This window comes from Achromobacter sp. GW823-FHT04E03 (genome assembly GCF_058796095.1).
Map to the genome: position 1 here is coordinate 786,523 of NZ_JBXAIJ010000001.1, position 55,581 is coordinate 842,103.

The 55,581-nt window shown below is 66.7% G+C and carries 53 protein-coding genes (2 of these 53 cut by a window edge); 27 read left to right on the forward strand and 26 right to left on the reverse strand.

What is annotated here, in order from left to right; genetic code table 11:
• Both AC1RHV_RS03610 and AC1RHV_RS03615 read right to left on the reverse strand, forming a co-directional pair.
• Positions 1 to 149 carry the beginning of a ferredoxin reductase family protein gene (locus tag AC1RHV_RS03610; RefSeq protein ID WP_175160516.1) on the reverse strand. The gene continues 1,162 nt to the left of window position 1, outside the view, so only the first 149 of its 1,311 coding nucleotides appear in the window; its start codon is at positions 147 to 149; its stop codon lies beyond the left edge, outside the window.
• Between the two features lie 189 nt (positions 150 to 338).
• Positions 339 to 1,565 carry an EAL domain-containing response regulator gene (locus tag AC1RHV_RS03615; RefSeq protein ID WP_125472102.1) on the reverse strand — a complete coding sequence of 409 codons (1,227 nt, stop codon included), beginning with the start codon at positions 1,563 to 1,565 and terminating at the stop codon, positions 339 to 341.
• 241 nt (positions 1,566 to 1,806) lie between these two features.
• Here AC1RHV_RS03615 and AC1RHV_RS03620 point away from each other — a divergent pair, with 241 nt between their 5' ends.
• On the forward strand, positions 1,807 to 2,940 hold the full coding sequence (locus tag AC1RHV_RS03620; protein WP_492299736.1) for a 3-deoxy-7-phosphoheptulonate synthase: 1,134 nt from the start codon (positions 1,807 to 1,809) through the stop codon (positions 2,938 to 2,940).
• A gap of 36 nt (positions 2,941 to 2,976) precedes the next feature.
• On the opposite strand, the gene AC1RHV_RS03625 is transcribed toward AC1RHV_RS03620, so the two are convergent.
• A complete protein-coding gene (locus tag AC1RHV_RS03625; RefSeq protein ID WP_054454846.1) occupies positions 2,977 to 4,209 on the reverse strand; it encodes an NAD(P)/FAD-dependent oxidoreductase in 1,233 nt (410 codons plus the stop codon).
• Between the two features lie 108 nt (positions 4,210 to 4,317).
• Here AC1RHV_RS03625 and AC1RHV_RS03630 point away from each other — a divergent pair, with 108 nt between their 5' ends.
• From AC1RHV_RS03630 to AC1RHV_RS03655, 6 genes are all read left to right on the forward strand, one after another.
• Positions 4,318 to 4,917: a GNAT family N-acetyltransferase gene (locus tag AC1RHV_RS03630; RefSeq protein ID WP_492299738.1), complete on the forward strand. Its 600-nt coding sequence runs from the start codon at positions 4,318 to 4,320 to the stop codon at positions 4,915 to 4,917.
• Between the two features lie 69 nt (positions 4,918 to 4,986).
• Positions 4,987 to 5,457 carry a hypothetical protein gene (locus tag AC1RHV_RS03635; protein ID WP_054454221.1) on the forward strand — a complete coding sequence of 157 codons (471 nt, stop codon included), beginning with the start codon at positions 4,987 to 4,989 and terminating at the stop codon, positions 5,455 to 5,457.
• Positions 5,458 to 5,777: 320 nt separating this feature from the next.
• Positions 5,778 to 6,497, forward strand: a complete 720-nt coding sequence (locus AC1RHV_RS03640; protein ID WP_054454219.1) for a response regulator transcription factor — start codon at positions 5,778 to 5,780, stop codon at positions 6,495 to 6,497.
• A 9-nt stretch (positions 6,498 to 6,506) separates the two neighbouring features.
• A complete protein-coding gene (locus AC1RHV_RS03645; protein WP_310532616.1) occupies positions 6,507 to 7,379 on the forward strand; it encodes an HpcH/HpaI aldolase/citrate lyase family protein in 873 nt (290 codons plus the stop codon).
• A gap of 91 nt (positions 7,380 to 7,470) precedes the next feature.
• On the forward strand, positions 7,471 to 8,466 hold the full coding sequence (locus AC1RHV_RS03650) for a serine hydrolase (protein WP_082400980.1): 996 nt from the start codon (positions 7,471 to 7,473) through the stop codon (positions 8,464 to 8,466).
• Between the two features lie 162 nt (positions 8,467 to 8,628).
• Entirely contained in the window at positions 8,629 to 10,260 is a 1,632-nt protein-coding gene (locus AC1RHV_RS03655) for an ATP-binding cassette domain-containing protein (RefSeq protein WP_306651337.1), read from the forward strand.
• A 31-nt stretch (positions 10,261 to 10,291) separates the two neighbouring features.
• On the opposite strand, the gene AC1RHV_RS03660 is transcribed toward AC1RHV_RS03655, so the two are convergent.
• Positions 10,292 to 11,884 carry a sulfatase family protein gene (locus tag AC1RHV_RS03660; RefSeq protein ID WP_192491897.1) on the reverse strand — a complete coding sequence of 531 codons (1,593 nt, stop codon included), beginning with the start codon at positions 11,882 to 11,884 and terminating at the stop codon, positions 10,292 to 10,294.
• Entirely contained in the window at positions 11,881 to 12,843 is a 963-nt protein-coding gene (locus AC1RHV_RS03665; protein ID WP_192354334.1) for a Bug family tripartite tricarboxylate transporter substrate binding protein, read from the reverse strand. Before AC1RHV_RS03665 ends, AC1RHV_RS03660 begins: the two co-directional genes overlap by 4 nt.
• A 143-nt stretch (positions 12,844 to 12,986) precedes the next feature.
• On the opposite strand from AC1RHV_RS03665, the gene AC1RHV_RS03670 reads away from it, so the two are divergent.
• Complete coding sequence (locus tag AC1RHV_RS03670; RefSeq protein ID WP_192354335.1) at positions 12,987 to 13,937, forward strand: LysR substrate-binding domain-containing protein; 951 nt, start codon at positions 12,987 to 12,989, stop codon at positions 13,935 to 13,937.
• Here the strand turns inward: AC1RHV_RS03670 and AC1RHV_RS03675 are convergent.
• The gene (locus AC1RHV_RS03675) at positions 13,910 to 14,761 is read right to left on the reverse strand and encodes an IclR family transcriptional regulator (protein WP_492299743.1); all 852 of its coding nucleotides are present in this window, start codon (positions 14,759 to 14,761) and stop codon (positions 13,910 to 13,912) included. The two genes, AC1RHV_RS03670 and AC1RHV_RS03675, sit on opposite strands and share 28 nt — an antisense overlap.
• A 112-nt stretch (positions 14,762 to 14,873) precedes the next feature.
• On the opposite strand from AC1RHV_RS03675, the gene AC1RHV_RS03680 reads away from it, so the two are divergent.
• The 4 genes from AC1RHV_RS03680 (at position 14,874) to AC1RHV_RS03695 (ending at position 20,876) form a co-directional block, all read left to right on the forward strand.
• Positions 14,874 to 17,228, forward strand: a complete 2,355-nt coding sequence (locus tag AC1RHV_RS03680) for a cytochrome P450/oxidoreductase (RefSeq protein WP_492299745.1) — start codon at positions 14,874 to 14,876, stop codon at positions 17,226 to 17,228.
• Positions 17,229 to 17,461: 233 nt separating this feature from the next.
• The gene (gene asd, locus AC1RHV_RS03685; protein WP_054454205.1) at positions 17,462 to 18,325 is read left to right on the forward strand and encodes an archaetidylserine decarboxylase; all 864 of its coding nucleotides are present in this window, start codon (positions 17,462 to 17,464) and stop codon (positions 18,323 to 18,325) included.
• A 103-nt stretch (positions 18,326 to 18,428) separates the two neighbouring features.
• The gene (locus AC1RHV_RS03690; protein ID WP_492299748.1) at positions 18,429 to 19,655 is read left to right on the forward strand and encodes an alpha-hydroxy acid oxidase; all 1,227 of its coding nucleotides are present in this window, start codon (positions 18,429 to 18,431) and stop codon (positions 19,653 to 19,655) included.
• 60 nt (positions 19,656 to 19,715) lie between these two features.
• A complete protein-coding gene (locus AC1RHV_RS03695; RefSeq protein WP_119451561.1) occupies positions 19,716 to 20,876 on the forward strand; it encodes a metallophosphoesterase in 1,161 nt (386 codons plus the stop codon).
• Between the two features lie 10 nt (positions 20,877 to 20,886).
• Here the strand turns inward: AC1RHV_RS03695 and AC1RHV_RS03700 are convergent, their stop codons facing one another.
• Positions 20,887 to 21,342, reverse strand: coding sequence for an Lrp/AsnC family transcriptional regulator (locus AC1RHV_RS03700; RefSeq protein WP_054454198.1), 456 nt, complete (start codon positions 21,340 to 21,342; stop codon positions 20,887 to 20,889).
• 91 nt (positions 21,343 to 21,433) lie between these two features.
• On the opposite strand from AC1RHV_RS03700, the gene AC1RHV_RS03705 reads away from it, so the two are divergent.
• On the forward strand, positions 21,434 to 22,630 hold the full coding sequence (locus tag AC1RHV_RS03705) for an MFS transporter (protein ID WP_175180992.1): 1,197 nt from the start codon (positions 21,434 to 21,436) through the stop codon (positions 22,628 to 22,630).
• A gap of 29 nt (positions 22,631 to 22,659) precedes the next feature.
• Here the strand turns inward: AC1RHV_RS03705 and AC1RHV_RS03710 are convergent, their stop codons facing one another.
• Both AC1RHV_RS03710 and AC1RHV_RS03715 read right to left on the reverse strand, forming a co-directional pair.
• Complete coding sequence (locus AC1RHV_RS03710; protein WP_492299750.1) at positions 22,660 to 24,063, reverse strand: sensor domain-containing diguanylate cyclase; 1,404 nt, start codon at positions 24,061 to 24,063, stop codon at positions 22,660 to 22,662.
• Positions 24,064 to 24,210: 147 nt separating this feature from the next.
• Positions 24,211 to 25,032, reverse strand: a complete 822-nt coding sequence (locus AC1RHV_RS03715) for a MetQ/NlpA family ABC transporter substrate-binding protein (RefSeq protein ID WP_119451563.1) — start codon at positions 25,030 to 25,032, stop codon at positions 24,211 to 24,213.
• Positions 25,033 to 25,191: 159 nt separating this feature from the next.
• Here AC1RHV_RS03715 and rocD point away from each other — a divergent pair, with 159 nt between their 5' ends.
• Both rocD and rocF read left to right on the forward strand, forming a co-directional pair.
• Positions 25,192 to 26,427, forward strand: a complete 1,236-nt coding sequence (rocD, locus tag AC1RHV_RS03720) for an ornithine--oxo-acid transaminase (protein ID WP_119451564.1) — start codon at positions 25,192 to 25,194, stop codon at positions 26,425 to 26,427.
• Complete coding sequence (gene rocF, locus AC1RHV_RS03725) at positions 26,427 to 27,389, forward strand: arginase (RefSeq protein ID WP_054454192.1); 963 nt, start codon at positions 26,427 to 26,429, stop codon at positions 27,387 to 27,389. The genes rocD and rocF overlap by 1 nt, the downstream gene beginning before the upstream one ends.
• Positions 27,390 to 27,405: 16 nt before the next feature.
• Here rocF and AC1RHV_RS03730 read toward each other — a convergent pair whose 3' ends face one another.
• The gene (locus tag AC1RHV_RS03730) at positions 27,406 to 28,146 is read right to left on the reverse strand and encodes an IclR family transcriptional regulator (protein ID WP_054454190.1); all 741 of its coding nucleotides are present in this window, start codon (positions 28,144 to 28,146) and stop codon (positions 27,406 to 27,408) included.
• 231 nt (positions 28,147 to 28,377) lie between these two features.
• Between AC1RHV_RS03730 and AC1RHV_RS03735 the strand changes: the two genes are divergently transcribed.
• Together AC1RHV_RS03735 and AC1RHV_RS03740 are read left to right on the forward strand one after the other, a co-directional pair.
• Positions 28,378 to 29,586 (forward strand): ABC transporter substrate-binding protein, encoded by a 1,209-nt coding sequence (locus AC1RHV_RS03735; RefSeq protein WP_175160468.1) that lies wholly within the window; start codon positions 28,378 to 28,380, stop codon positions 29,584 to 29,586.
• A 61-nt stretch (positions 29,587 to 29,647) separates the two neighbouring features.
• Positions 29,648 to 30,706 carry an alcohol dehydrogenase gene (locus AC1RHV_RS03740; protein ID WP_054454185.1) on the forward strand — a complete coding sequence of 353 codons (1,059 nt, stop codon included), beginning with the start codon at positions 29,648 to 29,650 and terminating at the stop codon, positions 30,704 to 30,706.
• A 1-nt stretch (position 30,707) separates the two neighbouring features.
• Here the strand turns inward: AC1RHV_RS03740 and AC1RHV_RS03745 are convergent, their stop codons facing one another.
• Positions 30,708 to 31,223: an RES family NAD+ phosphorylase gene (locus AC1RHV_RS03745; RefSeq protein ID WP_054454184.1), complete on the reverse strand. Its 516-nt coding sequence runs from the start codon at positions 31,221 to 31,223 to the stop codon at positions 30,708 to 30,710.
• On the reverse strand, positions 31,220 to 31,687 hold the full coding sequence (gene parS / locus AC1RHV_RS03750; protein WP_054454182.1) for a type II RES/Xre toxin-antitoxin system antitoxin: 468 nt from the start codon (positions 31,685 to 31,687) through the stop codon (positions 31,220 to 31,222). Before parS ends, AC1RHV_RS03745 begins: the two co-directional genes overlap by 4 nt.
• Before the next feature lie 194 nt (positions 31,688 to 31,881).
• Here parS and AC1RHV_RS03755 point away from each other — a divergent pair, with 194 nt between their 5' ends.
• Together AC1RHV_RS03755 and AC1RHV_RS03760 are read left to right on the forward strand one after the other, a co-directional pair.
• Positions 31,882 to 32,259: a DUF423 domain-containing protein gene (locus tag AC1RHV_RS03755; protein WP_054454180.1), complete on the forward strand. Its 378-nt coding sequence runs from the start codon at positions 31,882 to 31,884 to the stop codon at positions 32,257 to 32,259.
• A gap of 58 nt (positions 32,260 to 32,317) precedes the next feature.
• Positions 32,318 to 33,232 (forward strand): DMT family transporter, encoded by a 915-nt coding sequence (locus AC1RHV_RS03760; protein WP_119451566.1) that lies wholly within the window; start codon positions 32,318 to 32,320, stop codon positions 33,230 to 33,232.
• Between the two features lie 7 nt (positions 33,233 to 33,239).
• On the opposite strand, the gene AC1RHV_RS03765 is transcribed toward AC1RHV_RS03760, so the two are convergent.
• Both AC1RHV_RS03765 and AC1RHV_RS03770 read right to left on the reverse strand, forming a co-directional pair.
• A complete protein-coding gene (locus AC1RHV_RS03765; protein ID WP_054454840.1) occupies positions 33,240 to 33,878 on the reverse strand; it encodes a glutathione S-transferase family protein in 639 nt (212 codons plus the stop codon).
• A 5-nt stretch (positions 33,879 to 33,883) separates the two neighbouring features.
• Positions 33,884 to 35,038 carry a PQQ-dependent sugar dehydrogenase gene (locus tag AC1RHV_RS03770; protein ID WP_306651358.1) on the reverse strand — a complete coding sequence of 385 codons (1,155 nt, stop codon included), beginning with the start codon at positions 35,036 to 35,038 and terminating at the stop codon, positions 33,884 to 33,886.
• An 80-nt stretch (positions 35,039 to 35,118) separates the two neighbouring features.
• On the opposite strand from AC1RHV_RS03770, the gene AC1RHV_RS03775 reads away from it, so the two are divergent.
• A complete protein-coding gene (locus tag AC1RHV_RS03775) occupies positions 35,119 to 35,730 on the forward strand; it encodes a glutathione S-transferase family protein (protein ID WP_054454174.1) in 612 nt (203 codons plus the stop codon).
• Between the two features lie 35 nt (positions 35,731 to 35,765).
• Here AC1RHV_RS03775 and AC1RHV_RS03780 read toward each other — a convergent pair whose 3' ends face one another.
• Positions 35,766 to 36,731, reverse strand: coding sequence for a LysR family transcriptional regulator (locus AC1RHV_RS03780; protein WP_192327963.1), 966 nt, complete (start codon positions 36,729 to 36,731; stop codon positions 35,766 to 35,768).
• Positions 36,732 to 36,864: 133 nt separating this feature from the next.
• Between AC1RHV_RS03780 and AC1RHV_RS03785 the strand changes: the two genes are divergently transcribed.
• From AC1RHV_RS03785 to cuyB, 3 genes are read left to right on the forward strand one after another with little or no spacing between them, the layout of a single operon-like run.
• Complete coding sequence (locus AC1RHV_RS03785; protein ID WP_054454171.1) at positions 36,865 to 37,842, forward strand: Bug family tripartite tricarboxylate transporter substrate binding protein; 978 nt, start codon at positions 36,865 to 36,867, stop codon at positions 37,840 to 37,842.
• Entirely contained in the window at positions 37,842 to 39,308 is a 1,467-nt protein-coding gene (locus AC1RHV_RS03790; RefSeq protein ID WP_192352165.1) for an N-acyl-D-amino-acid deacylase family protein, read from the forward strand. Before AC1RHV_RS03785 ends, AC1RHV_RS03790 begins: the two co-directional genes overlap by 1 nt.
• A 1-nt stretch (position 39,309) precedes the next feature.
• Positions 39,310 to 40,044: a cysteate racemase gene (gene cuyB, locus AC1RHV_RS03795; protein ID WP_119451571.1), complete on the forward strand. Its 735-nt coding sequence runs from the start codon at positions 39,310 to 39,312 to the stop codon at positions 40,042 to 40,044.
• An 87-nt stretch (positions 40,045 to 40,131) separates the two neighbouring features.
• On the opposite strand, the gene AC1RHV_RS03800 is transcribed toward cuyB, so the two are convergent.
• From AC1RHV_RS03800 to proC, 7 genes are all read right to left on the reverse strand, one after another.
• On the reverse strand, positions 40,132 to 40,833 hold the full coding sequence (locus AC1RHV_RS03800) for an ABC transporter ATP-binding protein (protein WP_054454165.1): 702 nt from the start codon (positions 40,831 to 40,833) through the stop codon (positions 40,132 to 40,134).
• Positions 40,833 to 41,600 (reverse strand): high-affinity branched-chain amino acid ABC transporter ATP-binding protein LivG, encoded by a 768-nt coding sequence (livG, locus tag AC1RHV_RS03805; RefSeq protein ID WP_013393946.1) that lies wholly within the window; start codon positions 41,598 to 41,600, stop codon positions 40,833 to 40,835. The genes AC1RHV_RS03800 and livG overlap by 1 nt, the downstream gene beginning before the upstream one ends.
• Complete coding sequence (locus tag AC1RHV_RS03810) at positions 41,597 to 42,832, reverse strand: high-affinity branched-chain amino acid ABC transporter permease LivM (RefSeq protein ID WP_054454162.1); 1,236 nt, start codon at positions 42,830 to 42,832, stop codon at positions 41,597 to 41,599. Before AC1RHV_RS03810 ends, livG begins: the two co-directional genes overlap by 4 nt.
• Positions 42,832 to 43,758 (reverse strand): high-affinity branched-chain amino acid ABC transporter permease LivH, encoded by a 927-nt coding sequence (gene livH / locus AC1RHV_RS03815; RefSeq protein WP_054454161.1) that lies wholly within the window; start codon positions 43,756 to 43,758, stop codon positions 42,832 to 42,834. The genes AC1RHV_RS03810 and livH overlap by 1 nt, the downstream gene beginning before the upstream one ends.
• 189 nt (positions 43,759 to 43,947) lie before the next feature.
• Positions 43,948 to 45,063, reverse strand: a complete 1,116-nt coding sequence (locus AC1RHV_RS03820) for a high-affinity branched-chain amino acid ABC transporter substrate-binding protein (protein WP_054454159.1) — start codon at positions 45,061 to 45,063, stop codon at positions 43,948 to 43,950.
• Between the two features lie 431 nt (positions 45,064 to 45,494).
• The gene (locus tag AC1RHV_RS03825; RefSeq protein ID WP_370127624.1) at positions 45,495 to 46,064 is read right to left on the reverse strand and encodes a queuosine precursor transporter; all 570 of its coding nucleotides are present in this window, start codon (positions 46,062 to 46,064) and stop codon (positions 45,495 to 45,497) included.
• On the reverse strand, positions 46,061 to 46,894 hold the full coding sequence (proC, locus tag AC1RHV_RS03830) for a pyrroline-5-carboxylate reductase (RefSeq protein ID WP_054454155.1): 834 nt from the start codon (positions 46,892 to 46,894) through the stop codon (positions 46,061 to 46,063). Before proC ends, AC1RHV_RS03825 begins: the two co-directional genes overlap by 4 nt.
• A gap of 193 nt (positions 46,895 to 47,087) precedes the next feature.
• Between proC and ugpB the strand changes: the two genes are divergently transcribed.
• From ugpB to AC1RHV_RS03850, 4 genes are all read left to right on the forward strand, one after another.
• Positions 47,088 to 48,401 (forward strand): sn-glycerol-3-phosphate ABC transporter substrate-binding protein UgpB, encoded by a 1,314-nt coding sequence (ugpB, locus tag AC1RHV_RS03835; protein ID WP_054454152.1) that lies wholly within the window; start codon positions 47,088 to 47,090, stop codon positions 48,399 to 48,401.
• Between the two features lie 198 nt (positions 48,402 to 48,599).
• Positions 48,600 to 49,481: a sn-glycerol-3-phosphate ABC transporter permease UgpA gene (ugpA, locus tag AC1RHV_RS03840; protein WP_054454150.1), complete on the forward strand. Its 882-nt coding sequence runs from the start codon at positions 48,600 to 48,602 to the stop codon at positions 49,479 to 49,481.
• Between the two features lie 21 nt (positions 49,482 to 49,502).
• On the forward strand, positions 49,503 to 50,354 hold the full coding sequence (ugpE, locus tag AC1RHV_RS03845; RefSeq protein WP_013393954.1) for a sn-glycerol-3-phosphate ABC transporter permease UgpE: 852 nt from the start codon (positions 49,503 to 49,505) through the stop codon (positions 50,352 to 50,354).
• A 50-nt stretch (positions 50,355 to 50,404) separates the two neighbouring features.
• Positions 50,405 to 51,493, forward strand: coding sequence for a sn-glycerol-3-phosphate import ATP-binding protein UgpC (locus AC1RHV_RS03850; RefSeq protein ID WP_054454148.1), 1,089 nt, complete (start codon positions 50,405 to 50,407; stop codon positions 51,491 to 51,493).
• 82 nt (positions 51,494 to 51,575) lie between these two features.
• Here the strand turns inward: AC1RHV_RS03850 and AC1RHV_RS03855 are convergent, their stop codons facing one another.
• The 4 genes from AC1RHV_RS03855 to AC1RHV_RS03870 form a co-directional block, all read right to left on the reverse strand.
• A complete protein-coding gene (locus AC1RHV_RS03855; RefSeq protein ID WP_192327972.1) occupies positions 51,576 to 52,463 on the reverse strand; it encodes a MipA/OmpV family protein in 888 nt (295 codons plus the stop codon).
• A 60-nt stretch (positions 52,464 to 52,523) separates the two neighbouring features.
• The gene (locus tag AC1RHV_RS03860; RefSeq protein ID WP_175160462.1) at positions 52,524 to 53,618 is read right to left on the reverse strand and encodes a serine hydrolase domain-containing protein; all 1,095 of its coding nucleotides are present in this window, start codon (positions 53,616 to 53,618) and stop codon (positions 52,524 to 52,526) included.
• A 149-nt stretch (positions 53,619 to 53,767) separates the two neighbouring features.
• On the reverse strand, positions 53,768 to 55,060 hold the full coding sequence (locus tag AC1RHV_RS03865; protein WP_492299758.1) for an ATP-binding protein: 1,293 nt from the start codon (positions 55,058 to 55,060) through the stop codon (positions 53,768 to 53,770).
• Positions 55,053 to 55,581 carry the 3' portion of a response regulator gene (locus AC1RHV_RS03870; protein ID WP_082400978.1) on the reverse strand. It continues 173 nt past the right edge of the window, so the window shows 529 of its 702 coding nt (coding positions 174-702); its start codon lies beyond the right edge, outside the window; its stop codon occupies positions 55,053 to 55,055. The genes AC1RHV_RS03865 and AC1RHV_RS03870 overlap by 8 nt, the downstream gene beginning before the upstream one ends.

Here is a 55,581-nt window from a genome sequence, read left to right on the forward strand (position 1 = left end):
GCCATGACCGCGTAGGCGCCCAGGCCCGTCAGCAGGATGAGCTGATCGCGCGCGGTCCAGACGTTGAGTTCGGCCGGCGGTTGCGCCCAATAGGCGCCGGCCCAGGCCAGCAGGGAAATCAGCAGAACAGCGGCCAGTATGCGTCGCATCGGTTCATCGCTCCATCTTGGGGACCGCGCCACCGTGCGCAGCCCGCATGAAGCCATGGTAAATCCGCCCGTGGGGGCAATTTTCCATGCGCGGGCGCAGTCTTGATCGGGGTCAAGTCCGCCGACAATCGGGAGGGCCCGCAGGAGCCCGGCCTGCGCCAGGATACCCCATTGCGCCGCGCGGATGACTCAATGGCTGCGGCAGAATTCGAAGAAGGCGTCGGGTTCCAGCGGCACGGAAATGCCGTAGCCTTGCGCCACGTCGCAGCCCAGTTCGCGCAGCAGCTCCACGTCGCGCTCGTGCTCCACCCCTTCGGCGACCACGCGCCGGCCCAGCACGCGGCCCATCTCGATGGCGGCGGCGACCACCGCGCGCGACGCGGGCTCGCGATGCATATGGACGATGAAGTCGCGGTCTATCTTCAGTTCGGTGAAGGGCATGGCCGAGAACAGGCGCATGGACGCGATGCCCGCGCCGAAGTCATCCATCGCCAATTCAAAGCCGCGCACGCGCAGCAGGTTCAGCGCCGAAGACAAGGCCAGCCAATCGGTCACCGGCTCGTCCTCGGTCAGCTCGACCTTGATCAGCCGGGCCGGCAGGCCGGCCTGCGCCACGCGCTGCTCCAGCAGGCCCGGCAGGTCGCGCGAACACAATGTGGAGGCCGAGGCGTTGATCGCGATGGGCACGGCGATGTCCTCGGCATGCATGCGCTGCTGCAGCTCCAGCACCGTGTCGGTCACCCGGCAGAACAAGGTCCGGTCCAGTCCCAGCCGATGCGCCGCAGGCACGAAGTCCGCCGCCGGAATCGCGCCCAGTTCGGGGTGGTCCCAGCGCGACAGCGCCTCGGCGGCCAGCACGCGCCCTGTCGACAAGCTCATCTGCGGCTGCAGCACCACGCTCATGCCCTGCCCCGTGATCAGCGCATGGCCCAGCGCCGCCTCGATGACGTCGCGCCGAAGCGAGCGCGGCCGGGGCGAGGCGGCATCGTCCTCATCGATGCTGCGCAGCGCCGTCTTGATGGCCTGCTGCATGGCCGTGCGGGACACCGGCTTGGACAGCGCCTGCGCGGACGGACAGCCGGCCTGCAAGGCCAGCCGCACATGCGACTGCAACAGTTCATCGCTGAGGCTGCTGATCCAGATGATGGGCGGCATGCTCTTGAGCCGCCCGGCGTCCACCAGGCGCCGCAGTTCGTTCGGCAGCCGCGTGCCGTCGCCCTCGCCCGTGACGATATCGCTGATGACCACGTCGTAGAACTGGCGCGCCAGCGCGCTGACCGCTTCTATGCTGCTGCCCAGGCCGGCGACCCGGCGGAAACCCAGCGCCAGCAACACGTTCTGCAGATAGGCGCGTTCAACCGGATGGTCTTCGACGAGAAGTATCCGTCGGGTCCCGCCGGGTTCCGTTTTAGGCATGGTCTACCGTCCTACTCATATAGGGCGGGCCCCCGCAGGCGGCCGCTGGAAAACTGTGTACACCATGCTAAGGCATCTGCGCGCGCCCTGTCGTTATCGCTAACGGGTTAATGCAGCCCCATCGCCGATAGTCGTAGTATTCGCGGCATCAGCCAGACGGAGGCAGCCTTCCGTCGCCCCACGGCGCGGCCGGTGCCATAATAGATGTCTTTCTTTCCGCATCTACGGCACGGAGCTACCCTTGACCCGCATTGACGACCCCCTGCACGACCGCGAGGTCGGCGCGGCCGACTCCACCCAGGACAACACGCGCACCGACGACACCCGCATCAGCGCGGTGCGCCCCTTGATCTCGCCCGCCCTGCTGCAGGATGAACTGCCGGTGTCGGCCGAGATCCAGACGCTGGTCGAGCAAAGCCGCGTCCAGATCGCCGACGTGCTGCACGGCCGCGACGACCGCCTGGTGCTGGTGGTGGGCCCCTGTTCCATCCACGACCATGGCCAGGCCATGGAATACGCGCGCCTGCTGCGCACCGCCGCCGAACAGCACCAGAAAGACTTGCTCATCGTCATGCGCGTGTACTTCGAGAAGCCGCGCACCACCGTGGGCTGGAAGGGCTATATCAACGACCCGCGCCTGGACGGCAGCTTCCGCATCAATGAAGGCCTGCGCCGCGCGCGCGAACTGCTGCTGGACATCAGCGGCCTGGGCCTGCCGATCGCCACCGAATTCCTGGACCTGCTCAGCCCGCAATACATTGCCGACCTGATCGCCTGGGGCGCCATTGGCGCGCGCACCACCGAAAGCCCCAGCCACCGCCAGCTGAGTTCCGGCCTGAGCTGTCCGCTGGGCTTCAAGAACGGCACCGACGGCGGCGTGCAGATCGCCGCCGACGCCATGGTCGCGGCCAGCGCCAAGCACGCTTTCATGGGCATGACCAAGATGGGCATGGCCGCCATCTTCGAGACCCGCGGCAACCAGGACACCCACGTCATCCTGCGCGGCGGCAAGCAAGGCCCGAACTACGACGCGGCCAGCGTCGACGCCTGCTGCGCCGCCCTGCGCGCCGCCGGCCAGCGCGAACAGGTCATGATCGACTGCTCGCACGCCAACTCCAACAAGTCGCATCTGCGCCAGGTCGACGTGGCCAACGATATCGCCGCCCAGATCGCCAAGGGCGACGGCCGCATCACCGGCGTGATGATCGAAAGCCATCTCGAAGAAGGCCGCCAGGACCTGAAGCCCGGCCTGCCGCTGCGCCGCGGCGTGTCCATCACGGACGCCTGCCTGGGCTGGTCGCAGACCGCGCCGGTGCTGGAAACGCTGGCCCTGGCCGTGCGCCAGCGCCGCGAAAAGGCCGCAAAACCGGCCTGAGAACCGCGGCTCTCGGGTCTCTTGCCGCGTACGGCCTCAGCGGCCGACGCGGTAAGGCGCCGGATCCATGTCCGGCGCCTGGCCGGTGATCATGCAGGCCAGCAGCTTGCCCGTCACCGGACCCAGCGTGAAGCCATGATGCGCATGGCCGAACGCCAGCCACAAGCCGGGATGGCGCGGCGCCGGTCCGATGACCGGCCGCATGTCCGGCATGCAAGGCCGGCAACCCATCCACGGTTCGCGCTCCACGGCCTCGCCCAGCGGCAGCAGTTGCCGCGCCAGCGTCCGCGTGCGCTCGATCTGGATCGGTGAAGGCGGCGCATCGCGCGCCGCGAATTCCGCGCCCGTGGTCAGGCGCACGCCCAGGGTCATGGGCGTCACGACGAAACCGCTTTCGATATCTGCCACCGGGTGCGACAAGGTCGCCCCCTCTTCCAACGCGTAATGCTGGTGATAGCCGCGCTTGACCGCCATGGGGATGCGATAGCCCAGCGGGCGCAGGACGTCCGGCGACCACGGGCCCAGCGCCACCACCACGTCGCGGGCCTCGATCGGCCCTTGTTCTCCCTGTACCTGCCACCCCTTGCCTGACGGCTTGAGGCTGCGCGCGTCGCCGCGCGCCAGCACGCCGCCGCGCCGCTCGAACAAGGCCGCGTAGCCGCGCGTCACCGCGCCCGGGTCCGAAACATTGACCGGATCCAGCCAGTGCACCGCGCCGGCCATGCGCGACAGCGAAGGTTCCAGCGCCGCCAGCGCCTTGCGGTCCAGCACGCGGTGGTTCAGCCCGTAAGGCGCGAGCGCTTGGGCCTCGGCCACGGCCCGGGCCAGGCCGGCCTCGCTGCGCATGCCATCGATCCAGCCGCTGCGCCGGAACAGGTGGGAGATGCCGGCCTCGTCCTTGAGCGCGTCATGTTCGGCGACGCAGCGCTCGATCAACGGCAGCATGGCCTCGGCCGCGCGCGCCAGCCGCGACGGCGCCGAATGCCACCAGTAGCGCAGCAGCCATGGCGCGATGCGCGGCAAAAAGCGCGGGTGATAGCTCACGTCAGGCGTGTTGTTCCTGGCATAGCGCCACAGGCTGCGCCAGTCGCGCGGGAAGGCATAGGGAATCACGCTGGCCCGTTCGATCAGGCCCGCGTTGCCATAGCTGGTTTCCTCGCCAGGGCCGCGCCGGTCCAGCAGCACCACTGAACGGCCGCGCGCCGCCAGATGCAGGGCGGTGCTCACCCCGACGATGCCCGCACCCAGGACCAAGGCGTCTGTTTTCATGCGGCGCATTCTGCGCTTGCGTGCGGTGTTCGGCAAGGGCGCGCGCGCGTAGAATCCCCGGCTGCACGCCCTGCCCTCCGCGCCCACGCTCCAATCGAGGAATACGTCATGACCAGCCCCCGCCTGCAACCCGTCACGCTCGCCGGCGAGGTCGTACGCCTGGAACCGCTGACCGCCAGCCATGCCGCGCCGCTTGCGCAGGTGGGCCTGCACCCCGAACTGTGGCGTCTGCAACCCGAGCCCGTGCAGACGCTGGACGATATGCAGCGCTATGTCGACCGTGCGCTGGCTGGCCAACGCGACGGCAACTGCCTGCCATTCGTCATCGTGCGGCAGGACAACGATCAGATCATCGGCGCGACCCGCTACATGGACATCGCGCTGGCGCACAAACGCCTGGAGATCGGCGGCACATGGCTCACGCCAGCAAGCCAGCGTTCCGGCGCCAATACCGAGGCCAAGTTCTTGTTGTTGCAGCACGCCTTTGAAACAATTGGTATCATGCGTGTTGTATTCAAGACTGAACTGAGCAATATGCAATCGCGCCAGGCCATCCTGCGGATCGGCGGCGTGGAGGAAGGCGTGTTCCGCAAGCACCTGATCGCGCAATCGGGGCGCGCGCGCGACATGGTCTACTTCGCGATCCTCGACGAGGACTGGCCGGCCGTCAAAGCGCGCTTGCTGATGCGCATGCGCCGCGCCAGTTAGCGCGCGCCTCCCGCTCATTTCGCAGCTTGTCCGGGCCGCGAGGCCTGCCCCGCACTATTGAAGCCAGTTATGCAACAGACCTACGCCGCGCCCGCGCGCCACACGATATACATCTACACCGAGGAACAGCGCGGCAACCAGCTGGTCGAGTCGCTGGTGCTCGGCATGCTCTCCGACATATCGGGGTCCGACAAACTCGTGGTGGTGCAGGATCCGCACAGCAGCCTGAAGTTCGTCTATCGCATCGATCACGACAGCAGCAATCTGGACGCCGCGGCAATCACCGAACAGGACGCGTCCCTTTTCAATGGCAAGACCTCGGTCCAGATCAACTCGATGACCTATCGCCTCGGCACGGCCGAGAACGCGATGAAATTGCTGCGTGGCAAAAACCAGTGGATACAGGACAAGGGCGCGGTGCTGTCCGTGCTGCTGCAGAACGCCGCTGCCCGCAAGACCCGCTTCGCCCCGCCCCGCATCGAGCGCGACCGCATGCGCAAGGTACCGCCGGGCGTTGCCGTCGAACACCTGCCTACATAAAAAGCACAGTATCCACAGGGCCGGCCTTATCCACAATTTCTGTGGATAAAAAAGCCTCGAACCCACGGCTGATGGCCGTTCGACCGATGCGCAACGGGCTGCTCATTTTTTGACCACTAAAAGAATGGGCGGCGCGCGGCTGCCATCCTTGATTCTTGACGCGGCGCCGCAGGGGCGATGATGATATTCTCCGCAAGCGCGCGATACGAAAAATATCGCGCTCGCGGACTCCCCCTATACAAGAAGACCCACATACAAGGAGCGGATAGCGTGTTTGCATTCGAAGGTCCCTGCGCGCAACCGCTGACGCCGGATTCGCCGTGACCATCATCATCGTCGACGACCACGGAGACTGGCGCGACACCATCGCTGAATACATCGAGGATCTGGGCCTGGGCCGCAGCATCCTCACCGCCGGTTCCCTCGCGGAGCTGGACCAACTGCTGCTCACCGTGACGCCCGGCATCCTGGTGCTGGACGCCATGCTGCCCGACGGCGATGCGCTGACACGCGTCTCGCACCTGCGGACCTCCTTCCCGTCGATGGGCATCATCATGCTCACCGGCCGCCTCTTGAGCGAAGACAAGGTCTCGGGCCTGAGCCTGGGCGCGGACCACTACCTGACCAAGCCCGTCAATCTGGCCGAGCTTGGCGCCACGCTGGTGTCGCTGTCGCGCCGACTGCGGGTGGTGCCGGCGGGCGAAGCCGACGCCGCGGAATCGGATGCCTGGCGTTTCGATCCGTCGCGGCGCATGCTGGTATCGCCCAAGCAGGTCTGCGTGGACATCACCGATACCGAAAGCCGGCTGATCGGCGCGCTGATCCAGGCCGCGCCGCTACCCCTGTCGCGCGCACGCCTGATCGAGGCGCTGGGCGCCAGCGTGGAGGCCTACGACACGCACAGGCTGGACGCCCACATGCACCGCCTGCGCCGCAAGCTGCGCGCGCAGGCCGGCGGCGACATGGGCATACGCACGGTGTACGGCGTGGGCTATGTGTGCACCACGCCTGTGCAGATCGTCGGCAATACCAAGAACTGAAACCGCCTCATGACGCTACCTATCCGCCCTCGCCGTTCCGTACTCTATATGCCTGGCACCAACCCGCGCGCACTGGACAAGGCGCGCAGCCTGGACGCCGACGTCCTGATCCTCGACCTGGAGGATGCCGTCGCGCCGGACGCCAAGGCACAAGCCCGCGAGCAAGTCGCCGCGGCCTTGCGCGCCGGCGGCTATGGGCGCCGCGAATGCGTGGTACGCATCAATGCGCTGGACACGGCCTGGGGCCTGGACGACGTCAGGGCCATCGCCCAGGCGGGCGCGGACGCCGTGCTGCTGCCCAAGGTGCAGTCCCCCGCCGAGCTCGACGCGCTCGCGCGGGCGCTGGACGCGGCGGGCGCGCCAGCCAGCCTGCCCTTGTGGGCCATGGCCGAAACGCCTTTGGGATTTCTGCGTCTGGACGCCATCGCTTCCGGCCACGCGCGGCTGGCGGCCATCGTCGTGGGCACCTCGGACCTGGTAAAGGATCTGCACGCGCGCCACACGCCGTCACGCGAAGAAACCTTGCTGGCGCGCTCGATGGCGGTGATGGCGGCGCGGGCCCACGGCCTGGCGGCGCTGGACGGCGTGCATCTGGACCTGCACGACGACACGGGCCTGGAGGCCGCCTGCAAACAGGGACGCGACCAGGGCTTCGATGGCAAGACGCTCATCCATCCCAGGCAGATAGCGGCAGCCAACGCCGCCTTCGCGCCCTCGGCGGAAGAACTTGCCGCCGCGCGCAAGCGCCTGGACGCCTGGCGCGCCGCGCAGGCCGCCGGCCTGGGCGTGGCCGTGGTCGACGGCGCGCTGGTGGAAAACCTGCATGCGCGCGAAGCGGAACGCGTGCTGGCGCTGGCCGAGGCCATCGCACAAGCCTGGTGACAACAGCGGCGACAGCAGTAATATCGGCTTTCAAATGCATATTGTCGGTAACGCCGGGCCAGGCGCGTGATCGGCGTATCGGGGAGCGGTCGTGACGTTGATCTTGCGGCAAATGTCGATCTCATTCTGCGTGGCGGCGTTGTGGGCCGCCACGGCGGCGGGCTTGCCGGCGCCGGCGCGGGCCCAGGCCGCCAATTTCCATCCCTGCAATTCCCAGCCTTCCCTGCCGATGTGCCTGCATGGCTATGGCAAGCGCATAGCAGTGCAGCGCTGGGGCGCGCAGCCCGACCCGCTGGACCCGGACGCGGCCGTCAACGCCTCGCTGGTCACGCGCGACCCGGCCAAGGAAATCGGCAAGCTCAAATCCAGCACGATCCTGGTGCAGGACATGGACACCTCCGAAGTCCTGTTCGCGCGCAACGAGGACGCCGTGCGGCCCATCGCCTCCATCACCAAGCTCATGGCGGCGCTGACGCTGGTCAAGGCCGGCCTGCCCATGGACGAACTCATCACCATCGACGCCAGCGACACCCGCTCCACCAGCGAGCTGCCTTCGCGCCTGACCGCCGGCACCAAGCTGAGCCGCGCCGATCTGCTGCGCCTGGCGCTGGTCCCGTCCGAGAACAGCGCCGCGCAGGCCCTGGGCCGCACCTATACCGGCGGCACCGCCGCCTTCGTCGCGGCAATGAACGCCGAAGCCCGCGCGCTGGGCATGACCGACTCCAGCTTCGCCGAACCCAGCGGCCTGTCCAACGAAAACCAGTCTTCGGCCAAGGATCTGGTCAAGTTGCTGCAGGCGATTTCCGCGCAGCCGCTCTTGCGGCAATACACCGGCGAGACCAGCTACCAGGCCGCCGGCCAGACCTTCCGCAACACCAACATCCTGGTGGGCCGCCCGCAATGGGACATCCTCGTGTCCAAGACCGGCACCACCCGCGAAGCCGGCGATTGCCTGGTGATGGCGGTCAAGGTCGGCAAGCGCAACCTGGCCATGGTGCTGCTCAACGCGCAGGGCATCAACGGCTCGCGCTTCGGCGACGCGGTTCGCCTGCGCCGGGTGCTCGACAGCCGGTACGCCTCACGCTGATTGACGGCATCGCGCGCCAAGCCCGGTACAATACCGGCCTTTGACGCGGAACGAACGCCCGTTCCGTCCGCCCGCCGCGCCGCCTGAGCGCCCTACTTCCCCGATTATTTTTCATTGCGCCTGGCCGGCGGGAATCCTGCCGCGTCCCCTGTTGCACCATCCATGATCCGCTTCCAACAAGTTTCACTCATGCGCGGCGTCAAGCCCTTGCTCGACAAGGTCGACCTGCTGCTCAACCCCGGCGACAAGATCGGCCTGATCGGCGCCAACGGCGCCGGCAAGTCCAGCCTGTTCGGTCTCTTGCGCGGCACGCTGCACGCGGACCAGGGCGACCTGGACTATCCGGCCAGCTGGCGCATGGCCTATGTGGCGCAGGAAACGCCCGCGCTCGACCGCCCGGCCATCGAATACGCCATCGACGGCGACGTGACGCTGCGCAAGCTGGAGGCGGAACTGGCGCAGCTGGAAGCCGAACCGGAAAGCACGGAGAACGGCCTGCGCATGGCCGACATCTACGCCGCGCTGGCCGACGCCGACGCGTACACCGTGCATTCGCGCGCCGAACAGCTGCTGACTGGCCTGGGCTTCACGCAGGCGCAGATGCACCTGCCGTTGACGAGCTTTTCCGGCGGCTGGCGCATGCGCCTGAACCTGGCGCAGGCGCTGATGTGCCCGTCCGACCTGCTGCTGCTGGACGAGCCCACCAACCACCTGGATCTGGACGCCATCATCTGGCTGGAAGACTGGCTCAAGCGCTATCCGGGCACGCTCATCGTCATCTCGCATGACCGCGACTTCCTGGACGGCGTGGTCAACGTCATCGTCCATATCGACGAGCGCAAGCTCAAGCGCTATTCGGGCAACTATTCGTCCTTCGAGCGCCAGCGCGCCGCGCAGCTGGAGCTGGCGCAAGGCATGCTGGAAAAGCAGATGCGCCAACGCTCGCACCTGCAATCCTTCATCGACCGCTTCAAGGCCCAGGCCAGCAAGGCGCGCCAGGCGCAGAGCCGTATCAAGGCGCTGGCCCGCATGGAGGAAGTGGCGCCGCTGCGCGCGGCCGCCGAGTTCTCGTTCGAATTCCGCGAGCCCTTGCGCGCGCCCAACCCGCTCCTGACCATGGACGCGGTCAGCGCCGGGTATCGCGTCGCGGACGAGGAAACGGAAATCGAGTCCGACAAGATCATTGTGTCGGGCATCAATTTTTCGCTGCAGGCGGGACAGCGCATCGGCCTGTTGGGCATCAACGGCGCGGGCAAGTCCACCTTCATCAAGACCATCGCGGGCGAACTTGCAACGCTGGCCGGCGAAGCGCAGTTCAACAAGGGGCTGTCCATCGGCTACTTCGCCCAGCACCAGGTGGAGATGCTGCGCCATGACGAATCGCCGCTATGGCACATGACGAAGATCGCGCCGACCGTGCGCGAGCAGGAGCTGCGCAACTTCCTGGGCAGCTTCAACTTCAACGGCAACATGGCCACCAGCTCCATCGCGCCGTTCTCCGGCGGCGAAAAGGCGCGGCTGGCGCTGGCCCTGATCGTGTGGCAGCGTCCCAATCTGCTGCTGCTGGACGAGCCCACCAACCACCTGGACCTGGAAACCCGCGAAGCGCTGACCACCGCGCTGGCGCAGTTCGAAGGCACGCTGATGCTGGTGTCGCACGACCGCCATCTGCTGCGCGCCACCACCGATGAATTCATCATCGTGGCCGACGGCGAAGTCAGCCCGTTTGACGGCGACCTGGACGACTACAAGGACTGGCTCTACAAGACCAAGCTGGCCGCCAAGGCCGCTTGAAGCCGGGCGCGGGCGGCCTGCCCGCGCCACCTCACGCCAGCGCGCTGGGATAGGGGCTGGTGTCGATGTGTTCCAGCATGCCGTAGGCCAGCCGTTCCAGCAGCCGCGCGCGGTCGGCGGCATGCGCGGGGTCTTCCCACAGGTTGCGCAGCTCGTGCGGGTCCTGATTCAGGTCATAGAGCTCGCCCCAGCGCGCGCCGTCGTAGACCGTGACGCGAAATCCGTCGGCCAGCAGCGTGCGGCAGCGGATGCGGCTGTTGAAGCCCAGTATCACGCGCTGCCCTTCTTCCTCGATCATCAGCGCGTCGCGCACGGCAGCCTCGCTTCCTCCGATGAGGCCTGCCATGTCGCGCCCCTGGATGCCGTTATAGGGCTGCACGCCAGCGCGCGCCAGCACCGTGGGCGCGACGTCGATGGTGCTGAGCAAGGCGTCGCTGGCCGCGCCCGCCGTTCGCGCCGCGGCGGGGTCGCGCCAGATGAACGGCACGCGGGTCAGGCCGCGGTAATGGATGGGCCCCTTCAGCATCAACTGATGGTCGCCCAGGTAATCCCCATGGTCGCTGGTGAAGATCACCACCGTATTGTCGGCCAGCCCCAGCGCGTCGAGTTCGGCCAGCACGCGGCCGATCTGGTTGTCGATGTTGGCGATCGACCCATAGTTCAGCGCCAGCGCTTCGCGCGCCTCGCGCTCGTTGCAGGAAAAGATCGCGGGCGTGTGCTTGACCGCAGTGCCCGCGTCGCGCTGCGCGCGCAGCCAGGCCACGTGCGGCGGCGGCGTACCCTGGCCGTGGAACGACGCGGGCAGCTCCATGTCCTCTGGCTTGTGCAGGTCCCAGAACCGCCCCGGCGGCGTGAAAGGATGGTGCGGATCCGGAAACGAGCATTGCAGGAAGAATGGCTGCCCGGAAGCCGCATAGCCGCGCAGCGCCTCGATGCCGCGGTCGGCGATGTAGGCAGTGGGATAGAGTTCTTCCGGCACGCGCGTGCGCCAGGCCTGGCGGATGCGCGTCAGCTCGTATTCCGGCGCGGGGATGGCATGAGCCGGGCCGATCAGCGCCTCGACCTCGGGATGCTCGCGCCGCAGCCAATGCCGGTAATGGCCGTGCACGTCGTCGCTATGGTCGTCGACCAGGTCTACCTGCTCGAAGCCGTAATACGGATAGCTCAGATCGTGGTCGGGGCGTTCGAGCCACAGCTTGCGCTGCTCCTGGTCGTACCGGCCGGCGTCAGGCTCGACCGCCTCGCGCGGCAATCTGTCTTCGGCGCGCACCGGCCACGATGGAGGTATGTCCGTCATGTTCTGCAGGTGCACCTTGCCGACCAGCGACGTGCCGTAGCCGGCTTCGCGCATGGCCTCGACGAAGGTGCGGCTGCGGAGCGACAGCGCGATGCCGTTGTGGCGCGCGCCATGCGCGGACGGATAGCGGCCGGTCATCAAACTGGCGCGGTTCGGCATGCAGATGGGCGTGGCCACGTGCATGTTGTCGGCGCGCCACCCCGACTCGGCCAGACGGTCCAGGTTGGGCGTGTGGACCACGCGGTTGCCGTAGGACCCCAAATGGTCGGCGCGGTGCTGGTCGGTAATGAACAGCAGGAAGTTGACGGGCTTCGCAGCGGACGTCATTGCTTCGCTCCCGACATCTCCACGGCGGAACGCCAGGCCGGCATGTCGCGCTTGACCATGTCGCCGAAGGCATCGGGCGTCATGTAGATCGGCACCATGCCCAGCGGCTGCAAGGCCTGCGCGAATGCGCTGTCGGTCAGTACCGCCTCCAGGTCCGCGTTCAGTTTCTTCACCACTGCGGGCGGCGTGCCGGCGGGCGCGAACAGGCCGATCCACGACCGCACGGCGACTCCGGCGGCCACGTCCGAGAACAGCGGCACATCGGGCAGCGCTGCATACTTTTCAGTATTGGCCACGCCCAGCACCTTGACCTTGCCGGATGCGAGGAACGGAATGGCCGGCGCGATGCCGCCTATCATCAGCGGCACGTGGCCCGCGACCAGATCGGCCATCGCAGGCGCGGCGCCCTTATATGGCGCGTGCACCACGTCCAGGCCGGCGGCGTGCTTCAACTGCTCCATTGCCAGCTGGTGCACCGTGCCCAGGCCGGGCGAGCCATAGGTGTACTTGCCGGGATTGGCCTTGATCAGTTTGACGGCATCCGCCAGCGTCGACGCTGGAAACTCGGCATTGGCCAGCAGCACCACCACGTTGTCCGCCACCAGGCCGACCGGCGCGAAATCGCGCACCGGGTCGTACGGCAGGCTGGAATACAGCGCGCTGTTGATGCCGTGCGTGTTGGTGGTGCCCATCAGCAGCGTATAGCCGTCGGGCGCGGCGCGCGCCACCATGGACGCGGCGATGTTGCCGCCCGCGCCCGGCTTGTTCTCCACTACCAGCGTGTAGCCGCGCGGCTCCAGGCGCTGCGCCAGTTGGCGCGCCAGCACGTCCACCGCGCCGCCGGGCGAGAACGGCACCACGATCTGCACCGGCCGCGCCGGGTAGGTATCCGCAGCCGCCGCCGCACCCGCAATGCCACAGGCCCAGCTCGCGGCCAGGCCCATCCAGAACTTCTTCATGAATCGTCTCCATCCCGGCGTCCTGCCCGGCCCAGCCTGGGCAACGCCTGTCTTTCGTAGAGCGGCAAGTATGCCTAGCGCCCGGTGTCGGCGTGAAATGAAATAAACTGAACGATTCATAACCATTTGAATATGTATCGCCCATGCCTGACCGCGCCGGCACCCACCTCAAGCGACGTCATGCCGAACTGCTGGTCGCACTGGACGACGAACGTCACCTGGGGCGCGCGGCCGAAGGCCTGCATATGTCCCAGCCCGCCGCCTCCAAGGCGCTGGCGCAGCTGGAGGAACAGGTGGGCTACGCGCTATTCGAGCGCGGGACCCGGGGCACCCTGCCGACAAATGCCGGAATGGTTATGATCCGCCACGCCCGGCACAGCCTGGGCGCAGCCCAGCGCGTGGCGGCCGAATTGCGGGCCGCCGAAGAACGCGGCGCCAGCCTGCTGCGCCTGGGCACCCTGCCCTCGGCCGCGCCCCATCTGGCGCCGCAACTGATCGCCCATCTGCTGGGCCTGGCGCCGCGGCTGGAAGTGAAACTGGTGGAAGGCGCGCTCGGCGAACTCATGGACAAGCTGGCGCGCGACGAGCTGGACATCGTGCTGGGCCGCCTGGGCAGCCGCCTGCTGCCCGCGGACTGCGAGGTGATCCGCCTGCACGAAGAACCTATCCTGGTGGTGGCGCGCCCCGGCCATCCGCTGGCGGCAAGCGAGGCGCTCGCGGCCGCCGAACTGGCGCGCTGGCCCTGGGTGCTGCCGCTGGAAGCCACCATGATGCGCGAGCGTCTGGACGAGGCTTTCGTGCATGCCGGCGCGCACGCACCAGTTTCCAGTATCCAGTCCAATTCGCTGCTGGCCACCCTGGCCCTGCTGGCCCAGGACGATCGCCTGGCTGCCTTGCCCCAGGCGATTGCGCGCTACTGCGAGCGGCAAGGCAGCGTGACCGTACTGCCGCTACGGCTGGACGCCAACTTCGGCGCCATCGGCGCCGTGGTCAACCGCAACACGGCCGGCATGCCCGTGGTGCAGGCGGCGGTTGCGTGGCTGCGCGGCTTGCCGGCAGGCGCGATTCAGACCGCGCCGACCCCAGGCGCCTGATATCCCAGCAGCACGCTGGCGGCTTCGGCCTCGCGCCGTACCGCCTGCGCGATCGGGCCGTCTGCCGAGGCGTCGAATCCGCCCGTCGCGCCCAGCGCAGTCAGCGCGGCGCAGGGGCGGCCGTTGTGGTCCAGGAGCGGCGCCGACACCGCGCTGATGCCCTTTAGATTGGTGTCGCGCACCGTGGCGCAGCCCTCGGCCAGCACCTGGCGGCGCAGGCGGCCGATGGGGTCGGAGGCGTCCAGCAACGCCCGCATGTCGGCGGGCGCACGAGCCAGTTCGGCCTCGGCCAGTGCCCGCACCCGCGCATCGTCCTGCAAGGCCAGGAACACCCGCCCGGTGGCGGACCACAGCATGGACAGCACCGAGCCCATGCGCACGTTGACCGTCACCGGCAGGCCCGGTTCTTCAAAGCGCACGATGGTCGGCCCCTTGTTGCCCATGACCGCGATGAAGCAGGTCACTTCCAGGCCTTCGCGCAGGCGCACCAGGCTGGGCTCGGCCAGGCGGATGGGATCGGCCTGGCGCAGCGCGGCCAGGCCCAGCAGCATCGCTTCCAGTCCCAGGTAGTACTGTTGAGTGGCGGCATCCTGCGCCACCAGGCCCTCTTCCATCAGGCTGACCAGGTAGCGGTGCACTTTGGCGGGGCTTTCGTCCACCTGCGCGGCCAGCAGCGTGAGGCTGGCACGGCCGCCCAGCCGGCCCAACCCCTTCAGCACCGCCATGCCGGTTTCAGCGGCCTGCACGCGCTGGCGCCGTTCGCGCGGCCGGGGCGCGTCGGTAGTCTGGGTGGGGACGGACGAAGGTTCGGGAGTCTGGGTCATGGACGCGGGTTGGGGGCTGCCAGGCGGCTGCGGATGCAGCCCGGAGATTACCCCAATTGAATAATTACGCAATGCGTATATGATTTACGCAATTGTAATCCGGAGCGACGACATGGGCCACCCAACCACCCCTGCAACCCCCGCGCCCGCCAGTACCGGCGGCTGTCCCATCGACCATGCCGCGCTGGCGCGTGCCCAAGGCTGTCCGGTCAGCCCGCGCGCCGCGGAATTCGATCCGTTCGGCGACGGCTACCAACAGGACCCGCCCGAGTACGTGCGCTGGGCGCGCGAACAGGAACCCGTGTTCTACAGCCCCAAGCTGGGCTATTGGGTGGTCACGCGCTACGACGACATCAAGGCCGTGTTCCGCGACAACCACACCTACAGCCCCTCCATCGCGCTGGAAAAGATCACGCCGACCGGCCCCGAGGCCAACGCAGTGCTGGCCAGCTACGGCTACGCGATGAACCGCACCCTGGTCAACGAGGACGAACCGGCCCACATGCCGCGCCGCCGCGTGCTGATGGATCCGTTCACGCCGGACGAACTCAAGCACCACGAACCCATGGTGCGGCGCCTGACGCGCGAGTATGTGGACCGTTTCATCAACGACGGCCGCGCCGACCTGGTCGACCAGATGCTGTGGGAAGTGCCCTTGACCGTCGCCCTGCACTTCCTGGGCGTGCCCGAGGAGGACATGGATCTGCTGCGCCAGTACTCCATCGCCCACACCGTCAATACCTGGGGCCGGCCCAAGCCGGAAGAACAGGTGGCGGTGGCGCATGCGGTAGGTAATTTCTGGCAACTGGCGGGCAAGATTCTGGACAAGATGCGCCAGGATCCCGATGCCCCGGGCTGGATGCAGTACGGCATCCGCAAGCAGAAGGACCATCCCGAGGTCGTCACCGACTCGTACCTGCATTCGATGATGATGGCCGGCATCGTCGCGGCGCATGAGACCACCGCCAACGCCTCGGCCAACGCCATCAAGCTGCTGCTGCAGCATCCTGACGCCTGGCGCGAACTGTGCGAGGACCCCGGCCTGCTGCCCAACGCGGTCGAGGAATGCCTGCGCCACAACGGCTCGGTCGCGGCCTGGCGCCGCCTCGCCACGCGCGACACCGAGATCGCCGGCGTGGCGATTCCCGCGGGCGCCAAGCTGTTGATCGTGTCCTCGTCGGCCAACCACGACGAGCGCCATTTCGCCGACGCCGACTTCTTCGACATCCGCCGCGACAACGCCAGCGACCAGCTGACCTTCGGCTATGGCGCGCACCAGTGCATGGGCAAGAACCTGGCGCGCATGGAGATGCAGATCTTCCTGGAAGAGCTGACCCGCCGCCTGCCGCATATGCGCCTGGCCGAACAGCAGTTCACCTACGTGCCGAACACCTCGTTCCGCGGCCCCGAGCATCTGTGGGTGGAATGGAACCCGGCCGACAACCCCGAGCGCCGCGACGCCGCCCTGCTGGATCAGGTGCAGCCGGTGCGCATCGGCGAGCCCTCGACCCACGCGATCAGCCGCAAGCTGGTGGTGACGCAGGTCACGGCCGCGGCCGACGGCATTGCGCGCATCAGGCTCGAATCGCCTGACGGCAAGCCGCTGCCGCGCTGGACGCCCGGCTCGCACATCGACGTCGAATGCGGCGACACGGGCCTGTCGCGCCAATACTCGCTCTGCGGCGATCCGGCCGCCGCGAATGCATTGGAGATCGCCGTGCTCAAGGAAACGGCAGGCCGCGGCGGTTCCGCCTGGATCCACCAGCACCTGCGCACGGGCAGCATCGTGCGCGCACGCGGCCCGCGCAACCATTTCCGCATGGACGAAAGCGCCAAACGTCTGATCCTCATCGCCGGCGGCATCGGCATCACGCCCATCAGCGCCATGGCGCGCCGCGCGCGCGAGCTGGGCCTGGATTACGAACTGCACTACAGCGGACGCTCGCGCGCCTGCATGGCCATGCTGGACGAACTGCTGCAGCTGCATGGCGCGCGCCTGCATCTGCATATCAGCGAGGAAGGCAGCCGCAACGACTTCGCCGCCCTGCTGTCCCGTCCCGAGGCCGGCGTCCAGATCTACGCCTGCGGCCCCGAGCGCATGCTGGATGCCCTGCAAGCCGCCTGCGCCGCCTGGCCCGAGGACAGCCTGCGCGTGGAGCACTTCCATTCCACGCTCGCCACCCTGGACCCGTCCAAGGAACACGCCTTCGAGGCCGAGCTGAAGGACTCCGGCATCGTCGTGCAAGTGCCTGCCGACCAGACGCTGCTGAGCGCGCTGCGCAGCGCCAACATCGACGTGCAGAGCGATTGCGAGGAAGGTCTCTGCGGCTCCTGCGAGGTGCGCGTGCTGGGCGGCGCGGTCGATCACCGCGACGTGGTGCTGACCCGCGCCGAACGCGAGGCCGGCACCCGCATGATGGCTTGCTGCTCCCGCGCCCAGGGCAAGCGCATCGTGCTGGAGCTGTAGCGGCTGGCGTGCCTGCAATGTCGCGCCCTTGCGCCCGGCGGCGCATGCGCGCATTCATATGCCTGAAGTGCGCCTGAAAGCGGTAGAATTCACCCCTCTGCTCATCACCACATCGTCCCGCTGCAACGCGGGACGACGTTTTTTGACGCGGCCAGTCCCGGGCCTGAAGGCGGGCCCCTTGCGGGCCGGCCCGTGCCGCGGCCGGCCGCGGGGTAATTTCTCAGCGCTCCTAGATGCCGATCAAAGACCAACTATTCCTCGCCAGCCAGTATCTTGCCCCTCACCACCTGGTGTCGCGGCTCTTCGGGTACGCATCCGACTGCCGGGAACCCGCGGTCAAGAACTGGATGATTTCGCGCTTCGTCCGCCGCTATGGCGTGGACATGCGCGAGGCGCTGCAGGAAGACCCGCTGGCCTATGACTGCTTCAACGACTTCTTCACGCGGGCATTGAAAGAAGACGCGCGGCCCCTGGACGACGAGCCGGGCTCGGTGGTGTGTCCGGCCGACGGCGCCATCAGCCAGATGGGCGCTATCGAACATGGCCGCATCTTCCAGGCCAAGGGCCATAGCTACGGCCTGGCCGACCTGCTGGGCGGCGACGCCGAACGCGCGGCCCCGTTCCAGGGCGGCGAATTCGCCACCGTCTATCTGTCGCCCAAGGATTACCACCGCGTGCACATGCCGGTCGCCGGTACCCTGCGCGAAATGATCCACGTACCCGGCCGCCTGTTCTCGGTCAACCCGCTGACCGCCCGCAACGTGCCGCGCCTGTTCGCGCGCAACGAACGCGTGGTCTGCATCTTCGACACCGAGCACGGACCGATGGCCCTGGTGCTGGTGGGCGCCATGATCGTCGCGTCCATCGAGACGGTGTGGGCCGGCCTGGTCACGCCGCACAAGCGCCGCGTGAAAGCCACCCGCTACGACGACGCGGCGCGCGCCCCGATCCACCTGGCCAAGGGCGCGGAAATGGGCCGCTTCAAGCTGGGCTCCACCGCCATCGTGCTGTTCGGTCCCAACCAGATCCGCTGGGCCGACACGCCTGCCGTGCTGGGTCCGGTGCGCATGGGCGAACTGATGGCGCTGCCTGCGTAGTTTTCTCCGCAAATATTCGATTTATTCGAAATTGGATGTCTGGTTTTATTCGCTTTATGCGATGAATCGGCGTTGCTAGATTACGGGCTTTTACCGGCCCGCCATGACATCCCTGCTCTCGTCCTCCGCCAGTCCCCGCGCCGCCTCGGCCGACCGCCCCTTGCCGCGCGCGCTGGCGCGCATGCTGTCGCTGGACGACTTCGAGGCGGCGGCGAAACGCCGCCTGCCGCGGCCGATCTTCGGCTATGTCGCGGGCGCGGCCGAAGACAACCAGTCCCTGCGCGGCAACCGCAACGCCTTTACGCAGTACGCGTTTTCGCCGCGCGTGCTGGTGGACGTGTCGCGCCGCACGCAGCAAACCGAACTCTTCGGCCGCCGCTATGCCTCGCCCTTCGGCATTGCCCCGATGGGCATCAGCGCGCTGTCGGCCTACCGCGGCGACATCGTGCTGGCGCGTGCCGCGCGTGAGCAAGGCATACCCGCCATCCTCAGCGGCACCTCGCTGATTCCGCTGGAAGACGTCATCCGCGCAGCGCCCGGCACCTGGTTCCAGGCCTATCTGCCTGGCGATCCGCAGCGCATCGACGCACTGGTCGAACGCGCCCGCCGCGCCGGCTACGAAACCCTGGTGCTGACGGTGGACATTCCCGTGTCGGCCAACCGCGAGAACAACGTGCGCACCGGCTTCTCCACCCCGCTCAAGCCCAGCCTGCGCCTGGCCTGGGATGGCTTGACGCGGCCGCGCTGGCTGGCCGGCACGTTCATGCGCACGCTGCTGGCCCATGGCATGCCGCATTTCGAGAACTCCTTTGCCACGCGCGGCGCGCCGATCGTGTCGTCGTCGGTGCTGCGCGACTTCAGCGCGCGCGATCACCTCAGCTGGGAACATGTGGCGCGCATCCGCCGCCAATGGCCAGGCACGCTGATCATCAAGGGCATCCTGCATCCGCAGGACGCGGCGCTGGCGCGCCAGCATGGCGCCGACGGCATCATCGTGTCCAACCATGGGGGCCGGCAATTGGACGGCGCGGTCTCGCCGCTGCGCGCCCTGCCCGCCGTCGCCGAGGCCGCCGGCAATATGACCGTGATGATGGACAGCGGCGTGCGCCGCGGCAGCGACGTGCTCAAAGCCCTGGCGCTGGGCGCGAGCTTCGTCTTCGTCGGCCGGCCCTTCAACTATGCGGCCGCAGTCGGCGGCGAGGCCGGCGTATCGCACGCCATCGGCCTGCTGCGCGCCGAGGTCGACCGCAACATGGCGATGCTGGGCATCAACCATGTACAGGAGATGGGACCGGATTTGCTCGTGCGGGAGTATCCGCACCCGGCATAGAATGGCGGTTCCCTTGCCCCGCGCGCCGCTGCTCCCGGCCTGGCGCGCCCCAGAGCCGCCGTGTCCCTACGCCAATCCTCATTCTTCCTGCGCTTCCTGACCCTGGGCGCCCTGGCTCACGTCTACGTGGGCGCCCGCCTGATCCCCGACGCCCAATTGGGCGGAGCGGGTTCCGCCGCCGCCATTCTTGCCTTGCTGCTGTCCTGCATCCTGATCCCGCTGGGGATGCTGGGGCGTTCGTCCGTGCACCCGCCCTGGGGCGACCGCATTGCCTGGGTCGGGCTGTTCGCGATGGGCCTGTTCTCGTCGCTGTTCGTGCTGACGGTGCTGCGCGACGCTTTGCTGCTGGTGACGTGGCTGGCGAATCTACTGATCGGCGCCGATCTGCCTTGGACCACGTTGCGCCGGGTCAGCGCCTGGGCCGTGCCCATATTGGCCCTCGCCGGAACATTGGTCGGCCTGTACAACGCCCGCAAGCGGGCGCGCGTGGTCGATGTGGACGTGCCCATCGCCGGCCTCGCGCCCGACCTGGACGGCTTCACCATCGTGCAGATCAGCGACATCCACGTCGGCCCGACCATCAAGAAGCGCTACGTGCAGGCCATCGTCGACGCCGTCAATGAACAGCTGCCGGACATGATTGCGATCACCGGCGACGTGGTCGACGGCAGCGTCGAGCAGCTTTCCGTACAGGCCAGCCCGCTGGGCCAGCTGCGCGCGCCCCATGGGGTCTATCTGGTGACCGGCAACCATGAATACTATTCGGGCGCCACGCCCTGGATCGCCGAGTTCCGCCGCATGGGGCTGCGCGTGCTGATGAACGAGCACGTGGTCATCCACCCCGCCGGCCTGCCCGTGGTGGTGGCGGGCATCACCGACTACAGCGCCGGCTCGTTCGATCCGCAGCATCGCAGCAATCCCAAGGCGGCGCTGGCGGGCGCGCCCGCCGACGCCATGCCCCGGATACTGCTGGCGCACCAGCCGCGCAGCGCGGCGGCGGCCGAGCCACTCGGCTATACCCTGCAACTGTCCGGCCATACGCATGGCGGACAGTTCTTCCCATGGGGTTTCTTCGTGCGCTTCCAGCAGCCCTATACGGCCGGCCTGCATCGCCTGGGCAAGATGTGGATCTACATCAGCCGCGGCACGGGCTACTGGGGACCGCCCAAGCGCCTGGGCGCACCCTCCGAGATCACGCGCCTGCGGCTGCGCGCGGCCTGAACGGCGCGGCTCAGCCGTTGTCCGGCAAGGGCCCGCGTTCCAGATAGCTGGTCAGGGCGATGTCGCTGGTGGTGTTGGTGATGCCGTCGATCTGATGGATGCGGGCCAGCAGCGCCTCCAGCGCCTGCGTATCACGCACGCGCACTTTCAGCAGCATGGCGCTCTTGCCGGTGATGGTGTGGATCTCTTCCACCTCGGTCAGCTCGGCCAGCCCCAGCACCTGCTGCGTAATGGTCCAGTTGTTGGTGTCCACGTGCACGAAGGCCAGAAGCGGCCGGCCGATGCGCGCGCCGTCCAGTTTGGCGGCAATGCCCTTGATCAGACCATCGCGCTTGAGGCGCTTGACCCGTTCATGCACGGCCGGGGCGGAGAGATTCAGCATTTTGCCCAATTCGGCGTAGCTGGGGGAGGCATCGTCGGCCAGCAGCGTTAACAGCTTTCGGTCGCGGTCATCAAGATCAGGCATTGGAATCAGGTTCTGCCGAACGGCATTCGAACTTTTACAGAATAAGGAAATATAAGCGTTAACCCTTATTTTATTCCAATAAAATTTCGCGATGCAGAACCGTAGCACCCGCAGCGCCCGCCCCGCCTCTTCCGTCCCCGCCCTGATGTTCGCCGTCAGCGTCGTAGGCTCCAACGGCCTGGCGCTCAGCCCCATCCTGAGCGACGTGGCGCGCTCCTTTTCCACCTCGCCGCTGACCATCAGCACCGCCATTTCCGCCTATGGCGCGGCCACGGCCGCCAGCGCTTTCTTCCTGGCCGCGCGCATCGACCGCATCGGCGTACGCCGCTCGCTGCTGGGCGCGATGGCGGTCCTGATCGCCGCGTTGATCCTGTCCGCCTGCGCGCCGCACTGGCTTGTGCTGACGCTGGCGCAAGCCTTGGCGGGCGCCGCTGCGGGGGTCATCCTGCCCGCCGCCTATGGATCTGCCGCGCTGATCGCGCCGCCAGGCCAGGAGGCGCGCACCCTGGGACGCGTCATCGCGGGCTGGTCGGTGTCGCTGGTGGCGGGCGTACCGCTGTCCGCGCTCATCTCCGACGCGGTGGGCTGGCGCGCCACCTACGCCACGCTGGCGCTCTGCGCCGCCATTGCCGTGCTCGGGCTACGCAAGCTGCCGGAACGCCGCGCCGGGAATCCCGCGCCGCTGCGCCTGTCGCGCCTGCTGGCGCCGCTGTCCTACCGCGACGTGCCCGCCCTGCTGTTGGGCTGCCTGGCGTTCTCGTCGGCCTTCTATGGCGTCTACGCCTTCCTGGCGGACCACGTGCGCGGCCTGCTCGCGCTGTCTGCAGGACAGGTGGGCTTCATCGCTTTCGCCTACGGAGCGGGGTTCCTGCTGGCGGGGGTGGCTGGCGCGCCGCTGATCGAGCGGCTGGGGCCGCGCCGCGCCCTGCCGTTGGCGCTGGGCGTGATCGCGCTGGTGTATCTGGGGCTGCTGCCGGCCGCGCATGCGTTGAGCGCGGTGCTGGCCATCGCCACGCTATGGGGCGCGGCCTCGCAACTGAGCCTGAACCTGCTGGTGCTGCTGCTGTCGCGCGCCCGGCCCGAAGAGCGCGGCGCGGTGCTGGGGCTGAACACCTGCACCACCTACCTGGGCGCAAGCGTCGGTACCGCGATCGCCGGCACCATCTACACCCACGCGGGATTCGAAGCGCTGGGCCTGGCCGCGGCCTGCGCCCTGGCTGCCGCGGCGCTGGGCCTGCATTGGCGGCTCAATGGCCGGCGCTCGGCGCGCGGCCAGGCGACTGCCTGAATGCCACAGGTTGGCGGCAGCAACGTCGATCAGTTCCGATACTCCACCGCGCAATCCCTGCCCGACCGCTTGGCTTGATAAAGCGCGAAATCCGCACGGCGCAGCATGTCCGAGGCGGTGGCATCGCCGGGCAGAAAGCCCGCAATGCCGCCGCTGACCGACAGCGTCACCACCGCCCCGTCGATATCCGCCGGATGCTGCCGCAGGCTGGTGCGCAGGCGCTCGCAGATCGCGCGCGCCACCGCCGCATCGGCGTCCGCCAGCAGCACCAGGAACTCCTCGCCGCCCAGCCGACCCACGGAATCGCCCTCGCGCAGACAGGCGCGCAGTTGATCGCAGAAATGCCGCAAAGCGATGTCGCCCCCCAGATGTCCATAGCGGTCGTTGACCTGCTTGAAGTAGTCCAGGTCCAGCATCAGCGCGGTGGTCGGACCGCCCGCGCCACGGCGGACGTCGGCCAGGCGCTCTTCCATCCGCTTGAGGATTTCGGCGCGATTCCAGCAGTCGGTCAGGCTATCCACCCGGGCCATGCGCTCCAGGGCGGCTTCCGCACGCCGGCTTTCGGTGACGTCCATGCCCAGGTTCACAACCTTGCCGTCGGGCAGCTTGACGTTGGACCAAAGCACCGACAATTGCTCGCCGTCGCGCGTGCGCGGCTGCCATTCGCGGAACGAGCGGTCGGGCCGCGCGACGACGCTGTCCATCGCACGATCCCGTACGGCCGGATCGGGGTAGAACAGCGCAAAAGGGTTCAGGCTCAGCTTGATCTCGGCTTCGGACCAGCCGAAGCGCCGCACACAGGCGTCGTTCCACAAGGTGCAGCGGCCGTCCTGGTCGAAGGCGTTGATCAGCACCGGCGCCGACCGGAACAGCGCCCCGAACTGCGCGATGACTTCGTTGAGCCGCGCCAGCTCGCGCTCGCGGGCGGCGGCGTCCAGCACAGCGTGCTGCGCGAAGCTGGCGAGTATGGCTTGCGCGCTGACGTAGGCTGACGCATCGGCCAGTTCGCGCCTGAAGAGGAAAGCGATGTGACCGCAGGCGACCCCGTTCGCGTCGAAAAGCGTACGCGCCACCCAGGCCCGCACGCGGGCTTCGGCCAGCCAGGGATTGTCTTGCGGCGTGTGATGCAGGCAGACATGCGAGGTCTGATCCGCCAGCCGTGCGTGCAAGGCGTCACCCGCGCCCGCGGGACCAGCCGCCAGGCCAGCGCCGCAACTGGCGCTGGCGATCAGTTCCGTCCCGCCGCTGGCGTCCTGCAGCCGCACCCAGGCGTAGTCCACGCCCATGTCCGCGGCCGCGCGGCTGACCAGCGTTTCGAAAAAGCCGGCCTGCGGCCCCGCTGCCAGAATCGCGCTCGCCGCGGCCAGGATGCGGCCGTCATCGACGGGCAGGACCTGGGCATGGGCGGCATCGTCGGACGATGGAATACGCATGGCGTGGGGCTCGAGAGTAGAGGGCGCGCCCTGCGGCGCAGCCAAGACGGCGCCTCATCTCCGGGCGGGAGGAAAATTGGGGCCAGTATACGAGCTATCCCTGAGCCGAACTGCCAAGAATCGTCAATGCCTACGCCCCTCGCCCCGCTACCAGGGAAAGTCGATCAGATCGCCATAAAGGCTGCGCAGCTTGGCCTTCACTTCGGCCGAGTTCTGGTAGATCGAGATGAACTTCAACAGGCGCGGGTCCTGCGCGCCGGCCGGCGTGGCCACCCAGCGGATGGCATAGCGCCGCACATTGGCCGGATCGGTGTTGTCAAAGGCCAGGCCGTCCTTCTCGTTCAAGCCGGCCTGCTTGGCGAAGGTGGTGTACGTGACGGACGCGGTCACGTCGTCGAACGTGCGCGCCGACTGCGAGCCTTCGATCTGCACGAACTTCAGTTTCCTGGGATTGGACACCACGTCTTCCAGCGCGGCCTGGTGCGCCACGCCGGGCTTGAGTTTGATCAGGCCGATGGATTCCAGCAGCAACAGCGCCCGGCCCGTGTTGACCGGGTCGTTCGGCACCGCGATGGTCGCGCCGTCAGGCACGGCGTCGCCCTTCTTCAGCTTTTTGGAAAACAGGCCGATGGTGGTGGAATAGCCGTAGGCAATGGGCTTCAAGTCCGCGCCGCGGCGCTGGTTGAAGAGTTCCAGGAAGGGTTCATGCTGGAAGAAGTTCGCATCCACCGAGCCATCGGCGACCGCGATGTTGGGCAGCACCCAATCGTTGAACTCCACCAGCTTGACCTCCAGGCCCTCTTTCCTGGCCTGGGCGATGGCGATCTCGGTGGCGGCATTGGCCACGCTGGGGATCACGCCGATGCGCAGCGGCTTGTCCTGCGCCATGGCGGCGGAGGCGCAGGCCAGCGCCAACCCGGCCGCGGCCGCGCAGCGGGTGAATTTCAGTAGCAGTTTGTGCAACAACATGAGAACCATCCAGGTAGGAAAACAGGGCATCGCCCCGCGCAGCCGCTATTGTGCAGCAGCCCGCGGCGTCGCCCGGCAATGGCCTTTGTCACGCAATGGCAATGCCGCGGACCGGATTGCGGCGCTAAGATGGCTGCAATACCTCCTCGGGAGACGCTCATGAGCGCGGTATTGAACAATCAGCCCGGCGCACCGTCCGCCGCCAGCCACCGCGACCGCGTCGAAGACCAGCTCGGCGCGCACAACTACCACCCACTGGATGTGGTCATCGCGCGCGGCAGCGGCGTCTGGCTTTACGACGTGGACGGCCGCAAGTACCTGGATTGCCTGTCGGCCTATTCCGCCGTCAACCAGGGGCACTGCCATCCCGCCATCCTGGCCGCGATGGCCGAGCAGGCGCAGAAGCTCACGCTGACCTCGCGCGCCTTCCGCCACGACCAGATGGCGCCGTTCTATGAAGACCTGGCGCGCCTGACCGGAGCGCACAAGATCCTGCCCATGAACAGCGGCGCGGAAGCCGTGGAAACCGCCATCAAGGCCGTGCGCAAATGGGGCTACGAAGTGCGCGGCGTGCCGGAAAACCAGGCCGAGATCATCGTCTGCGCCAACAACTTCCATGGCCGCACGCTGGGCATCGTGGGCTTCTCTACCGATCCCGACGCCTACGGCCACTATGGGCCGTTCGCGCCGGGGTTCAAGATCGTTCCCTTCGGCGATTACGACGCCTTCGACGCCGCCATCACGCCCAACACCGTGGCATTTTTGGTGGAACCGATACAGGGCGAAGCCGGCGTGGTCCTGCCGCCTGCGGGCTATTTCGCTCGGGTCCGCCAGCGCTGCACCGAACGCGGCATCACGCTGATCCTGGACGAGATCCAGACCGGCCTGGGCCGCACCGGCAAGCTGCTGGCCGAAGAGCACGAAGGCATCGAAGCCGACGTCACCCTGATCGGCAAGGCGCTGTCGGGCGGCTTCTACCCCGTGTCGGCGGTGCTGTCCAACGCCGACGTGCTGGGCGTGTTCCAGCCCGGCCAGCACGGCAGCACCTTCGGCGGCAACCCGTTGGCCTGCGCCATCGCGCGCGCCGCGCTGCGCGTGCTGACCGAGGAAGGCATGATCGAAAACGCGGCCGCCATGGGCGCCTACTTCCTGGATCGCCTGCGCACCCTGCCCGGCCCCGTGCGCGAAGTGCGCGGTCGCGGCCTGATGCTGGCCGTGGAGCTGGAGCCCGATGCCGGCGGCGCGCGCCTGTGGTGCGAACGCCTGCAGGCACGCGGGATGCTGGTCAAGGACACGCACGGCCACACGCTGCGCCTGTCGCCGCCCCTGATCGTGACGCGCGAGCAGATCGACTGGGCCTGCGATCAATTGAGCGCGGTACTATCCGCCACTTGATGCACCCTACCGGAGTCCGCGACTTGCAGAACACCGCCAACCTGCCCCACCACATCACCCTGATCGGCGCGCCCACCGACATCGGCGCCGGCGCGCGCGGCGCGTCCATGGGGCCAGAAGCCCTGCGCGTGGCGGACCTGGGCCCGGTCATCGAGGCCCAGGGCTTCCAGGTGACCGACCGCGGCAACCTCTACGGCCCCGCCAATCCCTGGCTGCCGCCTACGGACGGCTACCGCCACCTGGACGAAGTCGCGGCATGGAACCGTGCGGTGCACGATGCCGTCTACGAGGAATTGAGCCAGGGCCGCTTGCCCATCCTGCTGGGCGGCGACCACTGCCTGGGCATAGGCTCGATCAGCGCGGTCGCGCGCCACTGCCGCGCAGCGGGCAAGAAGCTGCGCGTGCTGTGGCTGGACGCCCATGCCGACTTCAATACCAACGCGCTCACCCCCACGGGCAACATCCACGGCATGCCGGTGGCCTGCCTGTGCGGTTACGGCCCGGCGCAGATCACGGGCCTGTCCGGCCAGACTCCCGACATCGAGCCGGGCTGGGTACGGCAGATCGGCATCCGTAGCGTGGACCAGGGCGAAAAACGCCTGGTGCATGAGGCCGGCCTGGAAGTCTTCGACATGCGCTACCTCGACGAAATGGGCATGCGCGCCACCATGGAAGCGGCCTTGGCCGGGCTGGACGCCGACACGCACCTGCACGTGAGCTTCGACGTGGACTTCCTGGACCCGGAGATCGCCCCCGGCGTGGGCACTACCGTCCCCGGCGGCCCCACCTACCGCGAGGCCCAGCTATGCATGGAAATGATCGCCGATACCGGCCTCATGCGCTCGCTGGACGTGGTGGAACTGAACCCGGCCTTCGATGTGCGCAACAAGACCGCGGAACTGGCGGTGGACCTCATTGAAAGCCTGTTCGGCAAGTCGACCCTGATGCGCCGCGGTTCCTGAGCCGCTTGCGCGGCCCCTAAGCTTCCCGGCCGAGACGGATCGCTTCCGCCGTCTCGCTCAACAAGCGCAGGTTCTCTGCGCGCCTCTCGGCAACGCGCGACGTGGGTCCCGCCATGCACAGCGCGTACCATTCGCCGCCCAGATCCAGCGCCACCGCCAGCCCGGTCAGGTCCGCCACGCTTTCGCCGGCGTTCTCGGCCCAGCCCCTGGCCGCCGTCCGCTCGATTTCATCCAGCAGCGCCTGGCGCGTGAGCAGCGTGCGATCCGTATAGCGTTCGTACCCGACATCCTCCAGGATGCTCTCGCGCTCGGCCGACCCCAGCCGCGCAAGAATCGCCTTGGCCACGGCGCTGGTATGCAAAGGCCGCCGGACCCCGGGTCGGGTCGCGTAGTGCACCGGGTGCGTGGATTCCGCCATGTCCAGAAATAGCACCGCGCCGTCCTGGATCTTGCCCAGCATCACCGTTTCATTGGCCGCATCGCGCAGCGCGGCAAGCTGCGGACGCACCCGTTCCATCCAGGGGTCGCCCGATTGGATCAGCCCGCACAAGGCGTGCAGCTTGGGCGTGGGGTAGTAACCAGCGCGCCGCCGGACCTCGTACAGATAGCCCCGCGCCACCAGCGTACGCACCAGCGCCAGGCAGCTGGACATGGGCGCGCCCAGGCCTTGCGCCAGTTCGGTCAGCGGCATCGGCCGCCGCTCCTGGGCGAACAGTTCGATCAGTTCCAGCGTTCTTGCGACGAGCTTCACTTCCATGCGTCTACCCCTCGCGCGGCATTCCTTCAGCCGGCGCAAGCGCGCTTCGACTTGGGAAATCCACCATGTTGACTTTTCATATGTGCGAACCTAAATTCTTGCACAAGAATTTTCTTTCACCAATGTGAAATAATTTTCGGCCAGATGGAGAACTGGCGCCCCGCAAGCAGATACACAGCATCCCAACGAGACACCAATAATTCGGCCCTCATCGGGCCGGGAGGCAAGCAGATGCGTATCAAACCCCTGTTGGCGGCGCTGGCCGCCTCGCTGGCCGCCTGCGCGGCCCAAGCCCAAACCGACGTGGTACGCCTGGGCGTATCCAACGACCGTTCCGGCATCTATTCCGACCTGGGCGGGCTGGGCTCCGAGATGGCCGTGCGCATGGCGGTCGAGGACTTCGGCGGCAAGGTCGCCGGCAAGACCGTCGAAGTCATAGGCGCGGACAACCAGAACAAGGCGGACGTGGCCTCGGCCCTGGTCCGCCGCTGGTTCGACACGCAAGGCCTGGTGGCCGTGGTGGACGGCGGCGCCAGCTCCGCGGGCCTGGCCGCCCAGGGCGTGGCGCGCGAAAAAGGCGGAACCGCCCTCATCAGCGGCGGCTTCGCCGGCGACTTCAGCGGCAAGCAGTGCAGCAATCTCAGCACGCAATGGGCGCCCGACACCTATGCCCTGGCCAATGCCGTGGTCAAGAGCGTGGTCGAAAGCGGCGGCAAGTCCTGGTACTTCATCACCACCGATTATGTCTTCGGCAAATCGCTGGAAGCCAACGCCTCGCGCTTCGTGGACAAGGCCGGCGGCAAGGTGCTGGGCAGCACGCGCCATCCCCTGGGCGCGCTGGATTTCGCTTCGTTCCTGGTGCAGGCGCAATCCTCCAAGGCCGACGTGGTGGGCCTGGCCAGCGCCGGCGGCGACCTGGTCAACCTGATCAAGCAGGCCCAGGAGTTCGGGCTGACCGGGGGCAAGCAGCGCATGCTGACCTTCCTGACCTTCATCAACGACGTGCAGGCGATGGGCCTGCCCGTGGCCCAAGGGCTGACCTTCCCCACCGGTTTCTATTGGGACGCGGACGAAGACACCCGGGCCTGGACCCAGCGCTGGCAGAAAAAGATGGGCGTGACGCGCGCGCCTTCCATCGTGCAGGCCCTGAGCTACGTCGCCACCACCCATTACCTGCAAGCCGCCCAGGCCGCCGGCACCTTCGACGGCGCGACAGTCAACCAGAAGATGCGCGAGTTGCCCATCACCACCAAACTGATCAAGAATGCCCGGGTGCGCCCCGAAGACGGCCGCGTCATCATGGATCTGTATCTGGTCGAAGTGAAGAAGCCCGCCGAATCCAAGTACCCCGGCGACTTCTACCGCATCCTGTCCACGGTGCCGGGCGAAAAGGTCTTCGTGTCCCTGGCGGACAGTGAATGCCCGACCGTGAAGAAATAGCCTTGCCACGCCGCGCCCGCCTCGCGGGCCGGCCGTAAAACCACCCAGGAGGAGACATCCCATGAAGTGCTATTGCGTCGTGAACTTCCGCGAGCCCTTGCAGGAAATGAACCAGCCCACGCCCACGCCGCAAGGGTCGCAGGTGCTGCTGAAGGTGCGCGCGGCTGGCGTTTGCCACAGCGATATCCACTTGTGGGAAGGCGGCTACGACCTGGGCCAGGGCCGCACGCTGTCGTTGAAGGACCGCGGCGTCTCGCTACCGCTCACCATGGGCCATGAAACCGTGGGCGCCGTCGTCTCCGCCGGTCCCGATGCCCAGGGACTGTCGGCCGACCGCAACTACCTGGTGTACCCCTGGATCGGCTGCGGCAACTGCCCGCCTTGCCTGGCCGGCATGGAAAACCACTGCTCCGCGCCCGCCTGCCTGGGCGTGCACCGCGCCGGCGGTTACGCCGACCACATCCTGGTGCCGCACCCGCGCTACCTGATCGACATCGGCGACCTCGATCCCGCGCAGATCGCGCCCTATGCCTGCTCGGGGCTCACCACCTACTCCGCGCTGAAGAAAATTGGCCCGGACATCTACCGTTCGCACCCCGTTGTCATCTTCGGCGCGGGCGGCCTGGGCCTCATGAGCCTGACGCTGATCAAGGCCCTGGGCGGCGCCGGCGCCATCGTCGTCGACATCGACCCCGCCAAGCGCCAGGCCGCGCTGGAAGCCGGCGCGCTCGCCGCCATCGACGGCGCCGCGCCGGACGCCGCGCAGCAGATCATCAAGGCGGCCGGCGGCAAACCCGCGCAGGCCGCCATCGACCTGGTCGGCGCGCCCGCGACTACCTCGCTCGCCTTCGACTTCCTGACCAAGGGCGGCAAGCTGATCATCGTGGGCCTGTTCGGCGGCGCATCGTCGTGGCCCATCGCGCTGATTCCCATGAAAGCCCTGTCCATCATCGGCAGCTACGTCGGCAACCTGACCGAACTGCAGGAACTGATGGAGCTGGTGCGGGCCGGCAAGGTGCCGCCCATGCCCGTGCACCGCCATGCGTTGGCCGAGGCCGACAGCGTGCTGGCATCGCTGCGGGCCGGCAAGGTCGTGGGCCGCGCGGTACTGACGGACTGAACTAGACGGGGCGCAGGCGCGGATCGTAGATGAAGCGTTCGCGCCGCACCACTACGATGTGCTCGGCGTCGGGGTGCGCCGGATTGATCAGGAAATTGCAGTCCGGCACGCCCCGGTAAGGCACGATGGCGCTGGGCAGTTCAAGCAGCGCCGACACGCCGGACTGCACCCAGTTGTCGCCCACCGCCTGCGACGCTTCCGCGAAGGGCACGGCATCCCAGAACGGGTAGTCCTCGTGCAACTGCGTCAGGCTCAGCGCCTGGCGGGCTTCGTGTACGGCGCGCGGCACCGCCAGTTCGATCAGATAGCGGTTGGCCTGTTCGGACGCACGGGCCGCAAAATGCACCACCGTTTCCAGCGCCGCCAGCGCCACGCTGGCCGAGGCATAGACCACCGCCGTGCCCGGGCTGTTGTAGCGCCCGCCCACGGCCGCGGCGCCCGCCCCGCTCAGGTCGTCGGCGCGGTATTTGCCTGCGGTAGTCCCGATACGCCAGATCGAAACGCTGTCGTCCGTCATGCGTAGACGCCCGCCGCGGCGCGCGCCAGCGTGTCCTCGACAATGCGGCTGCTGGCGTCGGAGGTCAGCAGCGACAGCGGCTTGACGTTGCCCAGGGCGGGCACTGGCGTGTTCAGCCAGGCGACGGCTTCTTCGTCGCTGCCCAGAACCTGGCGCGCCACCCGCGCCACCCGCGCGACGCGGGCCAGGCGGTCGGATTCGCCCAGCGGCAGCATCAGGCCTTCGCGGCTCCAGCGCGACAGCGAGGCCGCCTTGACCTCGGTGATGGCCATGATTTCCGACTTGGGCACTTGCAGGTAGTCGGCCGCGTCGTCGACCATCTGCGCAGGCAGGCCGCGGCGCACGTCGCGCGCCATGTCGACCAGGGGGCTGTCGACCAGGCTGCGGAACAACTGCTTGGCGCGCGCCGCCGCATGGCGGGACGGACGCTTGGCGGGGCTTTTTTCGAGGGCGGCTACGCTCATGGCCTGACTCCTGCAAGTCTGGGCGCCACGACTGCGGACGCACCAGAAATTCCAAATTGAATTCATGATATCCCATTTGGAAAGACTGTCACAAGATCCGTCCCCAACAATGCCATGCCTCCGGATAGGCGCGGGATTTGGGCATATCATAGGCGGCTGTAACACGATTGATCAGACACTTATAAGGACTGGCGATGACGGACCGGCAGCTGACGATACTTGCGGCGTTGAATCTCATGGTGGCGGTGGGCGCGGGGGCCTTTGGCGCGCACGGCCTCAAGCGCATGCTGACGCCGGAACTGCTGTCCGTCTGGCAGACCGGCGTGCTGTACCACCTGATCCATGCGCTGGGCCTGTTCGTCGTCGCGCTGCTGGGCGCCCGCTACGGTTCGTCCCTGCTTTCCGCGGCCGGCGTGGTGATGTTCGTCGGCATCGTGCTGTTCAGCGGCAGCTTGTATGTGCTGTCGCTGACAGGCACGCATTGGCTGGGCGCCGTTACCCCCTTCGGCGGCGTCGCCTTCCTGGCGTCTTGGGGCATGGTCGCCCTGGCGGCCTATCGCGCCCAAGGCTGAATCCTCCCCCCTTCCTTTCCATTCGGGCGGCCCGAACCGCCGCCCTCCCAGGCTGTAGATGTCCACCTCTTCCGTACTTCCCGCCGCCCAGGCCCAATCCGCCGCAGCAGGCATCGCCTGCGTGGTGGGCGGCATTTTCTTCCTGACCTTGAGCGACGCCAACGCCAAATGGCTCGGCGCCAACTACAACCCGCTGCAGATCCTGTTCCTGCGGGCGCTCATCGCCCTGCCTTTCGTCGCCACGCTGGCGCTGTGGCTGGGCGGACGGCGAGTATTGCGCACCGCGCACCCTGGCCTGCACCTGACGCGCGGCGCCATCAACGTCGTGTCGGCCTATTGCTTTTATCTGGGCCTGCGCACGCTGCCGCTGGCCGAAGCCACCGCCATCGCCTTCGCCGCGCCGCTGTTCGTGACGGCGCTATCGGTACTGGTCCTGAAAGAACGCGTGGACGGCAAGCGCTGGCTGGCCGTGCTGGCCGGGTTCGCCGGCGTGCTGATCGTGGTGCGGCCCGGGGCCGCAACGTTCCAGGCGGCCACCCTGCTTCCGCTGGTCACCGCCTTGCTTTATGGGGTGATGATGATCACGGCGCGCGGCATCAACCGCAACGAAGGCATGCTGACGACCACGCTCTACATCGTGCTGGGCCAGTTGGTCTGTAGCGCGGTCGCCCTGCCCTTGGTCTGGGAGCAGCCCGCGATGGAGGATCTGCCCTACTTCGGCGCCGTCGCCCTGTTCAGCACCCTGGGCCTGGCGTTGATCACCCAGGGATTCCGCATCGGTCCCGCCTCGGTGGTTGCGCCCTTCGACTATACCGGGCTGATCTGGGCCACCATCCTGGGCTGGGTCTTCTGGCATGAGACCCCGGACGCCTATGCCTATCTGGGCGCGCTCTTCATCGCCGGCAGCGGCGTCTACATCGCCCTGCGTGAAGCACGGGCCAAGTCCAGGACCCGCAAGCCAACCAAGGCTTGACGCCCGGCTACTCCGTAGGCGGCGGAAAATGCCGTTGCAGCACGCGCGCCACATTGGGCTCCTGCGCCGCCTCGCGCGCCACAGCGGTCAGCGCCGGGCACTCGGACGCGAACCACGCCGGCCCGGGACGCCAATGCGTCATCACCGTGACGTACAGATCCAGCGCAGAAAAGCGCCGGCCCAGCATGTGCGGGGCGCCAGCCTGGCGTTCCAGCTCCTGCCAGATATCCGTCCGCCGCGTATGCACGCGCTGCCTCAGCAGCTCGGCCGCGGGGCCTGCGGTGGTCCATTGCGGCGGGTCGTCGCCATAGGTGAACGTGGGATAGATCGCCGCCACCAGCCGGATCAGCAGATTCAGAAACCGGGCCCGCTCAGGCTTGTCGGGCGCGGGCGCCAGGCCAGCCTGGGGCGCCACATCGTTCAGATGCAGGATCATGGCCGCGCTCTCGGTCATGATCTCGCCGTCCGGCAGGACCAGGGTAGGCACCTGCCCCAACGGGTTCAGTTGCAGCAGCCTGTCGCGCTCGGCGCCGGGCTTGAGGTACGGCAGGTCCGTCAAGGTGTGCGGCACGTTGGCCAGTACCAGCGCCATCTCGACGATGGCGGACCCGCAGCCGGCGGACCCGATCAGCTCATACGGTTTCATGGCATTCACTCTCCCTGTTCGGCCGGCGCCAGGCGCAGCAACTCGCCTGGCGAGGCGTCCGTCAACACATACACATAACCGTCCGGCCCTTGCCGCACGTCGCGTATCCGCTGCTTGCGGTCCGTCAGCAGCCACTCCTGGGCCACCACGCGGTCGCCGTCCAAGGTCAGGCGGATGAGATTCTGGTTGGCCAGTGCGCCGATGAACACGGAATTGCGCCAGGCGGGGAACCGGTCCGCATTGTAGAAAGCCATGCCGCTGATGGCCGGCGACTTCGGCCACCAGTAGAGCGGCGGCTCCATGCCGGGCAGCTCCGCTCCCTTGGCTTCGGGGATGGGCTGGCCCGAGTAGTTGATGCCGTGGGTGGCCAGCGGCCAGCCGTAGTTCTTGCCGCGCTGGACCAGGTTGATTTCGTCGCCGCCGCGCGGTCCGTGCTCGTTTTCCCAGAGCTGGCCGCTCCAGGGGTTGAGCGCCATGCCCTGGGGATTGCGATGCCCGTAGGACCAGATCTCGGGCCGCGCGCCGGCCTGGCCGACGAAGGGATTGTCGGTCGGCACCGACCCGTCGGCCTTCAGCCGCACCACCTTGCCCTGCAGCTTGTCCAGATCCTGCGCGGTGGGCCGCTGGTTGTTCTCGCCCAGCGAGATGTACAGATAGCCCTTGCCGTCGAACACCAGGCGCGATCCGTAGTGCAGGCCCGACGACAGCTTCGGTTGCTGCCGGAACAGCACGCGGAAATCCTCCAGCGCCGAACCATCGGCGGACAGCTTGCCGCGGCCCACGGCGGTGCCGCTCTTCGAACCATCGGCCTCGGCATAGGACAGATAGACATACCGGTCCTGCGCGAAGTCGGGCGACAGCGCCACGTCCAGCAGGCCGCCCTGGCCCTGCGCCGCGACCTTGGGCACGCCGGCCAGCGGCTTGGACAAGCCGCCCGGGATGCGCAGCAGCCTGAGGTTGCCGGGACGCTCGGTAATGAGCACGCCGCCCTCGGGCAGAAAGGCCATGGCCCAGGGATGATTGAGTCCGCCCACCACGGCCGTGACGCGGGCCGGGACCGATGCGGGTTCGGGCCCCGGCTGCGCGGACGCGGGCAGCGCCAGGCACAAAGAGAACGACAGGAACAGCGCGCGCGTGATCGCGGCGGGACGTGACGGCATGGGCATCTCCGGCAACGGGTGGCGTACCATATCGGCCAGGAACGGAGATCCCCGTCCTTGCTCTCAGGAGACCCCATCTGATGAAACTGTACTACATGCCCGGCGCGTGCTCGCTCGCTTCCCATATCGTTCTGGAATGGATCGGCAAACCCTACGAAACGCACAAGCTGAGCCGCGACGAACTCAAGGGCCCGGAGTTCCTGAAGGTCAACCCGCTGGGCGCCGTGCCCGCCCTGGCGCACGACGGCTGGACCGTCACGCAGAACGCGGCGATCCTCGAGTACCTGGCTGAACACGCGCCTGAACTGCAGTTGCTGGGCGACGGTTCGCCGCGCTCGCGCGCCGAAGTGCGCCGCTGGCTCGGCTTCATCAACTCGGACATCCACAAGACTTTCTCGATGATCTTCGGTGCGTCGCGTTTCGTCGGCGACGAAGGCGCACAGAAGGAGCTGGCCGGCTCGGCTTCCGCGCTGCTGACCAAGCTCTTCGCGCAGCTGAACGCACAGCTCGCCGGCAAGTCCTACCTGACGGGCGACAAGCCCTCCATCGCCGACGCCTACCTGTACGTGGTGCTGCGCTGGGCGCACGCCAAGGAAGTGAACCTGTCGGGCCTGGACAATCTGGCCGCGTTCTTCAAGCGCATGGAAGCCGACAAGGGCGTGCAGGCCGCGCTCAAGGCCGAAGGCCTGTAAGGTCCGGCCGGGCTTGCCCCCTCCGGCGCAAGCCCTCAGCTGGAAGCGCCGGGCGCCAATTCGCGCGGCTCCCCCTCTTCCAGCGTTTTCTTCACCGCCGCCAGAAAGCGCCGCGCCAGCAAGGGCGGCGCGCTCAGATTCGAATGCGTGGCCCAGATATCCACGCTGGCCGGCGGCGATATCGGGCGCAAGACCATGTGCGCGGCCTGGTCCGGCGTCACGCACCAGGCATCGACAAGCGCCGGCCCCAATCCCTGCTGCACGAAAGAACAGGCGGTCACGGGCGAATGCACTTCCACCGCCGCCGCGCAAGCGGGCCCTTCGCCGAAGAAGGGCTTGAGCGCGCGCGCCAGCGGCGTATCGCGCGGATAGCCGATCCAGGCCGCCGTGGAGAAATCCTCCGGCCGCATCACCTCGCGCGCCGCCAGCGGATGCCCGGCAGGCAGCGCGCAGACGATGGGCACCCGCGCCAGGCGCACGGACCGCAAATTGGGATGATCAGGGGGCTGCATGGAAACGCCTATGTCCGCCTGGCCCGATAGAAAATACGCAGCCAGCTCATCGAAGGTCACGCTGCGGTAATCGACGCGCGCGTCCGCATTGCGGCCGCGGAAGCGATCCAGCGCCATCGGAATGAGGCGCTGCCCGAAACTGGCGCTCGCGACGATCTTCAGCATGCCCGCGCCCGACTGGCCCAGGCTGGCAGCCAGGTCGTTCACGCGCTGGATGCCGCCATAGACCTGCTCCACTTCCGCGTACAGCCGCCGCGCCTCGGCCGTCGGCGAGAGCCGGCTCTTCACGCGCTCGAACAGCTTGTAGCCCAACCGGCTCTCGGTCAGCGCCAGCACGCGGCTGACCGCGGGTTGCGATACGTGCAGCATGCGGCCCGCGCCGCTGATCGATCCGGCCATCATGATGGCGCGGAACACCTCGATCTGGCGCAGGTTCAAAGGCCGTCCGGCAGTGGGTCCGACCTCGTCCGCATAGGCATGCTCATCCATTTTTTCCCCTGGCAAATCAGCGCCAAACCGATAACGCCCGATTATAGGTTTTCGACATTTTTCGATGAGGGCGCGCAGAGACGCGGGGTGTAACCTGCCCGCCTCAACACCACAAAACCAAGGGGAATCCACCATGCGTAGCAAACTCTTCCGCGGCCTGTCCGCGTTGGCGCTCGGCGCCGCCATGTCGGCCGCCGCCACCGCCGGCGCGTATCCCGACAAGCCCATCACCTTCGTGGTGCCGTCGGCCGCCGGCGGTTCGCCCGACGTGCTGTCGCGCCTGATCACGACCCAGCTGGCGCGCGACACCGGCGCCACGGTGGTGGTCGAGAACCGCCCCGGCGCCGCCGGCAACATCGGCATCGCCCTGGTCAAGCGCGCCGCGCCCGACGGCTACACGGTCGGCTACGGCAACATCAACACGCTGGCCGTGAACCGTTCGCTGTTCAAGCGCCTGCCCTACGACGTGGACGCGGACCTGACGCCCGTAGCCCATCTGTTCGACCTGTACAACGCGCTTATCGTGCCGGCCGACTCCCCCGTCAAGAGCGTGCAGGACCTGATCGACCGCGCCCGCAAGGAACCCGGCCGCCTGTCCTATGGCGCCTCGGGCGTGGGCACGACCGGCCACATGGGCGGCGAACTCTTCAAGAGCATGGCCAAGATCAACGTCATGTTCATCCCCTACAACGGCGGTCCCGCCGCCATCCAGGACCTGCTGGGCGGCCGCCTGGACTACCTGTTCGTCAACACCTCGGAAGCGACCCCGCTGGTCAAGAGCGGCAAGGTCCGCGCCATCGGCGTAAGCAGCCTGAAACGCCTGGCGCTGATGCCCGACGTGCCCACGCTGGACGAAGCCGGCCTGAAGGGCTACGAAACCGTGGCCTGGGGCGGCGTGGTCGCACCCAAGGGCACCCCGCCGGAAGTGGTCGCCACGTTGAACGCCGCCATCCAGAAGGCGCTGCAGGCGCCTGAAGTCCGCACCGGCCTGGCCACGCTGGGCGCCGAACCGGCCAGCGGCTCGCCCGCCGACTTCAAGCAGCTGATCGACCGCGAAACCGCCAAATGGCAACAGATCATCGACGGCGCCGGCATCGAGAAACTCGACTGATGAGCGCGCGCATGCTGCAAGCAGACTTCATCGTGGCGGGCGCCACGCTCGTCGACGGCACCGGCGGCCCTGCCCGCCAGGGCGACCTGGCCGTGCATGACGGCCGCATCGCCGCGGTGGGCGAATTCGCCCGCCCGGCCGGCGTGCCCGTCATCGACGCCAGCGGCCTGACACTGGCGCCCGGCTTCATCGACTCCCATACCCACGACGACGGCTACCTGCTGGCGCACCCGGACATGCTGCCCAAGGTCTCGCAGGGCATCACCACCGTGGTCACCGGCAATTGCGGCATCAGCCTGGCCCCGTTGGATGGCACTGCCATCCCGCAGCCGCTGGACCTGCTGGGTCCGGCCGAACTGTTCCGTTTCAGCACCTTCCGCGCCTGGATGGACGCACTGCGCGCCACGCCCGCCGCCGTCAACGTGGCGCCGCTGGTCGGCCACACCACGCTGCGCGTGGCGGTCATGGACGACACCTCGCGTGCCGCCGACGCGGACGAACGCGCCGCCATGCGCGCGCTGCTGCAAGAGGCACTGGACGCGGGCGCCTTCGGCGTTTCCACCGGCACCTTCTATCCGCCGGCCAGCGCGGCACCCACCGACGAGATCATCGAGGTCTGCGCGCCGTTGCGCGGCCGTCCCGGCGTCTACGCCACGCATCTGCGCGACGAGGCCGACCAGATCGTTGCGGCCATGGAAGAAGCGCTGCTGATCGGCCGCGAACTCGACTGCCGCGTGGTGTTCTCGCACCACAAGCTGGCCGGCGAGCGCAACCACGGCCGCAGCCGCGAAACCCTGGACCTGATCAACCGCGCCGCCGCCACCCAGGCGGTGTGCCTGGATTGCCATCCCTACCCCGCCACCTCCACCATGTTGCGGCTGGACCGCGCGCGCCTGGCCAGCCGCACCATGATCACCTGGTCCAAGGGCTACCCCGAAGCCACCGGCCGAGACTTCAGCGAAGTCATGGCCGAACTGGGCCTGGACGACGAAGCCGCCATCGCACGGCTCGCGCCCGCCGGCGCCATCTATTTCCTGATGGATCCGGCCGACGTCGGCCGCATCTTCTCGCATCCACTGACCATGGTGGGCTCGGACGGCCTGCCCTTCGATCCGCATCCGCACCCCCGCCAATGGGGCACCTTCACCAACGTGCTGCGCGCCATGGTGCGTGAACAGCGCCTGCTGACGCTGGAAACCGCCATCCACAAAATGACCGGCCTCGCCGCGGACCAATACGGCATCGCCGAGCGCGGCCTGTTGCGGGAGGGGTATCATGCTGATCTGGTGCTGTTCGATCCCGCCACCGTGACAGATGTGGCCACTTTTTCAGCTCCCATTCAGGCAAGCCAGGGCATCCAAGCGGTTTGGGTCAACGGCAGGCAGGTCTGGGACGGGGAACGGACCAGCGCCGAACGCCCGGGCCAGGTCTTGACGCCCGGGACGGCATTAGCTCGGAGTAAATAACGTGAACAGCTATTCCCAGGGTTGTTACCTGGGTGTATTGGGCGGCATGGGCCCCATGGCGGGCGCCGCCTTTGCCCTGCGCCTGGCGGCATTGACGCCCGCCGCGATCGACCAGCAGCACATCCCTACGCTGCTGCGCAACGACCCCCGCATTCCCGACCGGTCCAGCGCCTACATGGCGGGCGGCGAAAATCCTCTGCCCTACATGCAGGAAGGCGTGCGCTTTCTGCAGAACGCCGGCGCGCAGCTCATCGCCATCCCGTGCAACACGGCCCACCTCTGGTACGACCAGATCGCTGCGTCCACCGACCTGCCCGTGCTGCACATCATCCAGGCCGTCATCGACGACCTGCGGCGTCTGGGCTTGCCCACCGGCCGCATCGGCCTGATGGGCACCGCCGCCACGCTGAAGCTGGGCCTGTATCAGCAGCATCTGGAAGCGCAAGGCTATGAGTGCATCGTGCCCGACGACGACGAAGTCGAACGCTATTGCATGGGCTCGATCCGCGCGGTCAAGGCCAATCGCCTGGAAGACGCCTACGCGCCAGCCGCCGAATGCATCGCCCGCCTCAAGGCGCGCGGCGCGGACGCCGTGGTGCTGGGCTGCACCGAACTGCCCCTCGCAGTGCCGCACGCGCTGCGCCCAAGCCTGGGCGTGACGCTGACCGACTCCATCGACGCGCTGGCGCGAGCCGCGATCGCGCATTACCAGGCCGAACAGCTGCTGGCGGCCTGAGCCCGCTGCCCCTTCCCCGCGCCAAACAGGCGAAAAAAAAGGCGCATTTTCCAATGCGCCCCAATTTCCCTTCGCGGGGAACAGCAATCAACCGCCCAGATACGCCTTGCGCACCTGGTCGTTGACCAGCAGGTTGGCGCCGGTGTCCTGCAACACCACGCGCCCGTTTTCCAGCACATAGCCGCGGTCGGCCACGCCCAGCGCCTTGTTGGCGTTCTGTTCGACCAGAAACACCGTCACGCCCTGTTCGCGGATCTCGCGGATGATGTCGAAAATCTGGGCGATCACCAGCGGGGCCAGGCCCAGCGTCGGTTCGTCCAGCAGCAACAGGCGCGGACGCGTCATCAGCGCGCGGCCGATGGCCAGCATCTGCTGCTCGCCGCCCGACATCAGGCCAGCGCGTTGGCTGGCGCGTTCTTTCAAGCGCGGAAACAGCCCGTACACGTGGTCGATGCCCGCCTGGATCTCATCGCGCTTGGCGAAGAAGCCGCCCATCATCAGGTTCTCGGCAACGGTCAGGTCCTTGAAGACCCGCCGCCCTTCCGGCGAAATGGCGATGCCATTGCGCATGATGTGGTGCGTGTCCTTGTGGGTGATGTCCTCGCCCTCGAACGTGATCGTGCCTTCGCGTGCCCGCGGGTTGCCGCAGACGGTCATCAGCAGCGTCGTCTTGCCCGCGCCGTTGGCGCCGATCAGCGTGACGATCTCGCCCTTGTTGACCTCCACCGACACCCCGTTCAACGCCTGGATGGCGCCGTAGTAGGTATGAATGTTATCCAGCTTAAGCATTACTCTTCCCCCAGGTACGCCTTGATGACGCGCTCGTCGTTGCGCACCTGCTCGGGGGTGCCGGTAGTGATGGGCTTGCCGTGCTCCATGACCAGGATGCGGTCGGAAATGCCCATGATCAGGCTCATGTCGTGCTCGATCAGCAGCACCGCGACGCCGAATTCGCGCCGCAACTGGTCGATCAGCGACTGCAGATCGCGCTTTTCCTGAGGGTTCAGGCCCGCCGCCGGTTCGTCCAGCATCAGCAGACGCGGCTTGGTGATCATGCAGCGCGCGATCTCCAGGCGGCGCTGGTGGCCGTAGGCCAGGTTGCCCGCCTCGCGGTTGGCGAACTCGCGCAAGCCCATGAAATCCAGCCATTGCGCGGCGCGCGCCAGCGCGTCGGTCTCGGACTGGCGATAGGACTTGAGCTTGAGCAGGCCCGGCAAAAGCCGCGACTCCACCTGGGTGTGCTGCGCGACCAGCAGGTTCTCCAGCACGGTCAGCTGCTTGAACAGGCGCACGTTCTGGAACGTGCGCACCAGCCCATGGCGCGCCACCTTGTGGCTGGGCAGACCGGTGATGGCCTTGCCGTCCATGGTGATGTCGCCCGCCGTCGGCGCATAGAAACCGCCCACGCAGTTGAACACCGTGGTCTTGCCTGCCCCGTTGGGGCCGATGATGGCGAACACCTCGTCGGATTTGACTTCGAACGCCACGCTGTCCACGGCCAACAGGCCGCCGAACCGCATGGTGAGCCCGGATACTTTCAGCAATGCCTCGCTCATTTAGCCAACTCCACATGGGGACGCTTCATGGGCAACAACCCCTGCGGACGCCACATCATCATCAATACCATCACCAGGCCGAACATCAGCATCCGGTACTCGGCGAATTCGCGCGCCACTTCCGGCAGCACCGTCAGCAGCACGGCCGCCAGGATCACGCCCACCTGCGAGCCCATGCCGCCCAGCACCACGATGGCCAGGATCAGCGCCGATTCGATGAAGGTGAAGGACTCCGGATTCACCATGCCCTGGCGCGCCGCGAAGAACGCGCCGCCAAAACCGGCGAACATGGCGCCCAGCGTGAACGCCGACAGCTTGATCCGCGTGGGATTCAGCCCCAGCGAACGGCAGGCGATCTCGTCCTCGCGCAGCGCTTCCCATGCGCGTCCAACCGGCATGCGGATCAGCCGGGTGGAGACGAACAGCGTCACCAGCGCCAGCAGCAGCGCCATGAGGTACAGGTACACCACCATGTCCTGGTTCTGGAAATTCCAGCCCATGAATTCATGGAAAGTGGTGCCGCCTTCGGTGCTGGCGCGACGCGTCATTTCCAGGCCGAACACCGTCGGCTTGGGAATGCCCGAGATGCCGTCCGGACCGCCGGTCAGCGTGTTCAGGTTGATCAGCAAGAGGCGGATCATTTCACCAAAGCCCAGCGTCACGATGGCGAGGTAGTCGCCGCGCAACCGCAATACCGGAAAGCCCAGGATGAAACCGAACAGCGCGGCCATGGCGCCCGAGAACGGCAGCGCTTCCCAGAAGCTCCAGCCGCCCCAGTGGTACAGCAAGGCGTAGGTATAGGCGCCGACGGCGTAAAAGCCCACGAAGCCCAGGTCCAGCAGGCCGGCAAAACCCACCACGATGTTCAGGCCCAGGCCCAGCATCACGTAGATCAGCACCAGCGTGGCGATGTCCACCGAGCTGCGCCCGGCGAAGAACGGCCAGATGACCGCGATGGCCAACAGCAGAATGGCGAGCGGCTTGTGGCTCTTGGCCGGCGCGGCCGGCAAGGTCGGCAGGCCCGTCTTCAGCTTCTGGAACGGCTTGGCGATCCAGGGGCGCAGCAACTGGAACACGAACACGATGGCGGCGGCAATCGCCACCAGCGACCAGTTCGATTCCATCGTGGTGCGGGCGCCCTGCCGGATCAGCTGCAGGCCGAAGACGGGGGTGACGATGACAGCCGTCAGCACGGCCGCCATCGTGGCGTTTTTCAGATTGTTGTTCGACATCAGACTTTTTCCACCTCAGGTTTGCCCAACAGCCCGGTGGGACGGAACAGCAGGATCAGGATCAGCAGCGAGAACGCCACGATGTCCTTGTACTGTGAGGAGATGTAGGCAGCCGCGAAGGTCTCGGCCAGCCCGAGCAGCACGCCGCCCAGCATGGCGCCGGGGATGCTGCCGATGCCGCCCAGCACCGCCGCGGTAAAGGCCTTGATGCCGGCAAGAAAGCCGATGAAGGGGTTGAGCTTGCCGATGGTGATGGCGATCAGCACGCCGCCCACCGCTGCCAGGATCGCGCCCATCACGAAGGTGAACGAGATCACGCGGTTGGTGTCGATGCCCAGCAGGTTCGCCATGTGCATGTCCTGCGAGCAGGCGCGCGAGGCGCGGCCCATGCGGGAATACTTGATGAACAGCGTCAGCCCGATCATCAGCACCACCGTGACCACGATGATCATGATGCGCGAATACGGCACGGTGACGTCGAAGTCGGAGCCCATGTGGAACTGCACGGCGCCGGACACCAGCGATGGCACGGCCATGTCGCGCGCGCCCTGGCCCAGGGCCACCCAGTTCTGCAGGAAGATCGACATGCCGATGGCCGAGATCAGCGCCACCAGACGGGGGCTGCCGCGCACGGGCCGGTAGGCGACGCGCTCGACGCTGAAACCGTAGATGCCCGTGACCACGATGGCCACAACCAGCATGGCCGCGATGATGAACGGTATCGGCAAGCCGCTATTGGTGCCGATGGCCGTCAGGGTGACCAGGCCGACATAGGCGCCGATCATGTAGATTTCGCCGTGAGCGAAGTTGATCATACCGATGATGCCGTAGACCATTGTGTAGCCGATGGCAATCAACGCATAGATCGCGCCCAGAGACAATCCGTTGAAGAATTGCTGGGTAAGTTGGGGTATGAGGTCAGACATTATTTCTCTTGCTCCAAATGGTTCCGGCCCCGGTGGAGAGACCCGGAGCCGGAAACCTGGGCGTATTTTATAAGGGCCTGGCATCTGCGCCCGCCGGCCGCACAGCGCTTTTGGCGCTTCGCTACGCGGATTACGGCAGAACGAGGACGACAGGCCCTACACGCCGGCGACGCCGGCGGGATCGCGAGTTTACAGCTGGGTCTTCTTGCCGTCCTTATCCCATTTGTAGACGGCGAACTCGAAGTTCTTCAGGTCGCCCTTGGCGTCGTACTCGACCGGGCCGATGCCGGTGGAGAACTTGGTCTTGTGCATGTAGTCAGCCACCTTGGCGGGGTCTTCGCCCACCGCGTTGATGCTGTCGGCCAGGATCTGCACGGCGGCGTACGCCGGCATCTGGAAGGCGCCGTCCGGATCGCGCTTGGCGTCCTTGAAGGCCTTCACGATGCTCTCGTTGCCGGGCAGCTTGGTGAAGTCGGCCGGCAGCGTGACCAGCAGGCCGTCGATGGCCGGGCCGGCGATCGCCACCAGATCCTGGTTGGCGGTGCCTTCCGGACCCATGAACTGGACCTTCAGGCCCTGTTCACGCGACTGGCGCAGCAACAGACCCAGTTCGGGGTGGTAGCCGCCGAAATAGACCAGATCCACGCCAGCCGACTTGAGCTTGGTGATGATGGCCGAGTAGTCGCTGTCGCCGACGTTGATGCCTTCGAACATGGCGACGTTCACGCCTTCCTTGCCCAGCGAATCGCGGACCTGGGTGGCCACGCCCGAACCGTAGGTCTGCTTGTCATGCAGCACGGCGACCTTCTTGGGCTTCAGGGTCTTGGCGATGTAGTTGGCGGCGTACGGGCCTTGCTGGTCGTCGCGGCCGATGGTGCGGAAGAAGAAATGCGGCTTGATCGTGTCGGTGACCAGCGGCGAGGTCGCGCCCGGGGTGATGCCGACGATGCCCTCTTCCTCGTAGACCTTCACGGCGGCCACGGTCACGCCCGAGCACGCATGGGCCACGGCGAACTTGGCGCCGGAATTGACCACGCGGTTGGCGGCCGGCACGGCCTGCTTGGGTTCGCAGCCGTCGTCGATGAGGATGGGTTCGAGCTTCTTGCCCTTGACGCCGCCCTTGGCGTTGATGGTCTCGATCGCGGTCAATGCGCCGGCCTGGATCTGGTCGCCGTATTGCGTATTGGGGCCGGTCATGGGCTGGGGAATGCCGATCTTGATCGTGTCGGCGGCGTGCGCGGCGCCAGCCAAGGCAAGTGCCCCAAGCGCCATGGCTACCGGGGTAAGGCGATTCAGAAACTTCATGCGGAGTTCTCCAGCGAGGTTTTGAGCGGCTCTGTCCGACGCGGTTTATCGGTTGGGTAATCCGTTAATCCTCGTCGCCCGTCGCCGGCTTCTTGGGCAAAAACACGGTGTGGCCGGTATTCTGAAAGCAAGCCGTCATACTGTCACTGCGTGTAATCCCCAATATTTAGGCGCGCGCCTTTAATCGTGACGGATAGCCGGGGCAAACCTCTGAAATCGTTGGAGAATCCGCAAGAAAATCGTATTTATCATCTGGCGCGCCACGCGAAATTGTGCATCGAGATATATATCGCGGGCGATTAATACGCCGTTTAAAGACGCATTTAAATACAGTGCTTACGCAGGACTTACGAATAATAATTAACGTGCGTAGTTATTCATTGAATTCAAGCGCGGGGCGGCCCGAAAACCGCAGGCGCCCCGCCGCCTGGTCAGGCATTGGCCGGCTTGGCCAGATTCCACATCAGCGCGCGGAACGGCGCCAGCATGCTGATATTGACCGCGAGCTTGATCGCCAGGTCGCCCATCATCCATGTCATCCAGGGCGCGCCGGTGGCCGCGAATGCAACGCTGAAGAACACGGCCGTATCCAGGATGGCGCCGAGCACGCCCGACACCAGGGGCGCGCGCCACCAGCGCTGGTCGCGCAATCGGTCGAACACCTGAATGTCCACCAGTTGCGCGCAGATATAGGCCAGACCCGAAGCCAGCGCGATGCGCGGCGAGGCCACCCATACCGACACCACCAGGGCGGCGGCAAAGCCGAACCAGACCACCCTGCGCGCGGCCGCCGGGCCGAACCGGCGGTTCAGCACGTCCGTGACCAGGAAGGCGACCGGATAGGACAACCCGCCCCAGGTCAACCAATCGTTCAGCGGCACCTGCACCAGGATGTTCGAGCCGACCACCACCACCAGCATGCACAGCACGGCAATGGCGAACTGCGGCCGGCTCATGAGCGCAAAGCGCCGGGAGCCTGTGCCCCCGTCCGTGGCTGTCATTTGCCGAACTCCTCCGCCAGCTCGCGCGAGCGTCGGGCGGCGGCCGCCATGGCGTCTTCGACGATGGCGGCAAACCCGGCCGCGCCGAACGCATTGAGCGCCGCCGCCGTGGTGCCGCCCTTGGAGGTGACACGTTCACGCAGGGTGGCCAGCGGTTCAGAGGACTCGGCGGCAAGGCGCGTCGCCCCGGCCAGCGTGCCCAATGCCAGTTGCTTGGCCTGTTCTGCCGTCAGGCCGACCTTCTGGCCGCCCGCCACCAGCGCTTCCAGAAACAGGAATACATAAGCCGGGCCGCTGCCCGACAAGGCCGTCACGCCATCAAGCGCGGCGTCATCGGCGACCCACACCACTTCACCCACGCTGGACAGCAATCGCGCCGCCAGGTCGCGGTCGGCAGCGTCCACCCCGTCCAGCGCCGCCAGGCCGGTAATGCCGGCGCCCACCAGGGCCGGCGTATTCGGCATGCAGCGCACCAGGCGCTTGAACGGCGCCTCGGGCGTACCGAGCCAGGCCGCCAGCGTATCGGCGCGGATACCGGCCGCCACGCTTACCACCAAAGTGTCTTCGCGCAACCATTGACGCGTGGAAGCCACAACGTCCTTCATGTTCTGTGGCTTGACAGCGAACACCCAGACGCGGCACCGCGCCAGGGCCTCGCCCGGAGCCGTCGCGGTGGTCATGCCGCGGGCCTGCCAGGCAGCATGCGAATCCTGGTTTATGTCAATGACATGTATGTTGCCGGCGGCGCATACTTTGCCGGCCAGGCCCGAGGCCAGGGCAGCGGCCATATTGCCGCCGCCGATGAACGCAATCGAAAGTTCGTTTTTCATAGGAGCCGATTGTAAACGGGAGTTCTCGTTGGGAAAAAAAAGAAAAATGTTCGTTCGCGCCTAAAACGCGCAATTTGACAGGCGTTTGGAGTGATGTGAAAGTCACGGTTTTGTCACAAACAATTCATAAGGTGTCGTGTTTTCTGCGCCCGGACAACCCGGTCGCGTCACGCCCAACTGGAGGAACCTCTCTATGCGATCCCACCGTATTGCCTTAACCTTTGCCGCCATCATGACGGCTTTTGCAGGCGCCTCCGCGCATGCCGCCACCGAGATCCAATTCTGGCACTCGATGGAAGGCGCGCTGGGCGATCGCGTGAACGGCCTGGTCGACGAATTCAACAAAAAGAACCCCGACTACCAAGTCAAGGCAGTCTACAAGGGCAACTACGGTGAATCCATGAACGCCGGCATCGCCGCGTTCCGCGCCGGCAACGCCCCGGACATCCTCCAGGTGTTCGAAGTCGGCACCGCCACCATGATGTACGCCAAGGGCGCCATCAAGCCGGTGCAGCAGATGTCGGAAGAAGTCGGCAACCCGATCGATCCGAAGGAATTCATCGGCGCCGTGGCCGGCTACTACTCGTCGGCCGACGGCAAGCTGGTGTCGATGCCCTTCAACAGCTCGACCGTGGTGTTCTACTACAACAAGGACGCCTTCAAGAAGGCCGGCCTGGACGCCGACAAGCCGCCCAAGACCTGGGAAGAGCTGGCCGCCGCCGGCCAGAAGCTGAAGGCCGCAGGTCAGGAATGCGGCTACACCACCTCCTGGCCGTCGTGGGTCCAGCTGGAAACGTTCTCGGCCTGGCATAACGTGCCGTACGCCACCAAGGACAACGGTTTCGGCGGCCTGGACGCCCGCATCGCCATCAACACCCCGCTGCACGTGCGCCACCTGGAAAACCTGGCCAAGCTGGGCAAGGAAGGCATCTTCATGTACGGCGGCCGCGGCGACGAGCCGAACTCGCTGTTCATCAGCGGCAAGTGCGCCATGATCACCGGTTCGTCCGGCCTGCGCGCCAACATCGCCAAGAACGCCAAGTTCGAATTCGGCACCTCGACCCTGCCCTACTACGCCGACGTGCAAGGCGCGCCGCAGAACACCATCATCGGCGGCGCTTCGCTGTGGGTCTTCGCCAACAAGAAGCCGGAAACCTACAAGGGCGTGACCGCGTTCTTCAAGTTCCTGGCCAGCCCGGAAATCGCCGCCCGCTGGCACCAGCAGACCGGCTACGTGCCCGTCACCAAGGCTGCCTACGAGCTGACCAAGAAGGACGGCTTCTACGACAAGAACCCGGGCACCGAAGTCGGCGTCAAGCAGCTGAACGTCGAAACCACCGCGCAATCGCGCGGCCTGCGCCTGGGCTTCCTGCCGCAGATCCGTGAAATCGAAGACGCCGAAATCGAACGCGTCGTTTCGGGCAAGGTCAGCGCCAAGGACGGCGCCGACAACATCGTCAAGCGCGGCAACGAGCTGCTGGAAAAGTTCGAGAAGAGTGTAAAGTAACGCCCTTCCGCGATACCGGCCCGGTCCTGTCAATCGGTATTTTCCATGCCGTGACAAGGACTTGGGCTGTTTTGCGCCAGGCAGTACAAGGCTTAAGGCCCTGCGGTTTTTAGGGCTTTAAGCCTCTCGTATTTTACGAAGGCGGTTTCAGGCGGCGGTTACTCCAACCACCGCTTTTCTGTACCTTGGGTTCCCCCTATGGAAAAACGCGTTGTATTCGGGCACAAGACCTTGCCCTATCTGCTGCTCCTGCCGCAGATCATCATTACCGTGGTCTTCTTCTTCCTGCCGGCCGGCCAGGCCATGTGGCAATCGCTGCGGCTGGAAGATGCATTCGGACTGTCCTCCGAGTTCGTCGGACTGGACAACTTCATGGACCTGTTTTCGCAACAGGCCTACCTGGATTCCTTCCGCGTCACCGCCGTATTCTCGATCCTCGTGGCAGTGGTCGGTTTGGGCGTGTCCTTGCTGCTGGCCGTCATGGCAGATCGCGTCATCCGCGGCGCCGGCCTCTACAAGACGCTGCTGATCTGGCCCTACGCCGTGGCGCCCGCCGTGGTCGGCGTGCTGTGGCTGTTCCTGTTTTCGCCTTCCGTCGGCATCCTGGCCGTGGCCCTGCGCCATGCCGGCGTCGACTGGAACCCGCGCCTGGACGGCAACCAGGCCATGACCCTGGTGCTGATCGCCGCCGTGTGGAAGCAGGTGTCGTACAACTTCCTGTTCTTCCTGGCCGGCCTGCAATCGATTCCGCGCTCGCTCATCGAAGCCGCCGCGATCGACGGCGCAAGCCCGTCGCGCCGCTTCTGGAGCATCGTGTTCCCGTTGCTCTCGCCCACCACGTTCTTCCTGCTGGTGGTCAACATCATCTACGCCTTCTTCGACACCTTTGCCGTGGTGGACACGACCACGCAGGGCGGTCCGGGCACGTCGACCTCCATCCTGGTCTACAAGGTGTACAGCGACGGCTTCCGCGGCCTGGACCTCGGTTCGTCCGCGGCGCAGTCGGTGGTGCTGATGTTCATTGTGATTGCCTTGACGGTCGTGCAGTTCCGCTACGTCGACCGCAAAGTGCAGTATTGATTTTGTCCGAGGCTATAAACAATGGTTGAACGCCGTCCCTGGCTGGATATTCTGGCCCACGTCATTCTGCTCTGCGGCGTGGCGATGGTGGCATTTCCGCTCTACGTCACTTTCGTCGCGTCCACCCAGACCGCGCAGGAAGTGGCGTCCGCGCCGATGTCCCTCATCCCCGGCAAGCATTTCGTCGACAACTACATGCAGGCGCTGTTCGGCGGCTCTTCCGGCGGTTCGTCGGGCGCGCCCGTGGGCCGCATGATGTACGTCAGCCTGATCATGGCGCTGGCGATTTCCATCGGCAAGATCGCCATCTCGCTGCTGTCGGCTTTCGCGGTGGTGTATTTCCGCTTCCCCGGCCGCATGTTCTTCTTCTGGATGATCTTCGTCACCCTGATGTTGCCGGTCGAAGTCCGTATCGCGCCCACCTACAAGGTGGTGGCCGACCTCGGCCTGCTCAACAGCTACGCCGGGTTGACCTTGCCGCTGATCGCCTCGGCAACCGCCACCTTCCTGTTCCGCCAGTTCTTCCTGACGGTGCCGGACGAGCTGATCGAGGCCGCGCGCATCGACGGCGCGGGTCCGGTGCGCTTCTTCCGCGACGTGCTGCTGCCCTTGTCCAAGACCAGCATCGCCGCGCTGTTCGTGATCCAGTTCATCTACGGCTGGAACCAATACCTGTGGCCGCTGCTCGTGACCACGCAGGAAGACATGTACCCCGTCGTCATCGGCATCAAGCGGATGATCAGCGGCGGCGACAGCGTGACCGAATGGAACATCACCATGGCCACCGCCATGCTTGCGATGATCCCGCCCGCGCTGGTCGTCATCCTGATGCAGAAATGGTTCGTCAAGGGTCTGGTCGACACTGAAAAGTGACGGTCACCCGCCCTCGCCCACCCGAACACGACTCCGAACACGAATAACTCATGGCTACTCTCAGCTTTCGCAACGTCAAGAAAACCTATGCCGGCAATGTGCCGGTCATCCATGGCATCGACATGGACGTCAAGGACGGTGAATTCATCGTCATCGTCGGCCCCTCGGGCTGCGGCAAATCCACGCTGATGCGCATGGTCGCCGGCCTGGAAACCGTCACCGGCGGCGAAATCGTCATCGACGACAAGGTCGTAAACAACCTGGAACCCGCCGAGCGCGACATCGCGATGGTGTTCCAGAACTACGCGCTCTACCCGCACATGACCGTGTTCGAGAACATGGCCTACGGCTTGAAGATCCGCAAGTTCTCCAAGGACGAGATCAAGAAGCGCGTGGACGCGGCCGCGCAGATCCTGGAACTCGGTCACCTGCTGGACCGCCGCCCGCGCGCCCTGTCCGGCGGCCAGCGCCAGCGCGTGGCCATGGGCCGCGCCATCGTGCGCGAACCCAAGGTGTTCCTGTTCGACGAACCGCTGTCGAACCTGGACGCCAAGCTGCGCGTGGCGATGCGCCTGGAAATCATGAAGCTGCATCGCCGCCTGGGCACCACCAGCCTGTACGTGACCCACGACCAGGTCGAGGCCATGACGCTGGCCCACCGCATGATCGTCATGTACCAGGGCGTGCCCGAGCAGATCGGCACGCCGATGGAAGTGTTCGAAAAGCCCGCCTCGACCTTCGTCGCCGGCTTCATCGGTTCGCCGCCGATGAACCTGATGGAAGTCAACGTCGCGGGCGACGGCACGGTGCAGACGCTGGACGGCATCGCGCTGGACATCTCGCCGCTGCAGGTGCCCTCGCAAGTGCGCGGCCGCAAGATCATCATGGGCATGCGTCCCGAGCACATGCTGCTGAACACCCAGGGCGTGCCGGCCGAAGTCGAAATGGTCGAAACGCTGGGTTCCGAACAGCTGGTCCACAGCCGCTGCGGCAAGAACATGCTGGTCGTACGTTGCACCACGCGCCAGCTGTCCGAGTCGTCGGCCAAGGTCGGCGACCGCGTCAGCCTGGGCCCGGACGGCCGCCATCCGCTGCACTGGTTCGAGGCCGACAGCGGCCGCCGCGTGCAAGGCCTGTAAAGCCATCGCTGGACGGAAGCGGCGGCTGCGCCCGCCCGCTTCCGTCTCACCCGCTCCCGGCCGGGAACGGGCTTCCCCCCGATCAATACGTGTACGTCATCATGGTGCCGATGGTGTACTGCGCACGATCCCGCACGATGGGACTGTCCGCCGCGTCGCCGTACAGGCGCCGCGCTTCCGCCGACGTGGTCCACGACCAGGACTTGGAGAGCGGCACGGCCCAGGTCGCGCCCAGGCCCACGCTTTCCAGACCGCCCTTGGGCGTGTACTTGCGATAGCCGGACTTTGCCGACTGGTTGCCGCTGACGCCATACCAGGTGCGCATGTAATTGCCGTCGCCGAAAGTGCCGGACAGCGCCAGCGAAATCGCCCCGGCGCTACCCTCGTACACGGTGGTGCTGGCTCCCAGGTTGAACATGGTGTAAGCGCTGCCTACGTCGCGGTTGTCGCCCTTCTTGAATGCATGCGCCACCGTTGCCGACAGGGTCACTGGGCCTATCGTCGTTTCAGCGTCCATGCCGATCTGCGCGCGGCTTTCGATGTCGCCCATGCCGCGCAGCTTGTCCGATCCCTGGAACCCCTTCTTGTGGTCCTTGCGCGAAGCGCTGGGCGCAAGATAAAAGCGGAACGTGCTGTCCAGGGCCTGGGTTTCCCAGCCCAGGCCGTGGTCGGTGCTGAGGAAGAAGCCACCGGGGCTGCGCACGCCCAGGCCGATGATCGGCACGGCGGAATACTCGTCGCTGCCGCTGTAGCGCGGCGCGTAGCCCGCGCCCAGCGTGCCGTAGAACAGCCATTCGTCGGCCGGCCCCTCCCCCGTCGCCACCGTCAACCCGCGCGAGCTGGCCCCGCGCTGGCCGTAGACGGAACTGTTCGCAGCGTCATCGGCCAGGGACAGTCCCGGGACTAAAGCCAGCAGGCAAGCAGCGCCGGCGCCGAGCGTAAACAGGGTGGAACGGATTTTTCGCTTCATAACAGCTTCCAAGAAACGAGGTTGAGGGGGGTAAAACCGTGGAGCCGGGAACGGCCCCATCTATTGGGTGATTGCGCCCTGCTTGGCCTGGCGCATCAGCGCCATCGCCATCGTCGACACCGAGGCCACCAAGGACTCGCTGGTGTCGGAATTGCTCATGACCAGCACCGCCAGCTTGTCGCGCGGCGCCAGCACCAGACGCGAATGGAAGGCTTCAGTGGCGCCGCTATGCAGGCGCAATGGCGTGCCGGCGATATCGTCGCCACAGGGCGCAGCCAGCCAGGACAAGGCCAGGCGGCATTCCAGCGCCAACCCGCCTTCCACCGTTTCCATGTCGAGCACGGCGCGGGCCGAGTCGGCATTCAGCACGCGTCGGCCTTGGTAAAGACCGTCGGCAAAAAGCATGCTGGAGAAGCGCGCCATCTCCGAAGTGCTGAGCCAAAGGCCGTCGGCCGCTTCGTTGGGCTGAGGCGCTTCGGTCCAGGGCGCGCCGCGACGGTAGCCCGAGGCGCGCAGTTCGAGCATGCGCGGATCGGGATGGAACCCGGCGCGCGGCATGTTCAGCGGCTGCAGGATGGTGCGGCGCACGTAGGTGTCGAACGGTTCGCTCGCCACATGCGCAACCATGTCCCCCAGCAGGGCGTAGGCCATGTCAGCGCGCGCGCGTCCCATGGTGTCTTCCAACGATCCTGGGTGCACGGCCAGCAGATTGCGGGCGGTGAAGGGATGCGTGCCCAGCCATTGCATGGCGCCTCGGCGCGGCTGGATGTCCCAATCGGGCAGCGCCTGCGAGGCCGGCTGGTCCAGCGCCAGACGCCCGTCATCGGCGGCGCGCAGCACGCCCGCGGCCGTGACGATCTTGGTGATGGTCCCTACGCGGTACAGCGTGTCGCTGGTGGCGCTGCGGTGGCGCAGCGGGTCCGCGTAGCCGAAGCCCGTGCTCCACACCACGCGCTGGTCGTCGACGATTGCGATCGACAGGCCCGGCACGTCGGAAGCGTCCATGTCATAGGGGATGCGCTGGGCCAGGTAACCCACCACCGCCTTGTAGTCGCCCTGGGCGATCGGCGGCGGCGCGTCGGGAGGAACGCCCTGGCAACCGCCCGCGGCGACCAGCAACATACCTACGGCAACCAGGCGGCTGAGGGAAAACATGGCTTGCGGCAAGACCTCTGAAGAGAACTGCCGTCATGCTATCCAGGCGCCTGCCCGCGATCTTTCCCGCTTTGTATGGAGTTTGTGAAGATTGCGGCGGCGGATTGTGAAGTTTGTTTACGTTGTGCCGCGCCGCACCCCGCCAGGCTTCAGGCGGTCTTCCAGGTAACCACGAAACGCGCGCCGCCCAAGGGGCTGTCGCTTGCCTGCACGGTCCCGTTGTGCCAGCGAGCCACCCGGCTCACGATGGCCAGGCCCAACCCCACCCCACCCGTCCCGCGGTCGCGGCTTTCGTCCAGGCGGATGAAAGGTTCGAAGATCCGCTCGCGGTCGGCAGGCGGGATGCCGGGGCCGTCGTCGTCCACGATCAGCACGTACTCGCGCGCGCCCGGGCTGATCAAGCTGACCTGGACCTGCCGGCCGGCATGCCGGATGGCGTTCTGCAGCAGGTTGAGCAAGGCGCGCGTCATGTAGCGCTGGTGCAAGTGCACCTCGGGCACCTGGCACAGTGCCACTTCGCAGCGCACGCCCGACACGCCGGCCTCGAAGCCGGCATGCTGCACCACCGAATCCAGCCAGCCGCGCGCGTCCTGCGGCTGCAGCGCCACGCCGTCGCCCTTGTGTTCCAGGCGCGCGTACATCAGCAATTCCGAGGCCATGGCGTCCAGTTCGGCCACGTCGCTCTTCATTTCCTCGACCAGGCGCTTGCGTGCGGCCGGGTCGTCCTCGCGGTCCATCATGTCCAGTTCGAACGACAGGCGCGCGATCGGCGTGCGCAGCTCGTGCGACACGGCATTGGTCAGGTCGCGCTGGTTGCCCACCAGCGCGCTGATGCGGTCTGACATCTGGTTGAAGGTGTCGCCCAGGTTGCGGATGCTGGAATGGCGCGACAGGCGCGCCCGGGCTTGCAGGTCGCCCTGGCCCATGCGCAGGGCGGCGGTCTTCAGGGCCTCCAGGTCGCGCCAGATGGGCAGCGCCCACACCAGCATGAAGGCGCACAGCAACAGGCCCAGGGCGGAATACACCGCGGCCATCAGCCAGGGGCCGATGTCCGGCTCGGGCGGCAGCTTGACCTCCAGCCATTGCCTGCCCGGACCGGGAATCGCCGCCACAAAGGTCTGCTGCTTGTCGCGCACGAAGAAGCTGCCGGACTCCACCATGGCGCGCTCGTCCTTGGTGGCGCCGTAGCTTTCGGCGTCGACCACCTTGAGCGCCAGGCCGTAGTACGGCGCCAGCGCGTCGCGCACGTGCGCTTCGCGCTCGGATGGCGGCACGCGGCTCAGTTCCTGCACCAGGCTGTGGATCTGGCCCCGCACCGCTTCGCGCGCGTAGGCGTCGCTGACGGGTTCGAAGAAGTAGTTGGCGGATCGGTCCACGACTTCGTTGGAAATGACGAAGCCCACCGCCAGCACCACGAACAGCCGCAGGACAAACTTAAGCATCACCGCCCTCGTGCGCCTTGGGCGAGAACAGATAGCCCTTGCCCCACACGGTCTTGATGCGCGCCGGATCGCGCGGGTCGTCATCCAGCTTGCGCCGCAGCTTGCTGACGCAGACGTCGACGCTGCGGTCCAGTCCGTTGAATTCGATGCCGCGCACCGCATTGAGCAAGTCGTCGCGGGTCAGCACCTGGCCGGCCTGGCTGGCCAGCGCCCAGAGCATCTCGAACTCCATTGTGGTCAGGTCCACTTCGGAACCGGCATGCACCACGGCGCGCGTACGCCGGTCTATGACCAGCGGACCGAACTCCAGGCGCTCCGGCGGCTCGTCCAGCTGGCTGTGCCGGCGCAGCAGCGCCCGCACCCGCGCCAGCAGCACGCGCGGCTCCACGGGCTTGATGACGTAGTCGTCCGCGCCCGACTCCAGGCCCAGGATCTGGTCCAGGTCGTCCTCGCGGGCCGTCAGCATAAGGATGGGGGCTGATGAAAACGCGCGCAGATCACGGCAGACCTGCAGGCCGTCA

Coding starts and splice junctions, on each gene's coding strand:
- AC1RHV_RS03705 (WP_175180992.1), top strand. CDS start 21,434: ATGCAGAACCGTAGCACCCGCAGCGCCCGCCCCGCCTCTTCCGTCCCC.
- AC1RHV_RS03790 (WP_192352165.1), top strand. CDS start 37,842: ATGAGCGCGCGCATGCTGCAAGCAGACTTCATCGTGGCGGGCGCCACG.
- AC1RHV_RS03675 (WP_492299743.1), bottom strand. CDS start 14,761: ATGACCCAGACTCCCGAACCTTCGTCCGTCCCCACCCAGACTACCGAC.
- AC1RHV_RS03860 (WP_175160462.1), bottom strand. CDS start 53,618: ATGTTTTCCCTCAGCCGCCTGGTTGCCGTAGGTATGTTGCTGGTCGCC.
- AC1RHV_RS03690 (WP_492299748.1), top strand. CDS start 18,429: ATGACATCCCTGCTCTCGTCCTCCGCCAGTCCCCGCGCCGCCTCGGCC.
- AC1RHV_RS03625 (WP_054454846.1), bottom strand. CDS start 4,209: ATGAAAACAGACGCCTTGGTCCTGGGTGCGGGCATCGTCGGGGTGAGC.
- AC1RHV_RS03755 (WP_054454180.1), top strand. CDS start 31,882: ATGACGGACCGGCAGCTGACGATACTTGCGGCGTTGAATCTCATGGTG.
- AC1RHV_RS03645 (WP_310532616.1), top strand. CDS start 6,507: ATGACGCTACCTATCCGCCCTCGCCGTTCCGTACTCTATATGCCTGGC.
- AC1RHV_RS03855 (WP_192327972.1), bottom strand. CDS start 52,463: ATGAAGCGAAAAATCCGTTCCACCCTGTTTACGCTCGGCGCCGGCGCT.
- rocF (WP_054454192.1), top strand. CDS start 26,427: ATGCACCCTACCGGAGTCCGCGACTTGCAGAACACCGCCAACCTGCCC.
- AC1RHV_RS03800 (WP_054454165.1), bottom strand. CDS start 40,833: ATGCTTAAGCTGGATAACATTCATACCTACTACGGCGCCATCCAGGCG.
- AC1RHV_RS03760 (WP_119451566.1), top strand. CDS start 32,318: ATGTCCACCTCTTCCGTACTTCCCGCCGCCCAGGCCCAATCCGCCGCA.
- ugpA (WP_054454150.1), top strand. CDS start 48,600: ATGGAAAAACGCGTTGTATTCGGGCACAAGACCTTGCCCTATCTGCTG.
- AC1RHV_RS03700 (WP_054454198.1), bottom strand. CDS start 21,342: ATGCCTGATCTTGATGACCGCGACCGAAAGCTGTTAACGCTGCTGGCC.
- AC1RHV_RS03740 (WP_054454185.1), top strand. CDS start 29,648: ATGAAGTGCTATTGCGTCGTGAACTTCCGCGAGCCCTTGCAGGAAATG.
- rocD (WP_119451564.1), top strand. CDS start 25,192: ATGAGCGCGGTATTGAACAATCAGCCCGGCGCACCGTCCGCCGCCAGC.
- AC1RHV_RS03635 (WP_054454221.1), top strand. CDS start 4,987: ATGCAACAGACCTACGCCGCGCCCGCGCGCCACACGATATACATCTAC.
- AC1RHV_RS03670 (WP_192354335.1), top strand. CDS start 12,987: ATGCCTGACCGCGCCGGCACCCACCTCAAGCGACGTCATGCCGAACTG.
- AC1RHV_RS03630 (WP_492299738.1), top strand. CDS start 4,318: ATGACCAGCCCCCGCCTGCAACCCGTCACGCTCGCCGGCGAGGTCGTA.
- ugpE (WP_013393954.1), top strand. CDS start 49,503: ATGGTTGAACGCCGTCCCTGGCTGGATATTCTGGCCCACGTCATTCTG.
- AC1RHV_RS03680 (WP_492299745.1), top strand. CDS start 14,874: ATGGGCCACCCAACCACCCCTGCAACCCCCGCGCCCGCCAGTACCGGC.
- AC1RHV_RS03770 (WP_306651358.1), bottom strand. CDS start 35,038: ATGCCGTCACGTCCCGCCGCGATCACGCGCGCGCTGTTCCTGTCGTTC.
- livH (WP_054454161.1), bottom strand. CDS start 43,758: ATGTCTGACCTCATACCCCAACTTACCCAGCAATTCTTCAACGGATTG.
- ugpB (WP_054454152.1), top strand. CDS start 47,088: ATGCGATCCCACCGTATTGCCTTAACCTTTGCCGCCATCATGACGGCT.
- AC1RHV_RS03780 (WP_192327963.1), bottom strand. CDS start 36,731: ATGGATGAGCATGCCTATGCGGACGAGGTCGGACCCACTGCCGGACGG.
- AC1RHV_RS03825 (WP_370127624.1), bottom strand. CDS start 46,064: ATGACAGCCACGGACGGGGGCACAGGCTCCCGGCGCTTTGCGCTCATG.
- AC1RHV_RS03615 (WP_125472102.1), bottom strand. CDS start 1,565: ATGCCTAAAACGGAACCCGGCGGGACCCGACGGATACTTCTCGTCGAA.
- AC1RHV_RS03745 (WP_054454184.1), bottom strand. CDS start 31,223: ATGACGGACGACAGCGTTTCGATCTGGCGTATCGGGACTACCGCAGGC.
- AC1RHV_RS03730 (WP_054454190.1), bottom strand. CDS start 28,146: ATGGAAGTGAAGCTCGTCGCAAGAACGCTGGAACTGATCGAACTGTTC.
- AC1RHV_RS03785 (WP_054454171.1), top strand. CDS start 36,865: ATGCGTAGCAAACTCTTCCGCGGCCTGTCCGCGTTGGCGCTCGGCGCC.
- AC1RHV_RS03660 (WP_192491897.1), bottom strand. CDS start 11,884: ATGACGTCCGCTGCGAAGCCCGTCAACTTCCTGCTGTTCATTACCGAC.
- parS (WP_054454182.1), bottom strand. CDS start 31,687: ATGAGCGTAGCCGCCCTCGAAAAAAGCCCCGCCAAGCGTCCGTCCCGC.
- proC (WP_054454155.1), bottom strand. CDS start 46,894: ATGAAAAACGAACTTTCGATTGCGTTCATCGGCGGCGGCAATATGGCC.
- AC1RHV_RS03850 (WP_054454148.1), top strand. CDS start 50,405: ATGGCTACTCTCAGCTTTCGCAACGTCAAGAAAACCTATGCCGGCAAT.
- AC1RHV_RS03775 (WP_054454174.1), top strand. CDS start 35,119: ATGAAACTGTACTACATGCCCGGCGCGTGCTCGCTCGCTTCCCATATC.
- AC1RHV_RS03820 (WP_054454159.1), bottom strand. CDS start 45,063: ATGAAGTTTCTGAATCGCCTTACCCCGGTAGCCATGGCGCTTGGGGCA.
- AC1RHV_RS03810 (WP_054454162.1), bottom strand. CDS start 42,832: ATGTCGAACAACAATCTGAAAAACGCCACGATGGCGGCCGTGCTGACG.
- AC1RHV_RS03655 (WP_306651337.1), top strand. CDS start 8,629: ATGATCCGCTTCCAACAAGTTTCACTCATGCGCGGCGTCAAGCCCTTG.
- AC1RHV_RS03865 (WP_492299758.1), bottom strand. CDS start 55,060: ATGCTTAAGTTTGTCCTGCGGCTGTTCGTGGTGCTGGCGGTGGGCTTC.
- livG (WP_013393946.1), bottom strand. CDS start 41,600: ATGAGCGAGGCATTGCTGAAAGTATCCGGGCTCACCATGCGGTTCGGC.
- AC1RHV_RS03715 (WP_119451563.1), bottom strand. CDS start 25,032: ATGTTGTTGCACAAACTGCTACTGAAATTCACCCGCTGCGCGGCCGCG.
- AC1RHV_RS03710 (WP_492299750.1), bottom strand. CDS start 24,063: ATGCGTATTCCATCGTCCGACGATGCCGCCCATGCCCAGGTCCTGCCC.
- AC1RHV_RS03735 (WP_175160468.1), top strand. CDS start 28,378: ATGCGTATCAAACCCCTGTTGGCGGCGCTGGCCGCCTCGCTGGCCGCC.
- AC1RHV_RS03665 (WP_192354334.1), bottom strand. CDS start 12,843: ATGAAGAAGTTCTGGATGGGCCTGGCCGCGAGCTGGGCCTGTGGCATT.
- asd (WP_054454205.1), top strand. CDS start 17,462: ATGCCGATCAAAGACCAACTATTCCTCGCCAGCCAGTATCTTGCCCCT.
- AC1RHV_RS03765 (WP_054454840.1), bottom strand. CDS start 33,878: ATGAAACCGTATGAGCTGATCGGGTCCGCCGGCTGCGGGTCCGCCATC.